This is a genomic window from Ramlibacter cellulosilyticus (assembly GCF_014297465.1).
GTDB lineage: Bacteria > Pseudomonadota > Gammaproteobacteria > Burkholderiales > Burkholderiaceae_C > Ramlibacter > Ramlibacter cellulosilyticus.
On the sequence record NZ_JACORT010000010.1, the window covers coordinates 1 to 56,249 of the forward strand.

Annotated in this window: 50 protein-coding genes and 1 tRNA gene (1 of these 51 running past the window's edge); 29 read left to right on the plus strand and 22 right to left on the minus strand. The window is 71.3% G+C overall.

Going from position 1 to position 56,249, the window contains the following annotated elements:
- Positions 1-130: 130 nt before the first annotated feature.
- On the minus strand, positions 131-670 hold the full coding sequence (def, locus tag H8N03_RS20290) for a peptide deformylase (RefSeq protein WP_187078052.1): 540 nt from the start codon (positions 668-670) through the stop codon (positions 131-133).
- Between the two features lie 46 nt (positions 671-716).
- Here def and H8N03_RS20295 point away from each other — a divergent pair, with 46 nt between their 5' ends.
- Positions 717-1,136 (plus strand): YbaN family protein, encoded by a 420-nt coding sequence (locus H8N03_RS20295; protein ID WP_187078053.1) that lies wholly within the window; start codon positions 717-719, stop codon positions 1,134-1,136.
- Between the two features lie 13 nt (positions 1,137-1,149).
- Here H8N03_RS20295 and H8N03_RS20300 read toward each other — a convergent pair whose 3' ends face one another.
- From H8N03_RS20300 to smc, 4 genes are all read right to left on the minus strand, one after another.
- Entirely contained in the window at positions 1,150-3,120 is a 1,971-nt protein-coding gene (locus H8N03_RS20300; protein WP_187078054.1) for a tetratricopeptide repeat protein, read from the minus strand.
- A gap of 70 nt (positions 3,121-3,190) precedes the next feature.
- Positions 3,191-5,251, minus strand: a complete 2,061-nt coding sequence (gene ligA / locus H8N03_RS20305; RefSeq protein WP_187078055.1) for an NAD-dependent DNA ligase LigA — start codon at positions 5,249-5,251, stop codon at positions 3,191-3,193.
- Positions 5,248-6,276, minus strand: coding sequence for a cell division protein FtsZ (locus H8N03_RS20310; RefSeq protein ID WP_187078056.1), 1,029 nt, complete (start codon positions 6,274-6,276; stop codon positions 5,248-5,250). Before H8N03_RS20310 ends, ligA begins: the two co-directional genes overlap by 4 nt.
- Before the next feature lie 64 nt (positions 6,277-6,340).
- Positions 6,341-9,856, minus strand: coding sequence for a chromosome segregation protein SMC (gene smc / locus H8N03_RS20315; protein WP_187078057.1), 3,516 nt, complete (start codon positions 9,854-9,856; stop codon positions 6,341-6,343).
- A 271-nt stretch (positions 9,857-10,127) separates the two neighbouring features.
- Here smc and H8N03_RS20320 point away from each other — a divergent pair, with 271 nt between their 5' ends.
- On the plus strand, positions 10,128-10,898 hold the full coding sequence (locus H8N03_RS20320) for an MHYT domain-containing protein (RefSeq protein WP_187078058.1): 771 nt from the start codon (positions 10,128-10,130) through the stop codon (positions 10,896-10,898).
- Between the two features lie 55 nt (positions 10,899-10,953).
- Here H8N03_RS20320 and budC read toward each other — a convergent pair whose 3' ends face one another.
- On the minus strand, positions 10,954-11,718 hold the full coding sequence (budC, locus tag H8N03_RS20325) for a meso-2,3-butanediol dehydrogenase (RefSeq protein WP_187078059.1): 765 nt from the start codon (positions 11,716-11,718) through the stop codon (positions 10,954-10,956).
- A gap of 169 nt (positions 11,719-11,887) precedes the next feature.
- On the opposite strand from budC, the gene H8N03_RS20330 reads away from it, so the two are divergent.
- Complete coding sequence (locus H8N03_RS20330; RefSeq protein WP_187078060.1) at positions 11,888-12,775, plus strand: DUF72 domain-containing protein; 888 nt, start codon at positions 11,888-11,890, stop codon at positions 12,773-12,775.
- 143 nt (positions 12,776-12,918) lie between these two features.
- Positions 12,919-13,692: an MHYT domain-containing protein gene (locus tag H8N03_RS20335; RefSeq protein WP_187078061.1), complete on the plus strand. Its 774-nt coding sequence runs from the start codon at positions 12,919-12,921 to the stop codon at positions 13,690-13,692.
- Positions 13,693-13,716: 24 nt separating this feature from the next.
- On the opposite strand, the gene H8N03_RS20340 is transcribed toward H8N03_RS20335, so the two are convergent.
- Genes H8N03_RS20340 through H8N03_RS20350 form a run of 3 tightly spaced genes read right to left on the minus strand, consistent with a single transcriptional unit; the run spans position 13,717 to position 16,169 of the window.
- Positions 13,717-14,106, minus strand: coding sequence for a VOC family protein (locus H8N03_RS20340; RefSeq protein ID WP_187078062.1), 390 nt, complete (start codon positions 14,104-14,106; stop codon positions 13,717-13,719).
- Positions 14,107-14,160: 54 nt separating this feature from the next.
- A complete protein-coding gene (locus H8N03_RS20345) occupies positions 14,161-15,195 on the minus strand; it encodes an alkane 1-monooxygenase (RefSeq protein WP_187078063.1) in 1,035 nt (344 codons plus the stop codon).
- 32 nt (positions 15,196-15,227) lie between these two features.
- Positions 15,228-16,169: a LysR family transcriptional regulator gene (locus H8N03_RS20350; RefSeq protein ID WP_187078064.1), complete on the minus strand. Its 942-nt coding sequence runs from the start codon at positions 16,167-16,169 to the stop codon at positions 15,228-15,230.
- A gap of 90 nt (positions 16,170-16,259) precedes the next feature.
- Between H8N03_RS20350 and H8N03_RS20355 the strand changes: the two genes are divergently transcribed.
- The 8 genes from H8N03_RS20355 to H8N03_RS20390 all read left to right on the plus strand — a co-directional run bounded on the left by H8N03_RS20355 (position 16,260) and on the right by H8N03_RS20390 (position 23,494).
- Positions 16,260-17,549 (plus strand): aromatic ring-hydroxylating oxygenase subunit alpha, encoded by a 1,290-nt coding sequence (locus H8N03_RS20355; protein WP_187078065.1) that lies wholly within the window; start codon positions 16,260-16,262, stop codon positions 17,547-17,549.
- A gap of 11 nt (positions 17,550-17,560) precedes the next feature.
- Positions 17,561-18,241: an aromatic-ring-hydroxylating dioxygenase subunit beta gene (locus tag H8N03_RS20360; protein WP_187078066.1), complete on the plus strand. Its 681-nt coding sequence runs from the start codon at positions 17,561-17,563 to the stop codon at positions 18,239-18,241.
- A gap of 11 nt (positions 18,242-18,252) precedes the next feature.
- Positions 18,253-19,422 carry an ABC transporter substrate-binding protein gene (locus H8N03_RS20365; protein WP_354005151.1) on the plus strand — a complete coding sequence of 390 codons (1,170 nt, stop codon included), beginning with the start codon at positions 18,253-18,255 and terminating at the stop codon, positions 19,420-19,422.
- A complete protein-coding gene (locus H8N03_RS20370) occupies positions 19,419-20,333 on the plus strand; it encodes a branched-chain amino acid ABC transporter permease (protein WP_354005152.1) in 915 nt (304 codons plus the stop codon). Before H8N03_RS20365 ends, H8N03_RS20370 begins: the two co-directional genes overlap by 4 nt.
- Entirely contained in the window at positions 20,330-21,259 is a 930-nt protein-coding gene (locus H8N03_RS20375) for a branched-chain amino acid ABC transporter permease (protein ID WP_187078067.1), read from the plus strand. Before H8N03_RS20370 ends, H8N03_RS20375 begins: the two co-directional genes overlap by 4 nt.
- Complete coding sequence (locus H8N03_RS20380; protein WP_187078068.1) at positions 21,256-21,957, plus strand: ABC transporter ATP-binding protein; 702 nt, start codon at positions 21,256-21,258, stop codon at positions 21,955-21,957. Before H8N03_RS20375 ends, H8N03_RS20380 begins: the two co-directional genes overlap by 4 nt.
- Before the next feature lie 5 nt (positions 21,958-21,962).
- Positions 21,963-22,649 carry an ABC transporter ATP-binding protein gene (locus tag H8N03_RS20385; RefSeq protein ID WP_187078226.1) on the plus strand — a complete coding sequence of 229 codons (687 nt, stop codon included), beginning with the start codon at positions 21,963-21,965 and terminating at the stop codon, positions 22,647-22,649.
- Positions 22,650-22,714: 65 nt separating this feature from the next.
- Positions 22,715-23,494: a YiiX/YebB-like N1pC/P60 family cysteine hydrolase gene (locus H8N03_RS20390; protein ID WP_187078069.1), complete on the plus strand. Its 780-nt coding sequence runs from the start codon at positions 22,715-22,717 to the stop codon at positions 23,492-23,494.
- 3 nt (positions 23,495-23,497) lie between these two features.
- On the opposite strand, the gene H8N03_RS20395 is transcribed toward H8N03_RS20390, so the two are convergent.
- A complete protein-coding gene (locus H8N03_RS20395; protein WP_222623079.1) occupies positions 23,498-23,938 on the minus strand; it encodes a hypothetical protein in 441 nt (146 codons plus the stop codon).
- Between the two features lie 149 nt (positions 23,939-24,087).
- Here H8N03_RS20395 and dapC point away from each other — a divergent pair, with 149 nt between their 5' ends.
- From dapC to H8N03_RS20430, 8 genes are all read left to right on the plus strand, one after another.
- Positions 24,088-25,290: a succinyldiaminopimelate transaminase gene (gene dapC / locus H8N03_RS20400; RefSeq protein ID WP_187078071.1), complete on the plus strand. Its 1,203-nt coding sequence runs from the start codon at positions 24,088-24,090 to the stop codon at positions 25,288-25,290.
- Positions 25,291-25,295: 5 nt separating this feature from the next.
- Entirely contained in the window at positions 25,296-26,120 is an 825-nt protein-coding gene (dapD, locus tag H8N03_RS20405) for a 2,3,4,5-tetrahydropyridine-2,6-dicarboxylate N-succinyltransferase (protein WP_187078072.1), read from the plus strand.
- 52 nt (positions 26,121-26,172) lie between these two features.
- A complete protein-coding gene (locus tag H8N03_RS20410) occupies positions 26,173-27,330 on the plus strand; it encodes a PilT/PilU family type 4a pilus ATPase (RefSeq protein ID WP_187078073.1) in 1,158 nt (385 codons plus the stop codon).
- 58 nt (positions 27,331-27,388) lie between these two features.
- Entirely contained in the window at positions 27,389-28,534 is a 1,146-nt protein-coding gene (gene dapE / locus H8N03_RS26430) for a succinyl-diaminopimelate desuccinylase (protein WP_255428314.1), read from the plus strand.
- Positions 28,531-29,394 (plus strand): 50S ribosomal protein L3 N(5)-glutamine methyltransferase, encoded by an 864-nt coding sequence (prmB, locus tag H8N03_RS26435; RefSeq protein ID WP_354005153.1) that lies wholly within the window; start codon positions 28,531-28,533, stop codon positions 29,392-29,394. Before dapE ends, prmB begins: the two co-directional genes overlap by 4 nt.
- Before the next feature lie 182 nt (positions 29,395-29,576).
- Positions 29,577-31,526, plus strand: a complete 1,950-nt coding sequence (locus tag H8N03_RS20420) for an ABC-F family ATP-binding cassette domain-containing protein (RefSeq protein WP_187078075.1) — start codon at positions 29,577-29,579, stop codon at positions 31,524-31,526.
- A gap of 35 nt (positions 31,527-31,561) precedes the next feature.
- Entirely contained in the window at positions 31,562-32,080 is a 519-nt protein-coding gene (locus H8N03_RS20425; protein WP_187078076.1) for a hypothetical protein, read from the plus strand.
- A 79-nt stretch (positions 32,081-32,159) separates the two neighbouring features.
- A complete protein-coding gene (locus H8N03_RS20430) occupies positions 32,160-32,456 on the plus strand; it encodes a SemiSWEET transporter (protein ID WP_187078077.1) in 297 nt (98 codons plus the stop codon).
- 84 nt (positions 32,457-32,540) lie between these two features.
- On the opposite strand, the gene H8N03_RS20435 is transcribed toward H8N03_RS20430, so the two are convergent.
- The gene (locus tag H8N03_RS20435) at positions 32,541-33,419 is read right to left on the minus strand and encodes a hypothetical protein (RefSeq protein ID WP_222623081.1); all 879 of its coding nucleotides are present in this window, start codon (positions 33,417-33,419) and stop codon (positions 32,541-32,543) included.
- Positions 33,420-33,517: 98 nt separating this feature from the next.
- Here H8N03_RS20435 and H8N03_RS20440 point away from each other — a divergent pair, with 98 nt between their 5' ends.
- Positions 33,518-33,838, plus strand: a complete 321-nt coding sequence (locus H8N03_RS20440) for a sulfurtransferase TusA family protein (RefSeq protein ID WP_187078078.1) — start codon at positions 33,518-33,520, stop codon at positions 33,836-33,838.
- A 42-nt stretch (positions 33,839-33,880) separates the two neighbouring features.
- Here H8N03_RS20440 and H8N03_RS20445 read toward each other — a convergent pair whose 3' ends face one another.
- Positions 33,881-42,544, minus strand: a complete 8,664-nt coding sequence (locus tag H8N03_RS20445) for a GH36-type glycosyl hydrolase domain-containing protein (RefSeq protein WP_187078079.1) — start codon at positions 42,542-42,544, stop codon at positions 33,881-33,883.
- Between the two features lie 256 nt (positions 42,545-42,800).
- On the opposite strand from H8N03_RS20445, the gene H8N03_RS20450 reads away from it, so the two are divergent.
- Entirely contained in the window at positions 42,801-43,568 is a 768-nt protein-coding gene (locus H8N03_RS20450) for a Crp/Fnr family transcriptional regulator (protein ID WP_187078080.1), read from the plus strand.
- Positions 43,569-43,616: 48 nt separating this feature from the next.
- Here the strand turns inward: H8N03_RS20450 and H8N03_RS20455 are convergent, their stop codons facing one another.
- A complete protein-coding gene (locus tag H8N03_RS20455) occupies positions 43,617-44,336 on the minus strand; it encodes a Crp/Fnr family transcriptional regulator (RefSeq protein WP_187078081.1) in 720 nt (239 codons plus the stop codon).
- A 77-nt stretch (positions 44,337-44,413) separates the two neighbouring features.
- Positions 44,414-44,782: a hypothetical protein gene (locus tag H8N03_RS20460; RefSeq protein ID WP_187078082.1), complete on the minus strand. Its 369-nt coding sequence runs from the start codon at positions 44,780-44,782 to the stop codon at positions 44,414-44,416.
- A gap of 214 nt (positions 44,783-44,996) precedes the next feature.
- Between H8N03_RS20460 and H8N03_RS20465 the strand changes: the two genes are divergently transcribed.
- Complete coding sequence (locus H8N03_RS20465) at positions 44,997-46,172, plus strand: ATP-binding protein (RefSeq protein ID WP_187078083.1); 1,176 nt, start codon at positions 44,997-44,999, stop codon at positions 46,170-46,172.
- A gap of 22 nt (positions 46,173-46,194) precedes the next feature.
- Here the strand turns inward: H8N03_RS20465 and H8N03_RS20470 are convergent, their stop codons facing one another.
- Positions 46,195-46,494 (minus strand): hypothetical protein, encoded by a 300-nt coding sequence (locus H8N03_RS20470; protein ID WP_187078084.1) that lies wholly within the window; start codon positions 46,492-46,494, stop codon positions 46,195-46,197.
- 381 nt (positions 46,495-46,875) lie between these two features.
- Here H8N03_RS20470 and H8N03_RS20475 point away from each other — a divergent pair, with 381 nt between their 5' ends.
- The 3 genes from H8N03_RS20475 to H8N03_RS20485 all read left to right on the plus strand — a co-directional run bounded on the left by H8N03_RS20475 (position 46,876) and on the right by H8N03_RS20485 (position 48,062).
- Complete coding sequence (locus H8N03_RS20475; RefSeq protein ID WP_187078085.1) at positions 46,876-47,148, plus strand: hypothetical protein; 273 nt, start codon at positions 46,876-46,878, stop codon at positions 47,146-47,148.
- A 21-nt stretch (positions 47,149-47,169) separates the two neighbouring features.
- Positions 47,170-47,502, plus strand: coding sequence for a cyclic nucleotide-binding domain-containing protein (locus H8N03_RS20480; protein ID WP_187078086.1), 333 nt, complete (start codon positions 47,170-47,172; stop codon positions 47,500-47,502).
- A gap of 152 nt (positions 47,503-47,654) precedes the next feature.
- Positions 47,655-48,062, plus strand: coding sequence for a hypothetical protein (locus H8N03_RS20485; protein WP_187078087.1), 408 nt, complete (start codon positions 47,655-47,657; stop codon positions 48,060-48,062).
- A gap of 61 nt (positions 48,063-48,123) precedes the next feature.
- Here the strand turns inward: H8N03_RS20485 and H8N03_RS20490 are convergent.
- The 7 genes from H8N03_RS20490 to H8N03_RS20520 form a co-directional block, all read right to left on the minus strand.
- A tRNA-Lys gene (locus H8N03_RS20490) sits at positions 48,124-48,199 on the minus strand.
- Between the two features lie 42 nt (positions 48,200-48,241).
- Positions 48,242-49,033, minus strand: coding sequence for a tRNA threonylcarbamoyladenosine dehydratase (locus tag H8N03_RS20495; protein WP_187078088.1), 792 nt, complete (start codon positions 49,031-49,033; stop codon positions 48,242-48,244).
- A 16-nt stretch (positions 49,034-49,049) separates the two neighbouring features.
- Positions 49,050-49,811, minus strand: a complete 762-nt coding sequence (gene ybgF, locus H8N03_RS20500; protein ID WP_187078089.1) for a tol-pal system protein YbgF — start codon at positions 49,809-49,811, stop codon at positions 49,050-49,052.
- Positions 49,808-50,335 carry a peptidoglycan-associated lipoprotein Pal gene (gene pal, locus H8N03_RS20505; protein WP_187078090.1) on the minus strand — a complete coding sequence of 176 codons (528 nt, stop codon included), beginning with the start codon at positions 50,333-50,335 and terminating at the stop codon, positions 49,808-49,810. Before pal ends, ybgF begins: the two co-directional genes overlap by 4 nt.
- A 20-nt stretch (positions 50,336-50,355) precedes the next feature.
- Positions 50,356-51,642 carry a Tol-Pal system beta propeller repeat protein TolB gene (tolB, locus tag H8N03_RS20510; RefSeq protein ID WP_435531677.1) on the minus strand — a complete coding sequence of 429 codons (1,287 nt, stop codon included), beginning with the start codon at positions 51,640-51,642 and terminating at the stop codon, positions 50,356-50,358.
- A 17-nt stretch (positions 51,643-51,659) separates the two neighbouring features.
- Positions 51,660-52,505, minus strand: coding sequence for a glycosyltransferase (locus H8N03_RS20515; protein WP_187078092.1), 846 nt, complete (start codon positions 52,503-52,505; stop codon positions 51,660-51,662).
- Between the two features lie 5 nt (positions 52,506-52,510).
- Positions 52,511-53,269, minus strand: coding sequence for a glycosyltransferase family 2 protein (locus tag H8N03_RS20520; RefSeq protein ID WP_187078093.1), 759 nt, complete (start codon positions 53,267-53,269; stop codon positions 52,511-52,513).
- Between the two features lie 82 nt (positions 53,270-53,351).
- On the opposite strand from H8N03_RS20520, the gene msbA reads away from it, so the two are divergent.
- The 3 genes in view from msbA to H8N03_RS20535 are tightly spaced (each overlapping or abutting the next) and all read left to right on the plus strand, a layout consistent with a single transcriptional unit that may run on beyond the window.
- A complete protein-coding gene (msbA, locus tag H8N03_RS20525) occupies positions 53,352-55,160 on the plus strand; it encodes a lipid A export permease/ATP-binding protein MsbA (protein WP_187078094.1) in 1,809 nt (602 codons plus the stop codon).
- Complete coding sequence (locus tag H8N03_RS20530) at positions 55,157-56,236, plus strand: glycosyltransferase family 9 protein (protein WP_187078095.1); 1,080 nt, start codon at positions 55,157-55,159, stop codon at positions 56,234-56,236. The genes msbA and H8N03_RS20530 overlap by 4 nt, the downstream gene beginning before the upstream one ends.
- Positions 56,233-56,249, plus strand: the beginning of a protein-coding gene (locus H8N03_RS20535) for a glycosyltransferase family 25 protein (protein WP_187078096.1). Its footprint extends 745 nt past the window's final position; the window shows 17 of its 762 coding nt (coding positions 1-17); the start codon lies at positions 56,233-56,235; its stop codon lies beyond the right edge, outside the window. Before H8N03_RS20530 ends, H8N03_RS20535 begins: the two co-directional genes overlap by 4 nt.

A 56,249-nucleotide genomic window follows, 5' to 3' on the forward strand; every position in this document is an offset into this window, starting at 1 on the left:
AGAAAGTCCCTCTGGAACGGCTATTGAGCGAGGTGTCGCTCTACGATGAAAGCGACGGCTCCCCCGCCCAACTGCCTCTCCTTTGAAATCTCCGGACAGGCATGGGTCAAGCCCGCAATGACATGCGTCTTCAATCGTCCTCGCCCGCATCCAGCCCCGGAAACATCACCTCGGTGAACCCGAACTTGGTGAAGTCCCGCACCCGCATCGGGTAGAGCTTGCCGATGAGGTGGTCGCATTCGTGCTGCACCACCCGGGCGTGGAAGCCTTCCGCCTCGCGTTCGATGCGCTGGCCGCGCAGGTCGTGGCCGCTGTAGCGGATGCGCTTCCAGCGCGGCACGGACGCGCGCAGGCCGGGAACCGACAGGCAGCCTTCCCAGCCCTCCTCCTCCTCGTCGCCCAGCGGCGTGATCACCGGATTGAGCAGCACGGTGCGCGGCACCGGCGGCGCTTCTGGATAGCGGGGGTTGGCCTCGTCGGTCCCGAAGATCACCAGCTGCAGGTCGACGCCGATCTGCGGCGCGGCGAGCCCGGCGCCGCTGGCCGCCTTCATCGTGTCCTGCATGTCCGCCACCAGCGCACGGAGCTCGGGCGTGTCGAACTCGCGCACCGGTTGCGCCACCCGCAGCAGGCGCGGGTCTCCCATCTTCAAGATTTCACGCACGGTCATCCAAAGAGCATAGCGCGGCGCCGCCGCACGCTGCTATCGTTGCACCGTGACCGACACGCAACTCCCCCCGGGCGCCCGCGCGCTCTCCGCCCCCGTCCGCTGGCTGCTGCAGGGCCTGGCGGGTCTCTGCCTCGTGCTGGCGGTGGTGGGCATCGTGCTGCCGGTCATGCCCACCGTGCCCTTCCTGGTGGTGGCGGCCTGGGCCGCCGCACGCAGCTCGCCACGCCTGCATCGGTGGCTGCTGACGCACAGGCGCTTCGGCCCTTACCTGCGCGACTGGAACGAAGCCGGCGTCGTGCCGCGCCGGGCCAAGTGGTTCAGCACGGCGATGATGGGCGGCAGCGCCGCCAGCATGCCGGTGTTCGTTCCCGCGGAATGGGCGCTGGTGGTCGTCGTGCCCGTCGCCGGCATGGCGGCGGTGCTCGTCTGGCTGTGGAAGCGGCCGGAGCAGCGGCCGCAGGACTGACCCGCCGCGCGGTTCAGGCCAGGGGCTGCGTCACCGACTCGCCCTGCTCCGCCTCGATGCGCTGGTACAGCTCCGCGCAGCCGTGCAGCATCTGCGACACGTAGATGCGCACGCCGTCGGCCGATTCCACGTAGTCGCACTGCGCCACCCACGACCAGCCAACCTCCGCGATGCGGTCGAAGCGGATGGTCTTGCGGCCGCCCAGCGGCGAGTCGAAGTGCAGCGCGCGGTCGTCGAACCAGGTGCGCGTGCAGAAGGCGGCGTACACGAGGTAGAGCGCGGCCAGCAGGAACAGCCCCAGCGCCGCGTAGCCCCACACCTGCTGCGAAGGCGCCAGGAAGCGGGCGAAGAACAGGCCCGCGCCCACCACGGCCAGGTTCACGAGCACCAGCAGGCGCAGCAGCCAACCCGCGCGCAGGTGGTACTGGCCCGCGAGCCGTTGCGCCGGCTTGTCTCCCGCGCGGTACATGAAGCCCCAGAACGCGGAGCCGAGCATCAGGCAGGCGACGTAGAGCATGGCCCGCGTCTGCGCGCGGTGGTCCTGCAGCGAATCGCGGATGCGCTGGCGGGCATCCGGCCACTGCACGTGCTGCACGTACGCCACCGGGGACAGCTCGCCGCGCAGCATGGGTTCGGCGCGCGGCTCGCCGCGCTGGTGCGCCTCGCGCAGCAGCGCGATCGCGCGCGCCTCGTCGCGCGGACCGCCGTCGCCCGCGAGCAGCATCTTCGCGGCATCGACCATGGCCACTTCCACCCCGCGGTCGGCCGCCTCCAGGAACCACTGCCGCGCCTTGGCGCGGTCCGCCTTGCGCCCGATGCCGAAGTACTCCAGCCCGCCCATGCACGCGAAGCCGGCAGGCATCAATGCGTCGATGGCGCTCCTGCAGATCTTCTCGGCACGTTCGCGGTCGGGCTGGAAGCCGTACTGCCCGGCCGCCACGATGGGCAGCAAGGCCTTCAGCGCCCATTCGTCGCCCTTGGCGACGGCGCGCTCCAGGAAGGGCACCGCCTCCAGCGGCGTGGGGCCTTGCAGCAACGCGCTCGCGCGGTAGTTCAGCGCCGGCCCGAGCTGCGGATTCACCGCCAGTGCGTGGTCGGTGGCTTCCAGCACCAGCGGGTACTGCTTCAGCATCAGGGCTTCGCCGGCCACGCGCTCCCAGGCCTTCGCATGGCCGGGATCGAGCGTGGCGGCCTGTTGCGCGAGCAGCAGCGCCTGGTCGTAGCGGTGCTGCTGGTGGAGGTCCCAGCTGCGGCCCACGAGCAGCACGCTGCGCAGGACCGGGATCGCCGGCCGGTTCGGGTTGTCGGCGGCGAAGCGGTCGACGAAGCGCTGCGCCTCGCCCGGCGCCCCGCCCCATTGCGGCTTGAGGTAGTCCAGGTACGCGAGCGGCGTGGCGATGCCGCCGTCGAGCGCCTGGATGGCCGTGTCGATCAGGCTGGTGGCCGTTGCGCGCCGGCCTTCCAGCAGTCCGACGGCCAGCAGTCCGCCGTAGCAGGCATCGCAGCGCGGCCCCAGCCTGGCGAGCGCCGCCTCGTAGTCGCTGCGCGCCTTGGGCAGCAGCTGTCGCATGCGCGCGATCGCGTCCGGATGCGTGTTGGCGATGAACTCGGTACCGCGCTTCACCTGTGCGCGGTGGAGGTGGAAGTCGCCCCGCACCAGGTGCGCGATGCCGCTGCCGGTGGCGGCCACCCACGCGTCGAAGCGCTCGCTGGTCTGCGGCGGCGCGTACTCCAGCGCGCCCAGGGCCTTCTGCGTGGCGCGGTAGCGCGCCAGGTCCGTGAGGCTCGCCTCCAGGGCCGCGCCGATCTGCGCGTCGAGTTCGGCGTGCCGGTTCGCGGCGAGGAGCTCGCTCCACGTCGGTTCCGGTGCCGGTGCCGCGGGCTGCTCCCCGCTCGCGGCAGCGGCAGGCGGTTCCGCGGCCGGCTGCGCGAAAGCTTGCGCCGCCGCGAACGCGAAAGCCGCGCAGATCGTTCTCGGGTGCATGGCTCCTCCTGCGCCACTATAGGCACGCAGGCCGCGGCCACGCTACAGCCTTTGGAGCGAACTGCGGCGCCTACGCCACGGTTCCGGCGAGCAGCCGGCGCAGGCCCTCTTCGTCGAGGACAGCCACGCCCAGCTCGCGGGCCTTGTCCAGCTTGCTCCCCGCCTCGGCACCGGCGACGACGTAGTCGGTCTTCCTGCTCACCGAGCCCGCCACCTTGGCGCCCGCCGCTTCGAGCATCTCCTTCGCCTCGTCGCGCGTGAGCGTGGGCAGCGTGCCCGTGAGCACCACGGTCTTGCCCGAGAGCGGCTTCGGCGCCTGGGCCACCGGCTCCGACTCCTCCCAGTGCACGCCGCAGGCGCGCAGCTGCTCGATCACCTCGCGGTTGTGCGGCTGCTGGAAGAACGCATGGACGCTCTCGGCGACGATGGGACCGACGTCGGGGACCTCGAGCAGTTGCTCCAGGCCGGCGTCCATGATCGCGTCCAGCTTGCCGAAGTGCCGCGCCAGGTCGCGCGCGGTGGACTCGCCGACGTGCCGGATCCCCAGGCCGTAGAGGAAGCGCGGCAAGGTCGTGGACTTCGACTGTTCCAGCGCCGCGAGCAGGTTCTGCGCCGACTTCTCGCCCATGCGCTCCAGCGCCACCAGGCCCTGCAGGCCCAGGCGGTACAGGTCCGGCAGCGTGCGGATCACGTTGGCGTCGACCATCTGGTCCACCAGCTTCTCGCCCAGGCCTTCGATGTCCATCGCGCGGCGCTGCGCGAAGTGCAGGATCGCATGCTTGCGCTGGGCGCTGCAAAACAGGCCGCCCGTGCAACGGTAGTCGGCCTCGCCCTCCTCGCGCACCGCGGCGGAGCCGCAGACCGGGCAGGTGCGCGGCATGGTGAACGGTTCGGCGCCGTCCCGGCGCTTCTCCGGCACGACGCTGACCACTTCCGGGATGACGTCGCCGGCACGGCGCACGACCACCGTGTCGCCGATGCGGACGTCCTTGCGGCGCGCCTCGTCCTCGTTGTGCAGCGTCGCGTTGGTCACCGTCACGCCGCCCACGAACACGGGCTGCAGGCGTGCCACCGGCGTGAGCTTGCCGGTGCGGCCGACGTAGACGTCGATGGACTCCACCGTCGTCATCTGCTCCTGCGCCGGAAACTTGTGCGCGACGGCCCAGCGCGGCTCGCGCGTGACGAAGCCGAGCTGCTTCTGCAGCGCGAGCGAATTCACCTTGTAGACCACGCCGTCGATGTCGAACGGCAGCTGGTCGCGGTCGCGGCCCACCGCCTGGTGGTACGCGATGAGGTCGTCGGCACCGTGCGCGACGACCACCCGCTCCGACACGGGCACGCCCCAGCCCTTGAGCGCCTGCAGCACCTCGTGGTGCGTCTCGAAAGCGGGCCCGCCCACGATCTCGCCCCAGCCGTACGCGTAGAAGCTCAGGGGACGCTGCCGCGCGATCGCCGGATCGAGCTGGCGCACGGCGCCGGCGGCCGCGTTGCGCGGGTTCACGAAGGTCTTCTCGTTCTTCGCGCCCTTGGCGATCTTCTCGCGCTGCTGTTCGTTCAGCCGCTCGAAGTCGTCGCGGCGCATGTAGACCTCGCCGCGCACTTCCAGCACGGGCGGCACGTCGCGGCCGTGCAGCTTCAGCGGGATCTGGCCGACCGTCCGGATGTTCTGGGTGACATCCTCGCCCACCTCGCCGTCGCCGCGCGTGGCCGCCTGCACCAGCACGCCGTGCTCGTAGCGCAGGCTGATCGCGAGCCCGTCGAACTTGAGTTCCGCGACGTAGTCGACCGGCGGGTCGCCCTCCTTGCGGCCCAGCTCACGCCGCACCCGCGCGTCGAAATTGCGCGCACCGCTCGCCTCGATGTCCGTCTCGGTGCGGATGGAAAGCATCGGCACCCTGTGGCGCACCTTGGCGAAACCCTCCAGCACCTTGCCGCCCACGCGCTGCGTCGGCGAGTCGGGCGAGAGCAGTCCGGGGTGTTGCTCCTCCAGCGCCTGCAGTTCGCGGAACAGCTTGTCGTACTCGGCGTCCGCGATCTCCGGCGCGTCGAGCACGTAGTAGCGGTGGTTGTGGTGATGCAGCAGCTCGCGCAGGGCTTGGGCGCGCTCGCGATCCTTCGCGGGGATGCTCATGAGAAGAGGCGGCGGGCCTGGTCGCTGCCGGCCGACAGGTCGCGGGCGTCCAGGGTGTCGTAGAGGTTTTCCAGGCTGGCACCGATCGCGTCCAGCGCTTCCGCCGGAATCACGCGGCCGTCGTCGTCGGTGATGAGGCCGTCCATGGACGCGGCGAGCGCGATGGCCGCGTCGCGCATGCGCACGAAGGGCTGCTCGTTGCGCGGGACGTGGGTGACGTCGAGGCTCAGCGTGACTTCGCGGATCGCGGAATGCGAAGGGTCTTCGGCCAGGGCCGCCTGGGTCGAGAAAGACAGGCCCAGCACCGGCGGCACGCCGGGCTGCGATGCCGGCAGGACCAGCCGGCCCGGGATCGCGCCGGCGACGAAGCCGAAGCGCGCGGCGTTCTGGTGCACGTAGCCCGGGCTCCAGGCCGCATTGCGTGCCCGCAGGGTGAAGCCCAGCTGCGCGTCGTGGCTGCTGGCGAACTGGTCCAGCTCGCGGGCGCGCGCCACCTCGTCGCGCATCTCGGGGAATTCGGCGGCGCCGTTGATCGCGTCGGCGAAGGCCTGCGTCTTCACCACGAACTCGGAGAACTCGATGTCGTTCAGCGCCCCGTTGCGGTTGGCGAGCTGCACGCCGGACTGGAAGGCGGTGTAGCGCTGCCCGTTGCGCGGGGTTTCCCACTCGCCGCTCGCCTCGTTGCGGCCTTCGATGGCGAAGGGCTTGCTGCCGGCACGGCGCGTCGGCGGCAGCGCGGCGAGCGCCGCTTCACCGGACACGGGGGTGTCGACGGCGATCTGCGCCAGCGCGTCGATCAGCGCGTCCAGTCCCGGCTTGCGTTCCGGCAGCGGCAAGGGTGCGAGCGGCGCATCGTCGAACACGGGCTCGATCGGCTCCTGCAGCACGCTGGCCGCCTGGGCGGACGCGACGGCCACCTCGGGCTGGCGCGGCGTGTTGCGTCGCGTGGTCCACGCGTTCCAGGCCACGATCGCGGCGAGCAGCAGCCCGCCGAGGATCGCGAGACCTACCGTGAAACCGCTCATGCGGCGCGGCCCTCACCCCGGGCCTCTCCCGCAAGCGGGAGAGGGTGGGAAATGCGCTTCGCGATCATGCAGCTTCGGCCATCGACACGGCGGACTCCATGTCCACCGCCACGATGCGCGAGACGCCCTGCTCCTGCATGGTCACGCCGATCAGCTGTTCGGCCATCTCCATCGCGATCTTGTTGTGGCTGATGAAGAGGAACTGCGTTTCCTTGCTCATCGCGCTCACCAGCTTGGCGTAGCGCTCCGTGTTGGCGTCGTCCAGCGGCGCGTCCACCTCGTCCAGCAGGCAGAAGGGGGCGGGATTGAGCTGGAAGATCGCGAACACCAGCGCGATGGCGGTCAGCGCCTTCTCGCCGCCGGAGAGCAGGTGGATCGTCTGGTTCTTCTTGCCCGGGGGCTGCGCCATCACCTGCACGCCGGAGTCGAGGATCTCCTCGCCCGTCATCACCAGCCTGGCGTTGCCGCCGCCGAACAGCTCGGGGAACATGCGGCCGAAGTGCTCGTTGACGGTCTGGAAGGTGTTGCCCAGCAGGTCGCGCGTCTCGGCGTCGATCTTCCTGATCGCGTCCTCGAGCGTGGTCATCGCCTCGGTCAGGTCCTTGGACTGCGCGTCGAGGAACTGCTTGCGCTCGCGCGCCGTGCTCAGTTCCTCCAGCGCGGCGAGGTTCACGGCGCCCAGCGCGGCGATCTCGCGGTGGATGCGGTCGATGTCCGACTGCATGCCGGACAGCCGCACGTTGCCTTCCTCGACCGACTTGCCCACGGCTTCCAGGTCGGCCTGCGCCTCCGTGAGCATCTGCGTGTACTGCTCCAGCCCCAGGCGCGCGGCCTGTTCCTTCAGCTGCATGTCCGTGATGCGCTGGCGCAGCGGGTCGAGCTCGCGCTCGAGCTGCAGGCGGCGCTCGTCGCTCGCGCGCAGCTTCAACGTCAGGTCGTCGTACTCGCTGCGCTTGGCGCCCAGCACCTGCTCCCGCTCGGACTTCAGCTGCAGCGCGTTCTGCAGCCCGGCCTGGGCAGCCGCATCGGTCAGGCGTGACAGTTCCGCCTGCGCCCGCTCCAGTTCGTCGGCGATGGACGTGGTCTGCTGCGACGCCGTCTCGATGGCCCGCTGCAGCTCGCCCTTGCGCGCTTCGAGCGCGCGCTGCGAGAAGGTCGCTTCCTGCGCCTGGCGCTCCAGGCTCCGGTGCTGCTCGCGCGCCTCGGCCAGCTTGCGCTCGGCCTCGATCACGCGTTCGTCGAGCTGGGCATGGCGCTCCTGGCTGTCGGCCAGCTGCATGTCCAGTTCCTCGAAGCGGCCTTCGGCGGAGACGCGGCGCTCCTGCAGCTCCTCCAGCAGCGCGTCCACTTCGGCCATGTCGCCGGCGATCTGCTCGCTGCGCGCGCGGGTCTGTTCGGCCAGCTGCGTCAGGCGCAGCGTCTCGACCTGCAGCTCGTGGGCGCGGCTCTGGGTTTCCGCCGCTTCGCGCCGCGCCGCCGTGAGGCGCTGCGACGCATCGCTGTAGGCCGCCTCGGCGCGCACCAGCGCGGAGCGGGCTTCCTCGGTGATCAGCACCTGCGCGCGCAGCTGCTTCTCCAGGTTCTCGATCTCCTGCTGGCGGGCCAGCAGGCCGGCCTGCTCGGAGTCCTGCGCATAGAAGCTCACGCTGTGCGCGGTGACGGCGTGGCCCGACTTGACGTAGATGGCCTCGCCCGCCTGCAGCTTCTCGCGCGCGGCCAGCGCTTCCTCCAGCGTCGCCGCGGTGTAGCAGCCGTGCAGCCAGTCGGACAGCAGCGCCTTCTGGCCCGCATCGTTCAGGCGCAGCAGGTCCGCCAGGCGCGGCAGCGCACCCGCGGCTTCGGGGGCGCCCGCGGCCGGTGCGTGGTAGAAGGCCAGCCGGGCCGGCGGCGGGTCGCCCGCGAAGGCGCGCACCATGTCCAGGCGCGACACTTCCAGCGAGTTCATGCGCTCGCGCAGCGCCGCTTCCAGCGCGCTTTCCCAGCCCTGCTCGATGTGGATCTTCGTCCACAGGCCCTGCAGGCCACCCAGGCCGTGCTTGGCGAGCCAAGGCTGCAGCTTGCCGTCGGTGCGGACCTTCTCCTGCAGCGCCTTCAGCGCTTCCATCCGGGCCGACAGGTCGGCCTGGCGCGCGCCCTGCGCGTTCACGTCCTGCTGCTTCGCGCGCCGGTCTTCGTCCAGCTGCGGCACCTGCTCCTGCAGTTCGTGCAGGCGGGCATCGGCGGTCTCGGCGGCCTCCTGCGCGGCCTGCAGCTGCTGCTGCAGGTTCACGAGGCGCTGCTCGTCGGGCGCGGCCAGCGCGTTCCTGTCGGTGACGAGGCGTTCACGGCGCTGGTTCAGCTGGCGCGACTGCTCCTCGATGTTGCGCTGGTCGGCGGCGAGCACCTGGATCTGCTGCTGCACCTGGTTGACCGCGCCGCGCTGCTCGTTGGAGCGCTGCTGCGCCTGGCGCAGGGCTTCCTCGAGGTCGGGCAGTTGCAGGCCCTGCTCCTCGACCTGCGCGGCGAGCAGCGTCGCCTTCTCCTCGCCTTCCATCGCGAGGGCGGCCAGGTTCTCGGTCTCGGCCTCGGCTTCTTCCTTGCGCGTGGCCCACTGCGCCGTCTGTTCCTTCAGCTGGACGAGGCGCTGCTCCACCCGCTGGCGGCCTTCCACCACGAAGCGGATCTCGGCTTCCAGCCGGCCCACCTCGGCGCTGGCTTCGTACAGCTGGCCCTGCGCCTGGTTCACCTGGTCGCCCGCGGCGTAGTGCGCCTGGCGGATGGTCTCCAGCTCGCTCTCGATGCGGCGCAGGTCGGCGACGCGCGACTCGAGGTCGTTCACCGCCTTGTCGGCGTCGGCCTTGATGCGCACCTGGTCGGCCTCGGCCTCGGCGCGCTTCAGGTACCAGAGCTGGTGCTGCTTGAGCGTGACGGAGGCCTGCAGCTCGTTGTACTTCGCGGCGACCTCGGCCTGCTTCTCCAGCTTCTCGAGGTTGGCGTTCAGCTCGCGCAGGATGTCCTCCACGCGCGTGAGGTTCTCGCGCGTGTCGTGCAGGCGGTTCTCGGTCTCGCGGCGGCGCTCCTTGTACTTGGAGACGCCCGCGGCTTCCTCGAGGAACAGGCGCAGCTCCTCGGGCTTGGACTCGATGATCCGGCTGATCGTGCCCTGGCCGATGATGGCGTACGCGCGCGGGCCCAGGCCCGTGCCGAGGAACACGTCCTGCACGTCCCGGCGGCGCACCGGCTGGTTGTTGATGTAGTAGCTGGAGGTGCCGTCGCGGGTCAGCACGCGCTTGACGGCGATCTCGGCGAACTGGCTCCACTGCCCGCCGGCCCGGTGGTCGGCGTTGTCGAACACCAGCTCGACCGACGAGCGCGACGCCGGCTTGCGCGAGGTGGTGCCGTTGAAGATCACGTCCTGCATGGACTCGCCGCGCAGTTCGCTCGCCTTGGACTCGCCCAGCACCCAGCGCACCGCGTCCATGATGTTGGACTTGCCGCAGCCGTTGGGCCCGACCACCCCCACCAGCTGGCCGGGCAGCATGAAGTTCGTGGGTTCGGCGAAGGACTTGAACCCGGAAAGCTTGATCGAATTGAGACGCACGGCCTCTGGTCCCCACTCACTGCTGTTCGAGGCGGGATGATAACTTGCCCCCTGGGGCCTGCCCGGCGGTACCGGTCCCGGCAAGGCCGGGGGCCGGCCACCATCCCGGGCGGCCGCGGACGGGGGGCGGCCACCGGCTTTCGACCCCGCCACAACGCGCCGTCGCGTACTACTTCACGGCCCGCGCGCAGATTAAGCAAATTCCCTAGGCAAACCCGCCGGCTTGGCGACACTGGCAGGACCGTCGCTTGACGCAGATCAAAGGCACGCCATGGAAGTCGTTGTTGCCTCTTCTTACCAGCCCGGCTACGTCGCCCTGTCCTATGCCGTCTCCGTCCTGGGCGGGTTCGTCGCCCTGACGGCGGCACAGCGCATCCGGCGGGAGGACGGCAGCCTGCGCCACGCCTCCAGCTGGGCGGCCGGCTTGGCGCTCGGCGGCATCGGCGTGTGGTCCATGCACTTCATCGGCATGGTGGCGCTCAAGCTCGAGGCCGCCAGCAGCTATTCCCTCTGGGAGACCATCGTCTCGCTGCTCGCCGCCATCGTGGGCAGCTCGCTGGCGCTGGGCTACGTGGCGCGCGCCCCCCACCGCCTGGGCCGGCTCTTCATCGCCGGCTTCGTCCTCGGCATGGGCGTGGTGGTGATGCACTACCTCGGCATGTACGGCATGAAGATCTCCGGCTACATCCGCTGGAACGCGGGCGTCATCGGCGCGTCGGCCGTCATCGCCGTGCTGGCGGCCACGGCGGCCCTCTGGCTCGCCTTCAACACCGGCTCCCGCCTGCTGCGCGCGGGGGCGGCCCTGGTGATGGGGTTCGCCGTCTGCTCCATGCACTACACCGGCATGGGCGCTGCCGAGTTCGTCTGCACCACGGACCCGACGCTCGCTCCTCGCGGCTTCGGCCTGTTCAGCGCGGCGCAGCTGCCCGCCGTCGTCGCCTTCGTCGCCCTCACCACGGCGGCGATGATCGTCGTGTACCAGGTCTACCAGGACAGCACCGAGGACATCGAGGGCCTCGAGGCGGCCAGCAGATTCCGCTGACGCGCGGTCGAGCGCTGCCGGCAGCCTGCCGGCGCACCCGCTCCGTCCGGGGGCTTCACCCCATCTTCGGCTGCCCGTTGGAGGCGGTCACGCCGCCGTCCACCGGCAGGGCCACGCCCGTCACCATGGCGGCGTCCTCGCTGGCCAGGAAAGCGACGACGGAGGCGACTTCACGCGGCTCCGCCGGCCGCCCGAGCGGCATGCGTTCCCGGAATTTCGCCAGGATCTTGCGGTCCTCCTGCATGTCCTCGGTCATCGGCGTGCGGGTGAAACTGGGGCACACCGCGTTCACGCGCACCCCGTCCGGCCCTGCATCCAGCGCCAGCGCGCGGGTGAAGTTGACGATGGCGCCCTTGGACGCGTTGTAGAAGGACAACCCCCAATCCCCGCCCAGGCCGGACACCGAGGCCATGTTGACGATGCAGCCGCGGGTGGCCACGAGGTGCGGCATGGCGGCGCGGCAGCCATGGAAGACGCCGCCGGCGTTGATCGCCATGACCTCTTCCCAGTCGGCGAGCGAGGCTTCGTCCACCTTGCCTTCGGGGGCGACCCCGGCGTTGTTCACCAGGACGTGCAGGCCACCGAAGCGGCGGACCGCGGCCTCGACCAGCGCCTCCACCTGCCGGTACTTGGACACGTCGGTCACCTTGACCAGCGTGCGGTCCGGCGGCAGGTCGGCCGCGACGCGTTCCAGCTTCGCCCGCGTGCGCCCCGCCAGGACCACGGCTGCGCCCTCGGACGAGAAGCGCCGCGCGCAGGCTTCCCCGATGCCGGAGCCCGCCCCGGTGACGATCACGACCTGGTCCTGGAAACGCTGCATGCCTGCTCCTTCGACGAAACCGGCCATTCTGGGACAGGTGCCTGCGGAGCGGGGGCGCGACGAGGTGCATGGCTGAGGCCCGGCCCATCGTTGCGTCCGGCCTTCGCTGACACCCGGGTGCGACGCCGCCGCCATCCGGCGCCGCACCGCGCATGGCACAACAGGCCTCATGGCTGGCAAGGTCTACATCGGCGTCTCCGGCTGGCGCTACACGCCGTGGCGGGGCCACTTCTACCCGCGCGGCCTGGCGCAGTGGCGCGAGCTGGAGCACGCTTCGCGCGCCTTCAATTCGCTGGAACTCAACGGCTCGTTCTACTCGCTACAGCTGCCCTCGAGCTACGCGACCTGGGCGGAGCAGACGCCGCCCGGCTTCGTCTTCGCGATCAAGGGCAGCCGCTACATCACGCACATGCTGAAGCTGCGCAACATCGACGCGGCGCTGGCGAACTTCTTCGCCTCCGGCCTGTTCGAGCTGCGCGAGAAGCTGGGGCCCATCCTCTGGCAGTTCCCGCCCATGATGCGCTTCCACCCGGAGGTGTTCGAGGCCTTCTTCGAGATGCTGCCGAACAGCACGCACGACGCCGCGAAGATCGCCTGCCGCCACGACGCGCGCCTGGAAGGCCGCGCGTGCCTGGAGCCCGGTCGCAACCGGCGCATCCGCCACGCCGTCGAAGTGCGGCACGAGAGCTTCGTCACGCCCGACTTCATCAAGCTGCTGCGCAGGTACGGCATCTCCTGGGTCGTGGCGGACACGCCCAATCCCTGGCCCTTGTACGAGGACGTCACCGCGGACTTCGTCTACATGCGCCTGCACGGTTCCACCGAGCTGTACAACAGCCGCTACACGGACGAGGAACTGGAGCGCTGGGCCCGCTTCATCGCCACCTGGCGCGAAGGCGGCGAGCCGGAGGACGCGCGCCTGATCTGCCCCACGCGTGCGCGCACCCGGGCGGCGCGCGACGTCTACTGCTACTTCGACAACACGGACAAGCGGCACGCACCGGAGAACGCGCGCGAGCTGATGCGGCTGCTGGACCTGCAGGCGGTGCCTGCCTGAGGCGAATTCCAGCGAACTCCTGCACGAAAGGCGCCGTCCATCCCCGGATGCGCGCCGCCGGTACTTGTCGCACGACAAATCACCCCCGGAGTTTTGCTTAACCCGGAAGAATCCGCCGCGCCCGACCACTCCTCACCCGCCCCGTGAACCCTTCGCTCCTGCCCACCACCTTCGACACCGGCTTCGTCGCCCTCTCCTTCCTGATCTCCGCCGTCGGCGCCTTCGTGGCGCTCACGGCCGCGGGCCGCATCGCGGCGGCGCACGAGCGGATCAACCGCATCAACCTGCTCGCCGCCGGCCTCGCCCTCGGCGGCATCGGCATCTGGTCCATGCATTTCATCGGCATGCTCGCCCTGCGCATCCCGCTGGGCATCGCGTATGCCGTCGTCGAAACCGTCGTCTCGCTCGTGATCGCCGTGGCGGCGACCGCCTATGCCCTGTTCACGGTGGCGCGGCATCCCGGCAGCGTCCGCCACGTGCTGGCGGGCGGTGCCGTCCTCGGCCTCGCCGTCTGTGCCATGCACTACCTGGGGATGTACGGCATGCGCTTCGGCGGCCATTTCGAATGGAACGGCGCGCTCGTCGCCGCCTCCGTCGGCATCGCCTGGGTCGCGGCCACCGCCGCCCTGGCCATCATGTCCGTCGTGCGCAACGTGCCGGCGCGCGTGGCGGCATCGCTCGTGATGGCCACGGCCGTGTGCGCCATGCACTACACGGGCATGGCCGCGGCCGGATTCGTCTGCACCGTGCCGAACCCGCTGGCGATGCCGGGCGGCACCGGCGTGGTCTCCTCGTTCGACCTGCCCGTGCTGGTGACCATCGTCGCCCTGGGGAGCGCCTTCGTGATCTCGGTGGACCAGTTCTTCCAGCGGGTGAACGGCGCGCGCACGCTGCGGACGGCGCGCGCGATGCGGTGAACGCGGGAGGGGCTGCGCAGGCTCCTAGCCCTCGTCGGCCTCCTCGTGCAGGCACAGGTAGTTGCCCTCGGGATCGCGGAACCATGCGGCCTTCTCGGAGCCGAGCACGCAGACGTGGTTGACCGTCTTCAGGCCGGGCAGGTCGTAGTCCTCGAACACCACGCCGGCGCGCTGCAGCTCGCCGATGCGCCCGGCGATGTCGCGCACCTCGAAACTCAGGGCCGTGTGTTCGGCCTTGGTCCCCCCTTCACGGGGAATCAGGGCAATGCGCGCGCCGTCGCACTCGTACTCGTAGCGGCCGTCGACGTGCGCGCCGCCGTCGGGCCGGAAGCCCAGCTTGCCTTCGTAGAACGCCCGCGCTCGCTGCATGTCCTTCACCGGCAGCATGGTGGTGATCCTGGCTTGCGACAGCATGGCGGCCTCCTGCAGTGACGCGATCCGGCAAGGATAGCCAGCGATGGCGAAGCTTCAAGCCGCGGCGCGGGCGGCGAGCCGCGGGTGCATCACCCGGAACCACAGCGGCGGCACGGCCGCCAGCAGGATCGTCCCCGCGTAGCCGGTGGGCAGTTGCGGCGCCTCGGGCATCGCTCCCAGCTCGGGAAACGGCTTCCACGCGTGCATGTGGTGGTCCGAATGGCGCTGCAGGTTGGCGAGCAGCGTGTTCGAGATGGCGTGGTCGGCATTCCAGGCATGCGCGGCACCGAAGGGCTCCGGGCGGCCGTCCGGCCCTTCGCGGCGCTGCAGGCCGTAGTGCTCGAGGTAGTTGACGGACTCCAGCAGGTACACGGCGAAAGCCGCCTGCAGCACCCAGAACGCGAGCGGCTTCCAGAGCCCCGCGCCTGCCAGCAGCCCGGTGAACGCGACGGCCGCGGCCGTCCACCACGCCAGCGGGCTCGTCCACCAGCCGCGGCGCAGCCGGGCCAGCTGCTGCGCCTCCAGCCGCCAGGCCCCCAGGAAATTGCCGGCGAGCGTGCGCGGCAGGAAGCGCCAGAGGCTCTCGCCGAAGCGCGCCGTGGCCGGATCGTCGTGGGTCGCCGCGCGCGCGTGGTGGCCACGATAGTGCTCCACCATGAACTGCGGATAGGCGACGGTGCCCATCAGGACCCACGCGAGCGCCCGGTCGGCGCGCCGGCGGCCATGCCCGAGCTCGTGCGCGAAGGTGATGCCATAGGCGCCCGTGACGAAGCCCACGGCGAAGGCGATGCCGAAGACGGTGGGCCAGGAGGCCAGCCAGGCAGCGTGCAGCCCCGCGGCCAGCAAGGCAAGCTGCAGCGGCACGTACAGTCGCAGCAGCCACGGCAGCGGCGAGCCGGGCGCGGCAGGAGCCGGCGACCGGGCCAGAGCCGGGGAAGTCGCCTCCACGACGGCGATGGTGAGCCAGATGAGCGCCGTCGCCAGCGGCGCGGTCTGCGGGTGGTGCACGACGGCGTCCAGCGTCAGGGCCGGAATGAGCAGCACCAGCAGGAAACGCAGGTCGGAGAACCGCAGGGCACGCACGTCCATGGCGCGCATTGGACGACGGGCGCGGGAAGCCGTCAACGCGCGATGCCCTGCGCCGCCTCGCGCAGCGCGTCGGCCAGGGCCGAGAGCGCTTCGCTGCCGGACGCGTCGCGCCGCGTGGTCAGGCCGACGTGCCGCTCCCAGACGTGCCCGCCCGTGGCCAGCGGCCGCAGCAGTCCCGCCTGCTGCTCCCAATGGATCATCTCCAGCGGCACGAAGCTGAGGAAGTCGCCGGCCAGGGCGAGCGATTTCATGAGCACCGCGGAGTCGGTTTCCACCGTGGCTTGCGGCGGCGCGACCCCGGCACGGGCGAACAGCTCGTCGAGCGCCTTGCGTTCCAGCTCCCAGCGGCGCGCCAGCACCCAGGGGTAGCGGGCGAGCTCCGCGGCGGACACGCTGCGCCGCGCGGCGAGCGGATGGTCCGTGCGGGCGATCACGCCGGCGCGGTCCACGTACAGCGTCTGGTGCCGCAGGTCCGGGTGCGCCGCGCTGTTCGGGATGGAGGACAGCGCGCAGGCGATCTGCCCGTGCCGCACCATCGGCATGAGGCGTTCGTTCAGGCCGTAGTCGACGCAGACGCGCAGCTCCGGATGGCTCTCGCGCAGCAGCGCCAGCGCGCGTGGCAGCAGGCGCGTCGCCTCCGAGGGCCCGCAGCCGATCTGCAGCTCGCGGCTGCCCTGGCGCAGGCGCCCCACCCGCAGCCACGCGGCCTGCAGTTCCGCCTCCACGCGCTGGAAGTGTTCGAGCAGGGTTTCCGCATAGGCCGTGCCGGCCACGCCGTAGCGATGCCGCTCCAGCAGGGTGACGCCGAGGTCCGCCTCCAGGGACTTGATGCTGGAGCTCAGCGCGGGTTGCGACAAGCCGAGGATCTCGGCCGCTCCCGAGAGGCTGCCCGTGCCGACCGCGGCGCGCAGGTGCCGAAGGCGCCGGATGTCCAGCGTCTGCAGCTGCGCGTCGACGCGGGCGGCCCGAGGCATTCGCGGAATCTATGGCAATTCGACTGGCATGGATAGCTGGGAAAACGCCCGCTTCCTAGAATTTTTCCAGCCGCATCCCTGGAGCAAGCCATGGACCTCGCCCGCCTCGTCGAGCCGGACCGCGTACACCGCAGCGTGTACACGGACCAAGCCATCTTCGACGCCGAGATGGAGAAGATCTTCGAGCGCATCTGGATCTACTGCGGCCACGAGTCCCAGGTGAAGGCGCCCGGCGACTACTACGCCGTCACCATCGGCCGCCAGCCGATGCTGATGGTGCGGCAGCCCGATGGCGGGATCCAGGTCCTGTACAACCGCTGCCCGCACCGCGGCGTGCAGATCATCGGCAACCGCCAGGGCAACACCGGCAGCGCCCTGGTCTGCTCGTACCACGCCTGGAGCTTCCACCTCGATGGCAGCGTGCGCGCCATCCCGCTCGCCCAGGGCTACGAGAACACGCGGCTCACGCGCGACAACCCCGACTGCGCCATGAAGCGCGCGGCCCGCGTGGACAGCTACCGCGGCTTCGTCTTCGCCAGCCTCGTGCCGGATGGGCCCACGCTGCGCGAGTTCCTCGGCGAAGCCCGCGTCGCGTTCGACGACATGTGCGACCGCTCGCCGGTCGGTGAAGTGGAGGTCGTCCCCATCTGCCATCGCGTCATCCAGCACTCGAACTGGAAGTTCTTCATGGAGAACCAGCTCGACGCGCTGCATCCGTCCGTCACGCACCAGTCCACCGGCATCGCCGCCGGGCGCGTGGAGCGCCGGCTGAAGTCGGACGGCGAGAACGTGCCGCTCTACTACCACTACCTCTCCGCCTTCGCCTCCAGCTTCGAGCAGTGGGACAAGGTGCAGACCATCAACTTCCCGCACGGCCACGGCATCCTGAAGGCCTACATGGGCCTGCGCCCCAACGACCCCGACACGCGCGAGCACGAGGCCTTGCTGGAACAGGCGTACGGCAAGGAGAAGATGGAGGAATACCTCTCGCGCAGCATCCACCACGTGCTGGTGTATCCCTATCTCTCCGTGCAGAGCCCGCTGCAGCAGTTGCGCTGCCTGCGGCCGATCGCGCCGGACAAGACGCTGTCGGAAATCTGGCACTTCCGCCTCAAGGGGGCGCCCGAAGCCATCTACCGCCGCAGCCTCTGGTACTACAACCTCGTGAACTCGCCGGCGACCATGATCAACGCCGACGACCTGGAGAACTGGACCAAGGGCCAGCGCGGACTGGAGTCGAAAGGGGGCGAGTGGGTGAGCTTCCACCGCTGGTACGGCGACGACCGCGAGGACAACGGCGTCACCTACTCCAACCACGGCACCTCGGAAGCCGTGATGCGCAACCAGTTCCGCGCCTGGTCGCAGTACATGACGTCCTGAAGGAGGCCGCGATGGACAGCAAGCCAACCGTCATCCCCAGCGCCGGGCCCGACTTCGAGCACCTGCTCGCGCAGGACGTGGTGATCGAAGCGGGTTCCCAGGCGTCCACCGGCGCGCAATCCGTGGCGCCGGACCATTCGCCGCGTGCGCCGCAGCTTGGCGTGGGCGCGCCGCTGCGCCTGGGCCAGGCCACGCCCGCGGCGCCCTTGCTCGCCGAAGGCGGCCTGCAGCGGGAGGTGGAGCAGTTCCTCTACCGGCAGGCCGAACTGCTGGATGGCAAGCACTGGCAGGCCTTCATCGACCTCTTCGACGAGCAGGGCGTGTACTGGATGCCGGTCACGCCGGAACAGGTCGAGTGGGAAGGCTCGCCCTCGATCTTTGCCGAGGACCGGCGGATGATGGAGATCCGCAAGGGCCGCGTGAACCACCCCAACGCCTGGTCGCAGGCGCCGGACTGGGAGACCAGCCACCTCGTGAGCCACGTCATGCTCGAATCCGCGGGCGACGAGATCGTGGTGCGCTCGCGCTTCCACATGATGGAGCTGCGCCGCGACGAGATCCGCCACTTCGGCGGGCGCTACCGCCACACCCTCGTGCGCGATGCACAGGGGCAATTGCGCATCCGCCTGCAGCGCGTGGACCTGTTCAACGGCCAGGCGCCCTACGACTACGTCCTGCAGGTCTGGGTTTGAAGGAGACGACCATGGCCATGAAACTCGTCCTCGCCGCCCTGCTGGGACTGGCGGCCTCCGCGCATGCAGCGGACAAGGTGAAGGTGGGCTTCGTCAGTACCCTGTCCGGCCCCAACGCGGCGCTCGGCGTCGACATCCGCGACGGCTTCCAGCTCGCCGTGAAGCTGCATGGCGGCAAGCTGGGCGGCCTGCCCGTCGAAGTGCTGGTGAACGACGACCAGTTCAAGCCGGATGTCGGCCGGCAGCTGTTCGAGCGGCTGGTCAAGCGCGACAAGGTCGACTTCATGACCGGCGTGGTGTTCTCCAACATCATGCTGGCGGCGTTGCCGGAGGCGATCGACAACCAGGTGATCTACATCAGCCCGAACGCGGCGCCCTCCTCCATCGCGGGCAAGGACTGCAACCCGCTGTTCTTCGCGGCGAGCTGGCCCAACGACGCGTACCACGAGGCGGCCGGTGCCTTCGCCAACCAGCGGTCGCTGAAGAACGTGTACCTGCTCGCGCCCAACTACCAGGCGGGCAAGGATTCGCTGGCGGGCTTCAAGCGCACCTTCAAGGGCGAGATCGCCGGCGAGACCTACAGCCAGCTCGGCCAGCTCGATTACGCGGCCGAACTCGCGCAGATCCGCGCCGCCAGGCCGCAGGCCGTGTACGTGTTCCTGCCGGGCGGCATGGGCATCAACTTCATCAAGCAGTTCGTCGGCGCCGGCCTGAGCAAGGACACGATGCTGCTGCTGCCAGGCTTCAGCGCGGACCAGGACATCATCAGCGCGGTGGGTGCGCCGATGGCGGGGCTGTTCAACACCGCGCACTGGTCGCCGGACCTGGACAACGCGGCGAACCGCAGGTTCGTCGCGGAGTTCCAGAAGGAATACAAGCGCCTGCCGACGCTGTACGCCTCGCAGGGCTACGACACGGCGCTGCTGATGGACGCCGCGGTGCGCGACGCCAAGGGCCGCGTGGAAGACCGGCAAGCGCTGCGCCAGGCGCTGAAGGCCGCGCGCTTCGAGTCGGTGCGGGGGGCGTTCAAGTTCAACACCAACCAGTATCCGGTGCAGAACTACTACGTGCGCACCATCGGCAGCGACGGCAAGGGCGGGCTGGTGAACAAGTCCTTCAGCGACCCGATCCTGCGCGCGCACGGGGATGCGTACGTGCAGCAGTGCAACATGCCGAAGTGACGCTCTTCATCGAGCAAGCCCTCAACGGCCTGCAATACGGCCTGATGCTGTTCCTGCTCGCGGCGGGACTGACGATCGTGTTCGGCGTGATGGACATGATCAACCTCGCCCATGGCTCGCTTTACATGATCGGCGCCTTCGTCGGAGCGTGGCTGGCGCCGCTCACCGGCTCCTTCTGGCTTGCGCTGGGCGGCGCGGTGGTGGTCACCGCCGCCGTCGCGGTGCTGATGGAAATCTCGCTGCTGCGCACGCTCTATGCCCGCGACCACCTCTCGCAGGTGCTGGCCACCTTCGCGCTGATCCTGATCCTCAACGACGCGGTGAAGATGGTGTTCGGCGCCGACCGGCCGCTGTCCGCGCCGGAGGCGCTCGCCGGGCCGGTGGCCCTGCCCGGGGGCCTGCAGTACCCGGCGTGGAGGCTGTTGATCATCGGGGTCGGCCTCGTGCTCGCCGTGCTCCTGTACCTGCTGGTGCAGCAGACGCGCATCGGCGCGCTCGTGCGGGCCGGTGCCTCGAACCGCCGCATGAGCGCCGCAATGGGCGTGGACGTGCCACGCCTCTTCACCGCGGTGTTCGGCTTCGGCGCGGCGCTGTGCGCGGTGGCCGGTTGCCTGCTCGGACCGCTGCTCGCGGTACAGGTCGGCATGGGCGAGAACATCCTCATTCCGGCTTTCGTCGTGGTGGTGATCGGCGGCGTCGGGTCCATCCGCGGCGCGCTGCTCGGCGCCCTGCTCGTCGGCGTCGTGGACACGCTGGGGCGCACGGTGCTGCAGCAGGGGCTGCGCGAGGTGCTGCCGCCCCAGTGGTCCAGCGCCGCCGGTCCGGCCCTGGCCTCGGTCGCGATGTACCTCCTGATGGCCGGCGTGCTCGCCTGGCGTCCGCAGGGGCTGTGGCCGGTGCGCGGCCGATGAGGGCGGGTGCGCTCGCCGCGGCCGCCGCGCTGCTCGTCGCCATGGCGCTGCCCTGGCTCCTGCGCGTGGCCGGCGCGGAGTTCTACCTGAGCCTCGCCAGCCGCGTCCTCGTCTACGCGATCGCGGCGACCAGCCTCAACCTGCTGCTCGGGTACGCCGGCATGGTCTCGCTGGGCCATGCTGCGTTCTTCGGCCTGGGAAGCTATGCGAGCGCCGTGCTGCTCGCCGAGGGACAGCAATCCGCGCTCTGGCACCTGCTCGCCACGCTGGCCGTGTGCGGCGTGGCGGCGCTGGTGATCGGCGCCATCTCGCTGCGCACGCGCGGCGTGTACTTCATCATGATCACGCTGGCGTTCGCGCAGATGCTGTTCTACCTCGCGAACTCCATCAAGGCCTGGGGCGGCGACGAAGGCCTGCGGCTGCGCGCGCGCGTGCTGCTGCCACTGGCGGGCGAGCTGCGGCAGCCGCTGGTGCTGTACTACCTGGCACTCGCCCTGCTGGTGCTATGCCTCGCGGCGCTGGCGCGTTTCGCCGGGTCGCGCGCGGGGCTGGCCGTGCGGGCACTGCGCGACGACGAGGTACGCGCCGAGGCGCTGGGCCTGCCCGTGTACCGGTGGAAGCTCGCGATCTTCGTCGTGGCCGGCCTCGTCGCGGGCCTGGCCGGCGCGCTCGCGGCCAACCTGCAGGGCTACGTCAGCCCCAACAACCTGCACTGGACGCAGTCCGGCACGCTGCTCGTGATGGTCATCCTCGGCGGCACGGGCAGCCTGTGGGGCGGCGCGGCCGGCGCCGTCGCCTTGCTGCTGCTGGAGGAAGTGCTGGCCGCGTACACCGGGTACTGGGCCTTCTGGACGGGATGGGTGCTGCTGGCCGTGGTGCTGTTCGCGCCGCGCGGTCTCGCCGGCCTGCTGGGGAAGCGGCGATGAACCTGCTGGAGGTGCGCGGCCTGCGCAAGCGCTTCGGCGCACTCGTCGCTACCGATGGTGTCGACCTCGACGTCGCGCCCGGCGAGATCCACGCGCTGATCGGCCCCAACGGCGCGGGCAAGACCACGCTGCTCGCGCAGCTGGCCGGCGAGCTGCGCAGCGACGCCGGATCGACTCGCTTCGATGGCCAGGACCTCCTGCGCCTGCCGATGCACGCGCGCGCACGCCGCGGGCTGGTGCGCTCGTTCCAGGTGACGCGCCTCTTCCGCAGCCTCACCGTGGGGGAGCACCTCGCCTTCGCGGCGCAAGCCAGCGGTGCGAGGGAACCGGCGCCCGGCCTGCTGGAGCGCGCGGGCCTGGCCGGACGCGCGCGCGACCCCGTCGACGCGCTGCCGCACGGAGAGCAGCGTGCGCTGGAAGTCGCGCTGGCCCTCGCGTGCGCGCCGCGCCTGCTGCTGCTGGACGAACCCATGGCGGGCCTCGGCGCGCAGGAATCGCTGGCCATGGGCGAACGCATCGCGGCGTTGCGCGGCACCTGCGCCGTCCTGTTGATCGAGCACGACGTCGAAGCCGTGTTCCGCCTCGCCGACCGCGTTTCCGTGCTCGTGGGCGGCGCGATCCTGGCGAGCGGTCCGCCGGCGCAGGTGCGCGCCGACCCCGGCGTGGTGGCGGCCTACCTCGGCGAGGCGGAAACATGACGGCCCTGCTCTCCGTCCGCGGGCTGGATGCGGGCTACGGCCGCAGCCAGGTGCTCTCCGGCGTGGACCTGGACGTGGCGCCCGGCGAGATCGTCGCACTGCTGGGACGCAACGGCATGGGCAAGACGACGCTGCTGCACGCCATCCTGCAGCTGCTGCCGCCGTGGGCGGGCAGCGTGCAGTTCCTCGGCGAGCCGGTCACCGGGGTGCCTGCGCACCGGCTCGCGCGGCGCGGCATCGCGCTCGTGCCCGAGGGCCGGCAGGTCTTTCCCAACCTCACGGTGGAGGAGCACCTCACCGTCTTCGCGCGGCCGGGGCGCTGGACACCGCAGGCCTTGTACGACCTGTTCCCCCGCCTCGCCGAGCGCCGCGGCCACCTCGGCGACCAGCTCTCCGGCGGCGAGCAGCAGATGCTCGCGATGGCACGCGCGCTGGCCACGAACCCGCGCCTGCTGGTGCTGGACGAAGCCACGGAGGGCCTGGCGCCGCTGGTGCGCGAGGAGATCTGGCGCGTGCTCGCCGTGCTGCGCGCCGAAGGCCACGCGATGCTGGTCGTCGACAAGTACGTCCACCGCCTCGTCGGCCTCGCCGACCGCCACGTGGTTCTGGAGAAAGGCCGCGTCGCGTGGACGGGCACCTCGGCGGCCCTCTCCGCCGACCGCGGGCTGTGGAGCCGCTACCTGGGGCTGTAGCAAGCGGCCCACGGTGCCTCCCTCCGGCGGAGGGCGTCTGCGCGACCGCTGCCTAGAATCGCCCGATGCTCATCCGTCGCCGCGCCCTCGCTGCCGCCCCCCTGGCCCTGCTCGCCGGCTGCGCCACGCGCTTCGCCACCGAAGACGCAGCGGGACTCCCGCGCCTGCAGGTGCAGAACCCCGGGCTGCAGCCGCCGCGCGATGCACTCACCATCGGCGCGGAGACACTGGCGCCCGGCGACATCCTGCTCTCCTCGGCCAACGCGATGACCTCCCTGGGCATCCGCCTGGCGACGCTGTCGCCGGTGAGCCATGCGGCGCTGTACATCGGCAACGGGCACGTGGCCGAAGCCGTGGGCGAAGGCATCCGCCAGCGGCCCATGCCCGCATTCCTGGAGGAGGAAGCGACGGTCGTGGCCTTCCGCCATCCCGGAGTGCAGGCGGACCACGTGGAGAAGATGCGCGCCTTCGTGCCGAAGACGCTCGGCGAGAAGTACAACTACGTCGGCGTGCTGCTGCAGGCGCCCTTCTCCATCGAGCGCCGCCTGTGCGAGCTCCCGCTCACGCCTTCGCTCCTGCGCGAAGTCTGCCTGCAAGGCATGGGTGCGATGCAGGTGGGCCTGGGCCGCACCGACCGCTTCTTCTGCTCGCAGTTCGTGCTGGAGGCCTACCGGCGGGCCGGCCTGCCGCTCACGCAGGCCGACCCGCGCCTCGTCAGCCCGGCGGACCTGCTGCACATGCGCGAAGGCGACGTGCCGTCGCTGCGCAGCGAGCAGGTCCTGCAGGTCGTGGGCTACCTGAAGCTCGCGCCGGCACCGGAGCCGGACCTGCGCGCTCCGGCGTGACGATCAGCTGCCGATGTGCATCGTGAACGTGGCTCCGCTGGAGTGCACGCAGGTGCCGGTGCCCATCGTCGGCGAGTTCATCGTGTAGCGGCAGTTCAGGTAGCTGCCGCGGCTGCCGGCACCGTTGGCGACGCCGTCACGCTGCGATCCCGCCACCCGCGTCGCCTCGCCCATGAAGCTTTCGCCGTCGAGGGCGGTGGAGAACCGGCCGCGGCCGTTGAGGTCGTTCGTGACCACCGCGGCCACCATGCCGTAGCTGGTCGCCAGCGGGTTGGAAGGGTACAGCCGCGCCGTGAAGGTCACCGGCTGGGGCGGTGCGGCAGGCACCACCACCGTCGGCCCGGCGGGTGCGGGGGTGGGCTGCAGCGGCACCACGTAGCAGCCGGCCAGCGAGGCAGCGGCGGCGACGGCAGCCAGGACTTTCGAAGCGGTAGCGATCTTCATGCGGTTCACCAGGGCCCGAGCACATGCTCGTGCGGCGGACTGTGGCGGGTCGCGGTGCAGGCAGTAGCACTTTCCTGCACTGGTACTGGAAAACAGTGCTGCCGGTACCGCATTGCGCTACCTGAGGGGCGACCGGGGATAATCCGGGGATGAATCCCCTGCTGTCCCGCCTGCAGCCGTACCCGTTCGAGCGGCTGCGGCAACTGTTCGCCGGCGTCACGCCCAACCCCGCCTACCGGCCCATCAGCCTGGGCATCGGCGAACCCAAGCACCCGACCCCTGCCTTCATCAAGCAGGCACTGGCCGCCGCGATGGACCGCCCGGGGCACGATCTCGCGCTGTATCCGCCCACCGCGGGCACGCCCGAACTGCGCGCCGCGTGCGCCGGCTGGCTGGAGACCCGCTACGGGCTGGCCGTCGATGCCGCCACCCAGGTGCTGCCCATCAACGGCTCGCGCGAAGCGCTCTTCGCCTTCGCGCAGACCGTGATCGACCCGACGCGCCCGGCGGTGGTCGTCTGCCCCAATCCGTTCTACCAGATCTACGAGGGCGCGGCCCTGCTGGCCGGCGCGGAGCCGTACTACGCGCCCAGCGACCCGAAGCGCAATTTCGCCGTCGACTGGGACAGCGTGCCGCAGGCGACCTGGGAGAAGACGCAGCTGATCTTCGTCTGCTCGCCGGGCAACCCCACGGGCGCGGTGATGCCGCTCTCCGAATGGGAGAAGCTGTTCGCGCTGCAGGACCGCTACGGCTTCGTCATCGCTTCCGACGAGTGCTACAGCGAGATCTACTTCCGCGACGAGCCGCCCCTGGGCGGCCTGGAAGCGGCGGCGAAGCTCGGTCGCACCGACTTCCGCAAGCTGGTGGCCTTCACCAGCCTGTCCAAGCGCAGCAACGTGCCCGGCATGCGCAGCGGCTTCGTGGCCGGCGACGCGGCGCTGATGAAGGCCTTCCTGCTCTATCGCACCTACCACGGCAGCGCCATGAGCCCGATCGTGCAGGAGGCGAGCGTGGCCGCCTGGAGCGACGAGCAGCACGTGGTGGACAACCGCGAGCAGTACCGCCGCAAGTTCGCCGAGGTGACGCCGCTGCTCGAGCAGGTGCTCGACGTGCGCCTGCCCGACGCCAGCTTCTACCTCTGGGCCGGGGTGCGGGGAAGCGACACCGCATTCGCCCGCGACCTGCTCGCTCAATACAATGTGACGGTGCTGCCGGGCAGCTTCCTGGCCCGCGAGGCCGGCGGCGTCAACCCCGGTGCCGGCCGCGTGCGCATGGCCCTGGTCGCCGACACCGCCGAGTGCGTCGAGGCCGCCCAGCGCATCGTGCAATTCGTCCAGAACAGAAAAGACTGATCCCCATGACCCAGCAGCTCCAGCAAACCATCGACACCGCGTGGGACAACCGCGCCAGCCTCTCGGCCGCCGCCGCACCCAAGGAAGTGCGCGACGCCGTGGAGCACGTGATCGCCGAACTGAACACGGGCAAGCTGCGCGTCGCCACGCGCGAAGGCGTGGGCAAGTGGACGGTGCACCAGTGGATCAAGAAGGCGGTGCTGCTGTCCTTCCGCCTGAACGACAACGTGATCATGAAGGCCGGCGAGCTGGCCTTCTTCGACAAGGTGCCGACCAAGTTCTCGCACCTGTCGCCGGAGGAAATGGCCGCGACCGGCGTGCGCGTCGTTCCGCCGGCCGTGGCCCGCCGCGGCAGCTTCATCGCCAGGGGCGCGATCCTGATGCCCTCGTACGTGAACATCGGCGCCTACGTGGACGAAGGCACGATGGTGGACACGTGGGCCACCGTGGGCTCCTGCGCGCAGGTGGGCAAGAACGTGCACCTGTCCGGCGGCGTGGGCCTCGGCGGCGTGCTGGAGCCGCTGCAGGCCAACCCGACGATCATCGAGGACAACTGCTTCATCGGCGCGCGTTCCGAGATCGTGGAAGGCGTGATCGTCGAGGAGAACTCGGTGGTCTCCATGGGCGTGTACATCGGCCAGAGCACGCCGATCTACGACCGCGCCACCGGCGAGACGCACTACGGGCGCGTGCCGGCCGGCTCGGTGGTGATCTCGGGCAGCCTGCCCAAGGATGGTGGCAAATACAACCTGTATGCGGCCATCATCGTGAAAAAAGTGGACGCCAAGACGCGTTCCACGACCAGCCTGAACGATTTGCTGCGAGACTGAGGAAGCCGCCTTCCCCGCGCGAGCGGGGCGGGCGCGGAGAAGAGGAGTCGAGATGGGAACGATGGAGCGGATCCTGCGCCTGATGTCCGAGAAGCGGGCGTCGGACGTCTACCTGTCGGCGCACGCGCCGGCGATGATCAAGATCAACGGCCAGACGCTGCCGATCAACAACCAGCTGCTGCCCGCCGACGCCACGCGCGCCCTGCTCGCCGAGGTGCTGCCCGCCCACCGCATGGAGGAACTCGATGCGACGGGCGAGCTGAACATGGCCCACCAGGTCGAAGGCGCCGGCAACTTCCGCTTCTCCGCGATGCGCCAGCGCGGCAGCATCGCCGCCGTCATCCGCTACATCGCCACCGAGATCCCGCCGCTCGGCTCGCTGCAGGTGCCAATGATCCTGGGCGACCTGATCATGGAAAAGCGCGGCCTGCTGCTGATGGTGGGCTCCACCGGCGCCGGCAAGAGCACGACGCTCGCCGCGATGATGGACTACCGCAACGAGAACTCCAGCGGCCACATCCTCACGATCGAGGACCCCGTCGAGTTCATCTTCAAGAACAAGAAGTCCGTGGTGAACCAGCGCGAGGTGGGCAGCGACACGCAGTCGCTGCAGACCGCGCTGAAGAACGCCCTGCGGCAGGCGCCCGACGTGATCCTGATCGGCGAGATCCGCGACCGCGAGACCATGTCCGCCGCCATCGCGTACGCGCAGTCGGGTCACCTGTGCCTGGCGACCATGCACGCGAACAACAGCTACCAGGCGCTGAACCGGATCCTGTCCTTCTACCCCGTGGAAGTGCGTCCGACGATGCTGGGCGACCTGGCCGCGGCGATGAAGGCGATCGTGTCGCAGCGCCTGCTGCGCACGGTCTCCGGCGGCCGCGCGCCGGCCGTCGAGGTCATGCTGAACACCAAGCTCGTCTCGGAGCTGATCGAGAAGGGCGACTTCTCCGGCGTGAAGGAAGCGATGGAGAAGTCCATGGCCGAAGGCTCGCAGACCTTCGAGCAGGACATCGCGCGCCTCATCCTGGACGGCACCGTGGACAAGAAGGAAGGCCTGGCCTACGCCGACTCGCCCACCAACCTGCAGTGGCGCCTGCAGAACAGCCAGGCCGACGCGGCGATGGCCGCCGGCAATGACGGCGACACCGACATCGACCTGGACGACGAGCCGTCGTTCACGGAGATCACGCTGGACGTGAAGCACTGACCGCCCGCGGGGCGGCGGTGGGGTTCGCTACGCTCACCACCACCCTACACTAGCGGGAATGTCCAAGACGCTCCACCTCACCGAGCAGCTGATCGCGCAGCGCTCGGTCACGCCCGAGGACGGGCACTGCCAGCCCCTCATCGAGGCACGCCTGAAGCCGCTGGGCTTCGCCTGCGAAAGCATCGTGAGCGGCCCCGCCGATTTCCGCGTGAAGAACCTCTGGGCCAAGCGTCCCGGGCGCTCGGGCCGCACGCTCGTCTTCGCAGGCCACACGGACGTCGTGCCCACGGGGCCGCTGGAACAGTGGACCAGCGATCCCTTCGTGCCCAGCCACCGTGGCGGCAAGCTGTACGGGCGCGGTGCCGCCGACATGAAGACCTCCATCGCCGCGTTCACCGTGGCCGTCGAGGAGTTCCTGGCGAAGCACCCGAACCCCGACCTCGGCATCGCCCTGCTCCTCACCAGCGACGAGGAAGGCCCCAGCGTCGACGGCACCGTCGTCGTGTGCGAGCAGCTGAAGCAGCGCGGCGAACGCCTGGACTTCTGCATCGTCGGCGAACCCACCTCGGTCGAGAAGCTCGGCGACATGATCAAGAACGGCCGCCGCGGCAGCCTCACGGGCAAGCTGACGGTCAAGGGCATCCAGGCGCACATCGCCTATCCGCAGCTCGGGCTCAACCCCATCCACAAGGCGCTGCCGGCGCTCGACGAACTCGCGCGCACGGAATGGGACAAGGGCAACGACTTCTTCCCGCCGACCAGCTTCCAGATCAGCAACATCCACGGCGGGACGGGGGCGGGCAACATCATCCCGAACCGCGTGGTGATCGACTTCAACTTCCGGTTCGCCAGCGTGAGCACCGCGGAGGAACTGCAGCAGCGGGTGCACGCGATCCTGGACCGCCACGGCCTGGACTACGAGCTGCAGTGGACCGTCGGCGGCCAGCCTTTCCTGACCACGCCCGGCGAGCTGGTGGGCGCCGTGCAGGCGGCGATCCGGCAGGTCACGGGGCTGGAGACCGAGCTCTCCACCACCGGCGGCACCAGCGACGGGCGCTTCATCTCCCGCATCTGCCCGCAGGTGATCGAGTTCGGCCCCATCAACGCCAGCATCCACAAGATCGACGAGCACGTGCTGGTCGCCGACCTCGAGCCGCTGAAGGACATCTACCGCGGCGTGCTGGAACACCTGGACGCGCCGTGAAGCTGATCGCCCTCGTCGAGGAACTCGCCGCGCAACTCGAGGCGGCCGGCGTGAGCTTCGGCCACGGCACCACCAACGCGTTCGACGAAGCCGTGTGGCTGGTGCTGTGGCACCTGGGCCTGCCGCTGGACGAACTGGACCTGCACGCGGAGCGCGAGCTGCGCCACGAGGAGCAGCTGGCCGCGCGCGAGCTGCTGCACAAGCGCATCGCGACCCGCAAGCCCGCGGCCTACCTCACGCGCGAAGCGTGGCTGCAAGGCGTGCCGTTCTACGTCGACGAGCGCAGCATCGTGCCGCGCAGCTTCATCGCGGAGCTGCTGGCCGACGGCACCATCGATCCGTGGCTGAGCGAACGCACGCGGCGGGTGCTGGACCTGTGCACGGGCAACGGCAGCCTGGCGGTGCTGGCGGCGATGGCCTATCCCGACGTGAGCGTCGAGGCCGCCGACATCTCTCCCGAGGCGCTGGAGGTCGCGCGCATCAACGTGGAGAAGCACGGGCTGCAGCAACGCATCCGCCTCGTGCAGTCCGACGGCCTCGCTGCCCTGCCCGGCCCGTACGATCTCGTGCTGTGCAATCCGCCTTACGTGAATGCGCGGAGCATGGCGCAGCTGCCGGAGGAATACCGGGCCGAGCCCGAGCTGGCGCTGGCGGGCGGCGCCGACGGGATGGACTTCGTGCGCGCGCTGCTGCGCGACCTGCCTTCGCGCCTGGGCGCGGACGGCGTACTGGTGCTGGAGATCGGCAACGAGCGGGAGAACTTCGAGGCGGCGTTCCCGGGGCTGGAGGCCGTGTGGCTGGAGACGAGCGCGGGGGCGGAGCAGGTGCTGCTGCTGACGGCGGAAGCGTTGCGCGGCTGACGCCGCATCGCTGGGGTGCGCGTTCGCGCAACCCAGCCTACGGTCCGTGCGCAACGATGGCCCGCCTTTGTAGCGGCCGTAGGCTGGGTTGCGCGAATGCGCACCCCAGCAAACACGCAAATCACCAACGCCCGTAGGCTGGGTTGCGCGAAGCGCACCCCAGCAGATGCGAAAATCGCCAGGTGATCCAGCTTCGCAACGTGACCCTGCGCCGCGGCGCCAAGGTGCTGCTCGATGGCGTCTCCGTCACCATCAACCCCGGCGAGAAAGTCGGCCTGGTGGGCCGCAACGGCGCCGGCAAGTCCACCCTCTTCGCCCTCCTGAACGGCAGCCTGCATGAAGACGCGGGCGAGTTCTCCGTGCCCGCGCAATGGCAGCTGGCCCAGGTGGCCCAGCACATGCCGGAAACCGACGAGCCCGCGACCGCCTTCGTGCTCGGGGGCGACACGCGCCTCGTGGCCCTGCAGGAGGAGCTCGCGCGCGCCGAGACGGCCGGCGACGGCATCGCCATCGCCCACGCGCATTCCGACCTCGCCGACGCCGGCGCGCACGACGCCGTGCCGCGCGCGCAGGCGCTCATCCTCGGCCTGGGCTTCCGCCCCGACGAACTGGACCGGCCGGTGGACAGCTTCTCCGGCGGCTGGCGCATGCGCCTGCAGCTTGCGCGCGCGCTCATGTGCCCTTCGGACCTGCTGCTGCTGGACGAGCCGACCAACCACCTGGACCTCGACGCGCTCGTCTGGCTCGAGGGCTGGCTGCAACGCTACGCGGGCACGCTCGTGGTGATCAGCCACGACCGCGAATTCCTCGACGCGGTGACCGGCGTGACGCTGCACATCGACAGCCAGCAGCTCACGCGCTACGGCAGCAACTACAGCGGCTTCGAACTGCTGCGCGCGCAGCAGCTGGAGCAGCAGCAGGCGGCCTACGCGAAGCAGCAGGACAAGATCGCCCACCTGCAGAAGTTCATCGACCGCTTCAAGGCCAAGGCGACCAAGGCGAAGCAGGCGCAGAGCCGCGTCAAGGCGCTGGAGCGCATGGAGAAGATCGCGCCGGTCCTGGCCAGCGCGGAATTCACCTTCGAGTTCCGCGAGCCGCAGAACCTGCCCAACCCGATGCTGGCGATCCAGGACGGGTCTTTCGGTTACGGCGAGAAGATCATCCTGCGCAACGTCAACCGCTCCGTCCTCGCCGGGCAGCGCATCGGCATCCTCGGCGCCAACGGCCAGGGCAAGTCCACGCTGGTGAAGACCATCGCGCGCACCATGCCGCCGCTCGCCGGCCGCGTGACCGAAGGCAAGGGCCTCGCCATCGGCTACTTCGCGCAGCAGGAGCTGGACGTGCTCCGCCCGCAGGACACGCCGCTGGAACACATGATCCGCCTCGCGCGCGAACAGGCCGCGGCCACCGGCCAGTCCGACCGCGAGCAGGACCTGCGCAACTTCCTCGGCCAGTTCCTCTTCACCGGCGACATGGTGCAGCAGGCGGTCGGCTCCATGAGCGGCGGCGAGAAGGCGCGGCTGGTGCTGGCCATGATCGTGTGGCAACGGCCCAACCTGCTGCTGCTCGACGAACCGACCAACCACCTGGACCTCGCCACGCGCGAGGCGCTCGCGATGGCGCTGAACGAGTTCGAGGGCACGGTGATGCTGGTGAGCCACGACCGCGCGCTGCTGCGCTCCGTGTGCGACGAGTTCTGGCTCGTCGGCCGCGGCGCCGTGTCGCCCTTCGACGGCGACCTCGACGACTACCAGCGCTACCTGCTGGAGGAAGCCCGCCGCATCCGCGAGCAGGTGGCGACGGCCTCCGCCGCGGCGAACGCCGCGCCGGCCGGCACCGAGCCGCGCCTGAACCCGCAGGAGCAGCGCAAGCTGCAGGCCCAGCAGCGCCAGCAGCTCGCCACGCGCCTGAAGCCGCTGAAGAAGGAGCGCGACCAGGCGGAGCAGCGCATCGCCGCGCTGGAGGCCGAGAAGGCGCAGCTGGAAGGCCGCATGGCCACGGTGCTCGCGCCGGCCGAGATCGCCGACGCGGGCCGCCGCCTCAAGGCCGTCGCGGAAGAACTGGAAAGCCTGGAAGAACGCTGGCTGGAGCTGTCCGGCGAGATCGAGGCGGCCGAAACCGCCAGCGGCTGACTTGCAGGCGGCGGACAGGATCCCATCTGCTCCCCATGGCCACCCGCCCTCTTCCCGCCGACGACCCCGTGGTGCAGGCTGCCGCCGATCGCGCACGCCGTCTGCTGAGGCGGCGCGCCTTCGCCGGCGCCGCCGCGAGCGTGGTGCCGGTGCCCGGCCTCGACTGGGTGGTCGATGCGGCCCTCCTGTCGAAGATGATCCCGGCGATCAGCGCCGAGTTCGGTCTCACGGCGGAACAGATCGCGCAGATGCCCCAGCGCAAGCGCGACCAGGTCGAGCAGGCCGTGGGCGTCGTCGGCTCCATGGTGATCGGCAAGTTCATCACGAAGGACCTGGTGATCCGCGCGTCGGCAGCGGTGGGCCGCCGGCTCACCGTCAAGCGCGCGGCGCGCTTCGTGCCCCTCGCCGGGCAGCTCGTGTCGGCCCTGATCAGCTACGGCGCGATCCGCTACCTCGGCGAGCAGCACATCCGGGACTGCGTCGAGGTCTGCCGCCGGGCGCGCCTGCGTCCGCCGGTGCCTGCCCTGCCCGCCCCGGGATCAGCGTCCGGCTGACAGGCGCAGACACCCGGCGCCTATCCGCGCCGTCGTGCGGCCGGGTTGCAATCACCGCATCCGCAGAACGAACGACACCATGCAAACCACCGACGTCCTCGGCTACGTCGCCGGCGCCCTGACCACCATCGCTCTCGTCCCGCAGGCATGGCGCGCCTTCCGCACCCACGACGTGAGCGGCATCTCGCTGCGCATGTACTGCATCTTCACCCTGGGCATCGCGATCTGGCTCGCCTACGGGATCGTGCTGGGCGAGACGCCGATGATCATCGCCAACAGCGTCAGCCTCGTGCTCGCCTTCCTGGTCCTGGTGGCCAAGCTCCGGTACGGGCGCAAGGACCGCGGGCACGGCAAGCCGCGCATGGCGCGCGCCTGACGCCCTGCCGGCGGCGCGGCTGTCCGGCAGCGCGCCCTGCGCGACCGCCTGGGCTTCGTGCGGCCGCGCCTGCAGAGGCAGTGATCAGCGCGCGGGCGCCGTCGTCGCGCTCGCCCCGCCCGCGCCGTTGAGCACGCGGGAATTCACCACCTGGCCGCTCGCGCGGTCCAGCGTCAGCTCCAGGATGCTGCCGCCCTGGTCGCGCACCTGGCGCACCACCTGGCCGGCCGTGTTGGAGGTCTCGCGCACGACGGGCAGGTCCAGCGCCTTGCCCACGGTGCGGGACGACAGCACGCGGCCCGTCTGGTCCACCGTGCGCTCCAGCAGGTTGCCCGCCGTGTCGACCGTGCGGGTGACCGTCTGCCCCAGCGTGTTGACGGTCTGGGAGATCACGCCCCCGGGCTGCAGCGCCGTGTTCGCGACGCCGCCCACCGTGTCGACGGTGTTGTCCACCGACTGCAGCAGGCGATCGACGAGCTGCGGGTTCTTGTCCAGCGTGATGAGCGTCTTGTCGATGATCTCGCGCACGTTGTCCAGCCGCACGACGAGCAGCACGGTCGCTTTCACGCCCTTGATCTCGAGGTTCACCTTGTCGATGCCCGCATCGACGCCGGCCGTGATCTTCACCAGGTTGGCGACGCGCGCGTCCAGCGACACGTGGGCCTGGAGGTTCTGCACGTCCAGCTTGATCTCGTCCACCGAGAGGTTCGGGATGTCCAGCAGCACGTCCGGCGGATCGCCGGCCGCCGGGTCCGCGGGGCGGTAGCGGCTGCCCTGCGCGGCCGCGGCTTCGCGCTGCGAGCGCGGCACGTTGCGCTGCACCTGGGTCGTGATCTGGGCGTTGCGGTCGCCGCGCACGACGGGGGCACTGCCCGGCGTGCCGGTGGTGCCGGTGGTCTGCGCCTGCGCCGACAGCCCGGCCAGGGCGAGGCACGCCGCGACGGCGAGGGTCTTCCTTTGCATGTTCTTCTCCATCCTGTAGTTCGCGGCTCTCGCCGCGCGGGGATTGTTTCCCCGGCGCGCAGGGTATCCTGTCGGACAACAGCGCATGAGGCGGAACCATGTCCAGGCTCGAACAAGGTGAGAAGGAATTCGTCTCCGGCTTCGGGGACCTCGCGCCGGATGCGGCCGCATCCGCGGCCGCGGAACACGGCCGGACGCAGGAGATCGACGCGCGCGGCATCAGCTCGCCGCTGCACGTGCTGCGCGCCCATCGCGCGCTGCGGGCCATGCAGCCGGGCGAGCAGCTCCGGGTGCTGACCACGTCCGAACAGACGATCGCCGAGTTCCAGTCGCTGGTGAAGCACGTGGTCGGCTACGAGCTCCTGTCGCAGGAGCAGATCGGCGACGAGGTCGTCCACCTCCTGCGCCGCAAGCGCTGAGCGCCGGCGCTGCGGGCGGCGCTTCGCGCTCGCCGCGTTCGCTCAGGCCGGCTGCCTGCCTGCGACTTTCACGCGGACGACGTGGGCCTTGCCGTCGTCCACGAGCGCCAGGCGGCCGCCGCCCTGCGGCTGGCCGTCGACCTCGATGCCCGGCGGCGCGGGCCCGGCGCCCACTTCGATGCGGTAGGTCGCGGTGCGGAAGCGATAGTCCACGGCGTAGCCGCTCCAGTGCTCCGGCAGGCAGGGCGTGATCTCCAGGGAAGCCCCGTCGTCCGTGATCCGCAGCCGCAGGCCGAGCAGCGACTCGACGACGAGCCGGTACATCCAGCCGGCGGAGCCGGTGTACCAGCTCCAGCCGCCGCGCCCCGTATGCGGCGGCACGCCGTACACGTCGGCCGCCACCACGTACGGCTCCACCCGGTAGGTGGCGATGTCCGCGGGCGTGCGGCCGTGGTTCAGGGGGTTGATCATGTCCATCACCTGCCAGGCCCGCCGCGCATCCCCGAGCGCGGCGAAGGCCATGGCGGTCCACACCGCCGCATGGGTGTACTGGCCGCCGTTCTCCCGCACGCCCGGCAGGTAGCCGGCGATGTAGCCCGGGTCCGGCCCCTTGCCGTCGAAGGGGGGGTCGAGCAGCTGCACGAGGCGAGCCTGCGGCCGCACCAGCCGCGCGGACACCGACCGCATCGCCTGCACGGCGCGCCCCCGGGCAGCCACGCCGGATAGCGCGGACCAGCTCTGCGCGACGGCGTCGATCCGGCACTCCGTCCCTGCGCTCGCGCCGAGCGGCGTGCCGTCGTCGAACCAGGCGCGCAGGTACCACTCGCCGTCCCACGCCGACGCTTCGAGGCGCTCCGACAGCCCGGCGCGTTCGGCTTCGCAGCGCCGCGCCAGCGCGTCATCGCCCTGGCGCCGCGCGAGAGGCGCGAACTGCCGCAGCACCTCGCACAGAAAGAACCCCAGCCAGACGCTCTCGCCCCGTCCCGCGTGGCCGACGCGGTTCATGCCATCGTTCCAGTCCCCGGCACCCATCAGCGGCAGCCCATGCGCGCCGAAGCGCAGCCCGTGCTCGAGCGCGAGCGCGGCATGGGCATAGACGCTGGCGGCGCGGCCGGAGCGCACGGGCAGGTCGTAATAGGACTCTTCCTGCGGCCCGAGCGCGCGCCCCTCGAGGAAGTGCACCGGCTCGGCCAGCACGCCCGTGTCGTTGGTCGCCTCCACGTAGCGGCACAGCGCGAGCGGCAGCCAGAGGTAGTCGTCGGAGATGCGCGTGCGCACGCCGTGGCCCGCGGGCGGATGCCACCAGTGCTGCACGTCGCCTTCGGCGAACTGGCGGCCGGCGCAGGCCAGCAGCTGCTCGCGCAGCACCAGCGGACGCGCGTGCACCAGCGCCATCGCGTCCTGCAGCTGGTCGCGGAACCCGAACGCGCCGCCCGACTGGTAGTACCCGCTGCGCGCCATGATGCGGCAGCCGAGCGTCTGGTAGACGAGCCACCCGTTGGCCAGCACGTCCAGCGCCGGGTCGGGGGTGCGGACCTGCACCGCACCCAGCAGGTGCTTCCAGTGGGCATGCACGTCGGCCAGCGCCTGCTGCACGGCGAAGCTGCCGCGGAAGCGCGCGACCAGCTGCTGCACTTCGTCCAGGCTGCGGCCCATGCCGAGCCGGAAGGTCACCTCGCGCGATTCGCCCGGTGCCAGCCGCAACGGGACCTGGATCGCCGCGCAAGGGTCCAGCGCCGCGCCGCTGCGGCCCGAGAGGTGCGCGCGGCGCAGGGCGGCGGGGCCGCGCAGCGAGCCGTTGCGGCCGATGAACTCGGTGCGGTCGCAAGTCATCGTGCCCGCGAGGCGGTCGGCCTCGTCGACGTCGAGGAAGCCAAGCCAGTCGCCGAACTGGTTGCTGTAGCGGTTGCGCGCGAGCACGGCGCCGCTGTCCGCCGCCACCTCGGTGTGGATGTGGGGTGCGGTGCGCGCGCGCATGTCGCCCAGAACCCATTCCACGTACGCGGTGGCCGAGAGCTGACGGGTGCGGTCGCCGTCGTTGCGCAGCACCAGCCGCGAGAACTTCACCGCCGCGTCGGTCGCGACGAAGACGGTGAGTTCGCTGTGGACCCCGCCCTCGTCGTGCTCGAACACGCTGTAGCCGAAGCCGTGCCGCGCCACGTAGGCGGACGGTGCCGCCGCCTCCCCGGCCAGCGGCAGCGAGGTGGGGTTCCACAGCCTCCCGCTTTCCTCGTCGCGCAGGTACAGCACCTCGCCGCAATCGTCGGTGACGCCGTCGTTGTGCCAGGGCGTGAGGCGCAGTTCGTGCGCGTTCTCGCACCAGGTGTAGCTGCTGCCCGCGTCGGACAGCACGGTGCCGAAGCGCGGATTGGCGATCACGTTCACCCAGGGCGCCGGGGGCCGCTCGCCGGCGGCAGGCGCGACGGCGTACTCGCGGCCGTCCGGGGTGAACCCCCCGAGCCCGTTGTCGAACAGCAGTGGCTCGCGCGGGGCGCCTGCCTTCGCCGCCGCCGGCGCCGCGCCGCGCGTGGCGGCCAGCGGCGCCACTTTCGTCCGCGGGACCCGCAGGCGCCCGACCTGCTCCGCCAGCGAGCCGAGGCGGTCGGCCAGGATCACGCGAGCCACCGACTGCAGCAGCACGCGGTCTTCCACGGCGATCTGCTCGGCGTGCCGCACGAAGATGCCGCCCGGACGGTCGACCTCGTGCGATTCGATGCTGCCGGCGATGAGGCCCAGGATCTCCTCCTGCAGGCGCTGGCGGTAGACGTCGCGCTCCTCGTTCCAGATCACCAGGTCGACCGCGAGGCCCTTGAGGCGCCACCACGCATGTGCCTGCACCAGCTGCCGCACCAGCTCCATGCTGGAGGCGTCGCCGATCTGCAGCAGCACGATCGGCAGGTCGCCCGATATCGCATAGCCCCACAGTCCCGACTGCGCGCGGCGGTTGCGCAGCAGGACCGCCGGGGGAGCGCGCAGGTGTGCATCGGAATACACCACGCCGCTGGCCAGGCGGGCATAGAGCTGCGCATCGGCCTCGCTCGCGTTGAGCTGCCGCAGGCTCACCTGGCTGTGCGTCCAGGCGAGCTCGAACACGCGGTCCGCGATCCTGCGGTCCATGTACTTGCGCGCGAGCGCAATGCACCCTTCGCGGCTGTCCGCCACGCCCCAGACCAGGTCGACGACGGCGGTCTGCTCGGGCTCCAGCGTCACCACGCGCCGCGTGGCCAGCACCGGGTCCAGCACCGCGCCGCTGCTGCCCGACAGCGGCGCCGCGTCGCGCAGCGCGGCGGGATAGCGCAGGCTGCGGCCGCGGCCGATGAAACGTGCCCGGTCGCTCTCGTGCGAGGCGGAGCCGGCCTGCGCGCCGTGCACGGCCACCAGGTGGAACATCGACGGCGATGCGTCCCCGGCCGCGCGCGGGCGGCGGGTGCACAGCAGCGCGGCGGGGTCCGCCAGGATCTCGGTCTGCAGGAACAGCTTGCTGAACGCCGGGTGCTGCGCGTCGGCGGCGGCGGGCGACAGCACCGGCTCCGTGTAGCTCGTCACCTCGATCACGCGCCGCGCGCGGCCCCGGTTGGTCAGGCGCAGGCGGCGCAGCTCGATGTCGTCCTCCGGCGAAACCACGATCTCCGTGTACGCGTCGATGCCCTGGTCCACGCGGCGGAACTCCGCGCGGCCCTCGGTGAAGATCGTTTCGCTGTGGTCCGCCTTCCAGCGGGCCGGCTGGTGGGCGGCCGACCAGAAGGTGCCGGTGTCCAGGTCGCGCAGGTAGCAGAAGCTGCCCCACGCGTCCGTGGTGCGGTCTTCGTGCCAGCGGGTGAGCGCGAGGTCCTTCCAGCGGCTGTAGCCCCCGCCCGCGTGGCTCAGCATCAAGTGGTAGCGGCCGTTGGACAGCAGCTGCACCTCGGGGGCGGGAGTGTCGGGGTCGGAGACGATGCGCAGCGGCGTCTGCGCCTGCGCGCCGGCGCCGCGGTCGTCCGCGGGCGGGGCGGCGGCATCGCGCGGCGCCACCGCGCGCGGCACGCGCTCCTGCAGCAGCAGCAGGGTCGCGCGCACGCGCGGGTCGCTCGCGAAGCGCCGCTGCATCGGCCGGTCCAGCAGCGCGTGCGCCACCGCGAGCAGGCTCATGCCCTGGTGGTGCGCCATGTAGGAGCGCACGACCGCGCGGCTCTCGCCGCGGCGCAGCCGCGCCGCCGTGTAGTCGACCGCCTCGTAGAAGCCGAAGGTGCCGGCGGCGCCCTCGGCCGCGAGACGCCGGAGATTGGGCGTCGCGGCGGCAGGGTCGACCATCAGCGCCAGCACCGTGGCGTAAGGCGCCACCACCACGTCGTCCGCCAGGCCGCGCTTGAGGCCGAGCCCCGGCACGCCGAACGCGCGGTACTGGTAATTGAGGTGCGAGTCCGTCAGGTTGTAGCCGGACTCCGAGATCCCCCAGGGCACGCCGCGCAGGCGGCCGTAGCGAACCTGGGCTGCGACCGCGCCGTGCATGGTTTCGTCCAGCAGCGTGTTGCCGTAGCTGGGCATGACCAGCAGGGGCATCAGGTATTCGAACATGGACCCGCTCCAGGACAGCAGCACCGTGCGCCCTTCGAGCGAGGCCGCCTGGCGGCCCAGGGCGAACCAGCTCTCCTGCGGCAGTTGGGCCTGGGCCACGGCGACGAAGATCGCGAGCCGGGCTTCGGAGGCGAGCAGGTCGTAGAAGCCCGCGTCGCGGCGGCGGTCGTCCACGTTGTAGCCGATGGCGAGCTGGCGGCAAACCGGGTCGTAGAGGAACGCGGGGTCCATCGCGCCCAGGGCGCCGGCACGCTCCGCGAGGGCGCGCAGGGCTGCGCGCCGGGCCTGCAGAGCGCCGGCGTGCCACGACCGGCCCGCCGACGCCTGCGCGGGCAGCAGCCGCCGGATCTCGTCGCGCGCGGCCGCGCACTGGTCCGCGAGCGCGAGGCTCCAGCGATCCGCATCGCCCGGCGCGCGACCGGCGGACAGCGCGGTCGCCGCCCGGATGTCGACCGCGCACCGGTGCAGGTCGTCCATGGCCTGCAGCTCGCCGCCCGGCGGCAGGCCCAGGGCCAGCAGGCGCGAGAACCGCGACACGGGAGTGGCGATCGCGCCGCCGCCCTGCCGCACGAGCGCCAGAGTGTCCGCCAGGCCATGCAGCAGCCGCTCCACCTGCGGGGCCTCGTCGGCCAGGAGCAGCAGGCCCGCGCGCAGCGTGAGCAGGTGGCCGGCCAGGTTGCCGCTGTCCACGCTGGAGACGTACGCCGGGCGCAGCGGCTGCAGCGAGCGCGTGTCGTACCAGTTCAGGAAATGCCCATGGTGGCGCTCCAGCCGCTCCATCGTGGCCAGGGTCGCCCCCGTGCGTTCGATCAGCTGCATCTCGGTGAGGTAGCCGAAGTCCCGCGCCGCGAGGCTGGCGAGCAGCGACAGGCCCATGTTGGTGGGCGAGGTGCGGTGGGCAACGCGCGGCTCAGGCACTTCCTGCATGTTGTCCGGCGGCAGGAAGTGCTCGTCCGCGGTCACGAAAGTCTCGAAGAAGGCCCAGGTGCGCCGCGCGAGCCGGCGCAGTTCGGCGGCCTGTTCCGCGTCCAGCGTGCTGCGCCGGCGCACCAGCGGCCGGCTGACCCACCAGGCGAGCCCCGGGGCGCCCAGCCACAGCACGAGCACCGGCAGCGCGGCCGCCAGCGCATCGGCGCGCCATGCCGCCAGGGCGCCTGCGACCGCGACGGCGCACACCGGCGCGAACGCCATGCGCCGGAAGGAGCGGGCGAGCTCGCTGGCGGCCGTTCCCGCCGGGGCGCTTGCGCCCTGCCGGGATGGCTCCCATTCCAGCAGGCGGCGCCCGGACCACCGCAGCCGCCACGTCGTGCGCACGATGGCATCCAGGCTGACCCAGGCTTCGTGCGGCAGGCAGGCGAGCGCGAGCACGGCCTGGGCGAGGCCGCTGCGCGCCGCCGGCACCAGCGCGGCGAGGTGCTGCCGCAGGGGGGTCTCCACCGGCTTGCGGACCGCGTCCGCGGCCAGCGCGAGGAACCCGGGCAGGAAGAGGACGCCGAGCGCGGCCAGGGTCCACAGCCAGGCCGGCTGCAGCACGGTCCACCCGAGCACCAGGGAGACGGTGAGCGCCACGGGCACGAGGCTGCGCCGCAGGTTGTCGAGGATCTTCCAGCGCGACAGCGCCGAGAGCGGATTGGGCACCCGGCGCACCTGCGTCGCCGCCGGGTCGCGCGCATCGGCGGTGCGCAGGCGCAGCCGCGGCAGCAGCCAGCCGGCGATCTGCCAGTCGCCGCGCATCCAGCGGTGGCGGCGCCGCACGTCGTCGTCGTAGCGGGCCGGCGAATCCTCCACCAGTTGCACGTCGCTGAGCAGCCCGCTGCGCGCATAGCAGCCTTCCAGCAGGTCGTGGCTGAGGACCTGGTCCTCCGGCAGGCGCCCGCCCAGCACGCGCTCGAACGCATCCACCTCGTAGATGCCCTTGCCGATGAACGAGCCTTCGCCGAACACGTCCTGGTACACGTCGCTCACGGCGCGCGTATACGGATCGATCCCCGGCTCGCCTCCGTGCAGGAGCGCGTAGCGGGAGCGATGGGCGGCCGCGTGGCTGACGGCCACGCGCGGCTGCAGGATGCCGTAGCCCTCCACCACCCGGCAGGCCTGCGGCGCGCCGCCGAACCGCGGCCGGTTCAGCGGATGCGCCATCGTGGCGACGAACTTCCACGCGGCGTCGCGCGGCAGCTGCGTGTCGGTGTCGAGCGTGATCACGTAGCGCACGCCGGCCAGCAGTGCCAGGTCGCCGGTGGTGGCGGCGAAGCGTCGCGCGTCGCCGTCGCGCAGCAGCCCGTTGAGCGCCGCGAGCTTTCCGCGCTTGCGCTCGTATCCCATCCACACGGCGTCGCGGCCGTTCCATGCGCGTGCGCGGTGCAGCAGGAAGAAGCGGCCGCCCCCCGCGGCCAAAGGGTACCTGTCGTTCAGCGCCGCGATGCCGGCGCAGGCGGCGCGCACGAGGGCGTCGTCGCCTTCGCAGTGCTGCGACGGCGCATCGTGGAAGTCCGTGAGGAGGGCGAAGCGCAGCTCGTCGTCCCGGTTGGCGAGGAAGCGCACTTCCAGGGCCTCCACCAGGGCCGCGATGGCCGCCGCGCCATCCAGCATGGTGGGGACCACCACGAGGGTGCGCGCGCGCGCGGGGATGCCGGCGGAGAAGTCCATGCGCGCCAGCGGCCGCGGGCGCGCCAGCAGCATCGCCAGCCAGTTGACCAGCGCCACGGCGAGCTGGCTGGCCGCGAGCGGCAGCGCGAGCCCGGCAACGATCCACCACGCGGGCGCGACGGTGGGCCAGGACCCTGCCCCGCCGAGCGGCACCGTGCGCAACAGCAGCAAGGCCGGCAGCAGCAGGCTCGCGGCCGCGATGCTCCCGGCGTACCAGGCGAGCGGATGGCGCGCGAAGCCCCGGCGCAAGGTGGTCGCCAGGCCCGCGCGCGCGCCGACCCGCGCCTCGGCCGCGGGCCGCCCCGGGCCCACCAGGTAGTAGCCGACGTGGGCGCGCCGGAGGTCGTCGTCGGATGTGTCCGGCCGCGCGGCCGCGCCGGCCATGGCGACGACAGCCTGCGCCACGGCCTCCTCGGTGGCGGCGCTGGCGCGGGCGATCCGTTCCACGGCGTGGCGGTACGTGTCGCGCGTGGCGAAGTCCATGTGCGCGTACACCCCGGCCGGGTCTGCGCGCAAGGTGCGCTCCACCACGGACAGGTTCTCGACGAACGCCGGCCAGTCCGTGGCGGCGAGCAGGCGCAGGCTGCCGATGCTGTTGCTCACCGAGACCTGCTCGGCCGCCTGGGACTGCGCCTCCGCCTGCACGAGCTGGTCGGCGCTCTGGTGCGTCTCGGCGAGCCGCTGCTCCAGCCAGCTGAGGGGCAGCGCCAGGGCGGCGCTGTGGCCATGCAGGCGCCGCACCAGTTCCGCCACGAAGGCCGGCGTCATGGGCGGCTCCGAGCGCGCCATGTCGGCCACGACGAGGATCAAGCCCTTCGGCTCGCGTCCCGCCACCTCGAACATGCGGTCCGCCCAGCCGGCGGCGAGCTGGCTCTGCGCGCGGCTCGCGGCCACGCGCACGGCGACGCGCCGCAGGTTCTCGATCAACGCCAGCCGCAACATGATGGCGATCGCCCAGAGCTCCCCCAGCAGCAGCGGACTCACGCTCTGGTAGGCGGCGAAGAAGGCCCGCAGCGTGCCGAGCTCCAGCCGGCCGTCCCCATGGGCTACGGCCCGCACGGCGAGGTCGTAGACGCGCGGCAGTCCCGCGCCGGGCCCCGACCGCAGGCGCGGAAGCGCCCGGCTGTAGCCGGTCGGCAGGTAGCGCGCGGCGGCCCGCATCTCCTGCTGCAGGAGGTAGTCGTTGTCGACCAGCCATTCACCGGCCGGCGTGCACCGGCGCGCTTCGTCCTCCAGCAGGACCGCGCAGACGGCCGCGAGCGTGCGGCGGTTGTCGGCCAGGCGCGGCAGCAGCCGGTCCGCGGCCCGCGTGAGCTCCCAGACGTGGGTGCGCGCCAGGGCCTGGCCGTGCCGCTCCATCTGGTCGGCACTGAGCAGCTCGGCGCGCAGCGGGCGGTCGTTGGGCGCGGCGTCCGCCACAACCCACGGCGTGGCGAGGTCCACCAGCGGCCGCAGCCTGGAACGCAGCCAGGCCGTCACCGCGCCAGGCGCGGCGCGCGCGCGCATGGCGCCCTGGCTTTCCCGGCTTCCCCGTTCCCGCGTCGCCGTCCGTTCGGCATGCGCATCTCCCATGGTCATCCACGAGCCGACGCCCGGCGGCAGGCGGGCCCGCTGCGGGCCGGCAGCTCCATGGCAGTCCTTTCACGGTGGCGCATCGAGTGTGCGAGCGGCGCAGGGGCCGGTCTGTACGCCAGCGTACGCAGCCGCGCTGTGTGGCCCACCGCGCAGACGCTGCGTCCCTTCCGGGTTCACGCTCGGCGCCATGAAGGTCCAGCCTGCGAACTCCGCCGACCCTGGGGCGGTGCGCGCCAACCGCCTCCTGGCCGGCCTGGCCCCGCCGGAGCGCGCCTTCCTGCTGCAGGCGTGCGAACGGGTCGAGCTGCCGGCCGGCGCCGTGCTGATGCGTCCCGGGCGGCGCGCCACGCACGCGTACTTCCCGCTCGATGCGATCGTCTCGCTCGGGGTCGGCGCGACGGGCCGGGACCACGGACTCGAGCTGGCGCTCGTCGGCGCCGAAGGCATGGTGGGCGTGCCCCTGCTGCTCGGGTCCACGGCGTCGACGCTGCGCGCCACCGTGACCCGGGCGGGCGCCGCCTGGCGTATCGCGGTGCCGGCGCTGCAGTTGCAGTTGCGCGCGGGCGAGGCGCTGCGCGGCGTCATGCGGCGCTATGTGCTGGTGTCGCTGGCGCAACTGGCCCAGGCCGCATGGTGCACGCGCCACCACAGGCTGGAGGGCCGGCTCGCGCGCTGGCTTCTGATGACGCAGGACCGCGCCCCGCGCGAGCCCATGCGGGCGACGCACGAGGAGCTCGCCGCCGCCCTGGGGGTACGCAGGGCAGGCGTCACGCAAGCGGCAGCGGCGCTGCAGGAGCGGCAACTGATCGCCTACCACCGCGGCATGCTCACGCTGGTGGACCGCGCCGGCCTGAGAGCCGCGGCCTGCGCCTGCTATGCGGCGGATTGCGCCTCGTACGCGCGTCTGATGCAGCGCAACGGGGGCGAGGCGGCCACCGGGCCGGACGTCCTGTGAAGCCCCGATGCGGGCCGGCATGGTCGACGCCTGGCCCCTTCGCAGCCGTCACGGCACGGGCCGCTGCGCCAGCAGGCGCTGGTATTCCTTGCGCACGACGGCGTAGCACTCGCAGGTCCGGCGCTCCAGGCCCGGGCGGTCCAGCACGGTGATGCGGCCGCGGCGGTAGTCGATGAGGCCCGCGCGCTGCAGCTTGAGGGCCGCCTCGGTGACCCCTTCGCGGCGCACCCCCAGCATGTTCGCTATCAGTTCCTGGGTCATCACCAGCGCATTCGACTCCAGGCGGTCGAGGCTCAGCAGCAGCCAGCGGCACAACTGCTGGTCGAGCGAGTGATGCCGGTTGCATACCGCCGTCTGCGCCATCTGCGTGATCAGGGCCTGGGTGTAGCGCAGCAGCAGGTGCAGGACCGCCGCGGACCGGTTGAACTCCTCCTTCAGGACGCGAGCCGGCATGCGCAGGCCGGCCCCCGCGCTTTGCACGACCGAGCTGCTGGGCGTGCTCTCGCCGCCCATGAACAGCGAGACGCCGACGATGCCTTCGTTGCCGACCACGGCGATTTCCGCCGAAGCGCCGTCTTCCATGACGTACAGCAGGGAGACGATCGAGGTGGTGGGGAAGTACACGTGCGACATCGCCACGCCGGACTCGGACAGCACCTGACCCAGCGGCATCGCCACGGGCTCCAGGTGGGGCTGCCAGCGCGCCCACTCCTCCGGCGGCAATGCGGCGAGCAGGCGGTTGCGGGGCGGGTCCACGGGGGCGGGCATGGGATTCTCCTGCCCCACTATAGGCTCGCGTGCGCGTTGCGCGCGCCCGCGCACCGATCGGTCCACGCGCAGCCGCCTCAGCAAGGCCCCGCGGGATCCGGCGCCGCGCGCGGGAGTTCGGCCGCCGCATCGGCCTGCGCGTTCAGCGCGCGGACTTCGCCCGCCGCGGCCGTCGAACGCGCGTGCGCGACCTGCGCCGAGCGGAAGGCGAGTGTGGCCTGCGGACTGGCCGCGCCGCTGGCGTTCACCGCCTCGGATGCGCCGGCCAGGAACTCGCCTTCCGCGCGCAGCGCCTCCTTGAGCTTCAACCGCGCGGCATCCAGCAGGCGGAGCGTTTCCAGCAGATCAGCGCGGCGCGCCATCCGGTCGTCGTCGGTGCGCAGGGGATCGGGCGGGGTCATTCGGCAATCCGGGTCCAGCCCGGCCAGGTGTTCGGCGGCCTCCAACGGGAAGCAGGCACGAAGCCTGGCCGGCGCGGCGGTCCGTGTCCGTGCGGTGGCGCACCCAGCACGCACGCCGGCGGTCGCGGGCGCGCTGCTGCGTGCCGCGGCTGCCAAAAGCGCCTACACTCCCTCGTTCCACCGAGTCGGCTTTCGTCGTGCCCCAGCCGATGGGTTCGCCCGCTCAGCCCGCATGCGCACCGCTTCCGCGAGGTGCCTCGTGCCACCCTCCCCCACCGCCGCTTCCCCGCTGCCACACGCTGCGCTGCGGCCGCGCCTGCACGACTTCCTGGTCTCGCATGCCGCCGAAATCCTGGAGGCCTGGGACGCGTTCGCGGCCACCGTGGACAACGGCGGGCTGCCGCTGGATCCGGCGGCCCTGCGCGACCACGCCGCCGAGATCCTGAAGGCGATCGCGGCGGACCTGGCGCAGCCGCAGACGGCCGCGCAGCAGGATGCCAAGGGCAAGGGCCTCGGCCCGCGCGGCACGCTGCCGACACCGGCGGAGACGCATGCGGATTTCCGCCTGCTGGCCGGCTTCGCCGTCGATGCCATGATCACCGAGTACCGCGCACTGCGCGCCAGCGTGCTGAAGATCTGGTCACGGCAGGGCGGGGGCGCCGACCCGCGGGACCTCACGGACCTGACCCGCTTCAACGAAGCCATCGACCAGGCCATCGCCGAATCGGTCGGCCGCTATACGCGGCAGACCGGGACGTCGGCGGAACTGTTCATCGGCATCCTGGGCCACGACATCCGCAACCCGCTCGGCACCATCCTGATGAGCGCGGAGAGCCTCGTGCGCTCGGGCAAGCTCACCGCGACGGCGGCTGCGCCGATCAACAATGCCGCAACGCGCATCAAGGCCATCATCGAGCAGGTGGTCGACTTCACGCGGGCGCAAGCCAGCGGCGTGATGCCGATCGAGCGCGTGCGCGGCGACCTGTCGCAGCAGCTTGCCAAGGTGGTGGATGAGACGCAGGTGCGCCATCCCACCCGCATCCTGCGGCTGGAAAGCCTCGGCGACTTCGGCGGCAGCTGGGACGAAGGCCGGATGGGCCAGCTCCTCTCCAACCTGCTGGGCAACGCGCTGGTCCATGGCTCGCCGTGGACCGAGGTGACCGTGCGCCTGTGGTCGACGCCCGCGGCCGTCTCCTTCTCGGTGCACAACTTCGGCGAGGTGATCCCGCCCGCCCAGCGGGAGCGCATCTTCCAGCCGCTGCAGCGCGGCATCGAGGAGGCCGGGCGCGGCGCGCCGCGCGAGCCGGCGGGGCTGGGGCTGGGGCTGTACATCTGCCGGGAGATCGTGCTGGCGCACGGGGGCGAGCTCACCATCGAGTCGACCGCCGAGGCGGGCACGACCTTCACGGTCAGCCTGCCGCGCCAGCACGCCTGAAGGCCCCGGGCCCCGCGGCGCATCAGCTCGGATGCCCTTCGCCGCATTCCCTCGCGGGCCCGGGAACCTGGGCCGTCCTGCGGGAGAGTGCGGCCTGGACGGCCTTCTGTTCGACGTCGCTGAGCACCTGCGCCGCGCCCGGCGGCCGCAGCGGGCCGACGAAGGACCCGGCCAGTTCCGCCAGCGCGTCCTCGTCTTCGCGTCCCGTGAACCGCACCATCAGGACGTCGTCTCCCACCACTTCGACGACCTGCGGCGGCGAACCGATCGCGTCCAGGTACCAGTAGAACCCGCCGTCGCGGAGCTCCTTCGCGTGAAGCATGATGGTGCGCAACTCCTGGCGGGCATCGGGATGACGCCACATTGCAGCCTGCAACGCGCGGGGCGGCGCGTCGGTGCGGCAGCGCACCGACCGCCGGACCTGCTGCTCGCACAGGGCCCCTGGAGCGACGTGAATCGGGAGGTCTCGCATGATGTCCGGCTTCCTGCCGCGGCATCGTTCCGGCAAGCGCGCAAGGTCCCCCGGCGCGGCACGACCCGTCTGGGCGTCGGCGCGCGGACGGCCCGCGCGGGATGCCGCGGCCGTGGCGCTCCGTTCGCTTGCGTACAGACCCGCCGTGCGCGCGCCCGGACACTCGACTCCTCGCGCAAGCCGGGCCTGCCGCCACCGCTGCAGCCCTTCCCCTCCCCGACAGGAGCGATCATGACGAACTCCACCAGCCCCTCCATCGGCCCCCAGGTCGCCGGCACGGCCGCAGCAACCCTCGACGCAGGCGCGCAGGTCCTCGACACCGGCGCGGCATCGACCGCCGAGGCACGCGGCGCGGCCCGCCGCAGGCTGGGGCACTACGCAAGCACGGCCCGCCGCTACGTCGCCGACGAGCCGGTGAAGTCGGCGCTCATCTCCGCGGCGGTGGGAGCCGCGGCGGCCATGCTGCTCCTGACGATCCTGGATGGACGGCGCGATCGCGCCTGAGGGGCCGGGGCCGCCCACGAGATGCCGCCATTCCCCGACCCGCGTGAGAACTGCCTGCTCGCGGCGCTCGGCGACGCCGAGTGGCGGCGCGTGCAGCCGCACCTGCAGCCCGTCTCCCTGGCGCTGGGGCAGGTGCTGTACTCCCCCGGCGGCGCCCTGGCACACATCGTCTTTCCCGCCACCGCCATCGTCTCGCTGCTGCAAGTGATGGAGAACGGCGCGTCCGCGGAGGTCGCCCTGGTCGGTAACGAGGGACTGGTCGGCTTTTCCCTCTTCATGGGCGGCCAGTCCACTTCCGGCGAGGCCACCGGCCCGCGATCGAGCGGCGCGCGTGCGAATGCTATGGCGTGGTGAAGAAGGAATACGACCGCCTGCTGCCGGACGCCGAGGCAACGTGAGCAGGGGCGCCGGACCCAGGCCCTGTGCGCGCCACCGTACGGACAGCCACGCGCCGGCCGGGCAACATGCGCAGGTCGCTCCCGTCACCGCGGCAGCATCGGAACCACATGACCTCGAACCGCGCATCGCCCGCCTGGCATCTCCGGTTGCCCGCGAACTCCGCCTGGCGCGGGATGCTCGGCGCCGGCGCAGCCTTCGCCCTGTTCGCCGCGACGCAGGTGCTGTGGCCGGCGGCGGGGGCGCCTGCCGCGGAAGCCCCGATGGCCCTGCAACCCCCGCTGACGGCCGCGCCGGAGCGCGTGCGTTGCCAGATGTGCGGAGTCGTCGAGGCCATCGACCGGATGGAAGCCACCGACCTGCGGCCGGCCGCGTGGGTCTTCACCGTGCGGCTGCCGGATGGATCGCTGCGGCAGAGCCACGATGCGCTGCGCGGGCGCTGGCAGGTGGGCGACGGCATGCAGTTGATCGGCGGCGACCGTACCTGGAACCTGCCGACGGAACCCGCAGCGCCGTGAAGCAGCGCGGAAAAGAAAAAGCCTGCCATCAAGCGATGGCAGGCTTTCCGCATCGGGCACCTGGTAGGACGTGCAGGATTCGAACCTGCGACCAACGGATTAAAAGTCCGCTGCTCTACCAACTGAGCTAACGTCCCAACAATTCACCACTCACATTTCGTGAGCAGCAAAGCCCGCGATTATAGCGTGCTTTTTCCGGTGCTCTTGCGTGCAGCGATGCGATCGAGCAACCAACCGGCGGCGCACTGCCCGAACGTGGCCGTCACGCTCACCACCGAACCGTAGCCGTGGCAGTTGAGCGAGCCGTCGCCTCCGATCGCGCACGACGGGTCCGGCGGGGCCACGGCTTCGCGGCTGAACACGCAGGGGATGCCGATGCGCTTGCCTTCCTTCGGCGCGCGGTGGAACTTGCGCAGGCGGTAGCGCAGCTGCGCCAGCAGCGGGTCGTGCGTGGTGCGCGCGAGGTCGTCCACGTCGACCTGGTGCGCCAGCCGCTTGCCGCCCGCCGCGCCGCAGGCGATGAAGAGCGCCTTCGTGTCGCGCGCCCACGCGGCCATGGCGGTCTTGGCCTTGAGCTCGTCGCAGGCATCGATGACGGCGTCGACGCCGGGCGGCAGCAGCGCGGGCCAGTTGTCCGGCTCCACGAACTCCTCGATGGCATGGACGGCGCAGCCCGGATGGATCTGCGCGATGCGGTCGCGCATCGCCAGCACCTTGGCCTGGCCGAGCGTGCCGGCCAGCGCGTGGACCTGGCGGTTGATGTTGGACTCGGCGACGTGGTCGAGGTCGATGAGGGTCAGGGCGCCCACGCCGCTGCGCGCGAGCGCCTCGGCGGCCCAGGACCCGACGCCGCCGATGCCCACCACGGCCACGTGCGCGCGGCGGATCGCCGCGGCACCCTCCATGCCGTACAGGCGCTCCAGCCCGCCGAAGCGCCGCTGCAGGTCCGCGGCCTCGTCCAGGTGCGTCATGCGGCGGGCGGACGCGTCAACGCAGGCGCGCGAGGCGCTCCCGCGCGGCGCTGGCCGCCTCGGACTGCGGATAGGCCTTGACCAGGTCGTCCAGCGTGCGGCGGGCGCTCGCGTTGTCCTTCAGCTCGATCTGGCAGTTCGCGATGGACAGCACGGCCTCCGGCGCGCGCGGATGGTCCGGCGCCTGCTGCAGCAGCGCGCGGAAGTTCGCGATGGCGCCGCGGTAGTCGCGGTTGGCGTACTGCGCATTGCCCAGCCAGAACAGCGCCGTGGGACGGTAGCCGCTGCCGGGGTACTTGCGCACGAAGTCGCCGAACCCGGCCTGCGCCGCGGTGAAGTCGCCGCGGCGGAAGGCGCCCAGGGCTGCTTCGAACTCGCGCTGCTCCGCGGGGTCGGCGGAGAACTCCTTGCCGTCCACCGTGACCTGCACGGGTTCGAACTTGCGCAGGCGGTCGTCGACACCCTGCTGGATGTCGCGCTGGCGCTTCTGCAGGTCCGCGAGGTCGCGCGCGAGCTGCTCGTCGCTGCCGCGCATGCGTGCCATCTCGGCGCGCACCATCTCGATCTGGTTCTGCAGTTCGAGCAGGCTGCGCCGCAGGCCGGCGTTCTCCTCGTTCGCGCGCCGCAGCTCCTCGCGCTGCTGCTGCAGCTGCTGCCGCAGGTCGAGGATGGCGCGGCGGGCCTCGTCGTCCTCGAACAGCGCCGCCTGCGCGGTGGCGGTGAAGAGGGACGCGGCGACGAGCGCGGCCGCGAGCGCGGAACGTTTCAGCGCCTTCATCGGTAGGCGATCTCGGCGCGGCGGTTCTGCGCCCAGGCGGTTTCGTCGGCGCCTTGGGCGGCCGGCTTCTCCTTGCCGAAGCTCACGGCCTCGACCTGCGCGTCGCGGACGCCGAGCAGTTCGAGCGCGCGGCGCACGGCCTCGGAGCGCTTCTGGCCCAGCGCCAGGTTGTACTCGCGGCCGCCGCGCTCGTCGGTGTGGCCTTCGATCACCACGTGGCGGGCGCCGTTCTGCTTCAGGAACTGCGCATGCGCCTCGATGGCCCGCTGGAACTCGGGCTTGATGACGTAGCTGTCGTAGTCGAAGTAGATGACGCGCGCCACGTTCACCGGGCCGGCCTGGCTGGAAGCGGCCGTGTCGGCCTGGACCGGCTGCACCTGGGTCTGCCCGCCCGCGCCGGGGGTGACCGCGGCGCCGGTGCGGCCCGCACGGTCTTCGACCGGGACGTCGTCGAGTTTCACGCCACTGGCGCAACCCGCCAGTGCGGCCGCGAAAGCCGCAGCCAGCAACAGGGACTGCTTCATTCCTGAGTTCTCCACAAAGTTCAACGTTGGAAAGGACCCCAGTCGGGTTCACGGATGTCGCCGCCCTTGCCGGGCAGGCGGGCCTTGATCTTGCCGTCCAGGGTGGTGGTCATCAGGGCTTCGGCCGCACCTTGCCGCGTGGCATAGATGATCAGCCGGCCATTGGGAGCGAAGCTCGGGCTTTCGTCGGCCGTGCTGTCCGTGAGGGACTGGACATTGCCGGTCGCGAGTTCCATCACCTGCAGCTTGAAGGCGCCGCCAACGCGGGAAATGTAGGCGAGCCACCTTCCGTCCGGGCTGAGCGCCGGCGAAATGTTGTAAGTCCCTGTAAAGGTCACGCGCTGCGCCTCGCCGCCCGTCGCGGGCATCCGGTAGATCTGCGGCGCGCCGCCGCGGTCGCTCACGAAGTAGATGCTGCGGCCGTCGGCGGAATACAGGGGTTCGGTGTCGATGCTGCCGGACTGCGTGAGCCGGCGCGGCTCGCCGCCGCCGGCGCTGATGGTGTACAGCTGCGAGCCGCCGTCGCGGGTGAGCGTCACGGCGAGCGTGCGGCCGTCGGGCGACCACGCCGGGGCGCTGTTGGAGCCGCGGAAGTTGGCGATCAGGCGGCGGTTGCCCGTGGCGATGTCGTGCACGTACACCACCGGCTTGCGCGACTCGAAGGACACGTACGCGAGCTGGCGCCCGTTGGCGGACCAGGCCGGAGAGATGATCGGCTCGGTGCTCGCCAGCGCGGACTGCGCGTTCTCGCCGTCGGCGTCCGCCACCCAGAGGTTGTAGCGGGGGCCGGCCTTGGTCACGTAGGCGATGCGCGTGGAGAACACGCCTTTCTCGCCCGTGAGCTTCTCGTAGATCATGTCCGCGATGCGGTGGGCCGCCAGCCGCAGGTCGGCGGCGACGACCACGAAGCCGTCGGCCGCGAGGCTCTGGCCGCGCACCACGTCCCACAGGCGGAAGCGCACGTCATACCGCCCATCGGCCAGGCGGGAGGCGCTGCCCACCGCCAGCGCGTCGGCGGTCTTCTGGCGCCAGGGCGCGAGGTCGGGGCGGCTGGTCTCGTCGAGGCCGGCGCCGCCGGCAGGATCGATGGCGCGGAACTGGCCGCTGCGCTCCAGGTCCGCCTGCACGATGGACGCGAGCTTCTGGGGCAGTTCGCCTTCGCCGCGGAAGGGGACGACCGCGATCGGCAGCTGGGTGAGGCCGACGCCGGTCACTTCCACCCGGAACTGGGCGAGCGCGGGCCCGGCGGCGGCCGCGCCGGCCACGGCGAGCCAGCCGCGCCGGTTGAGGGAATTCGTGGACGACATGCTGCTTTGTTCTCGGTTCATCGGTTCAGTTCAGTCACGACGACATCCTTTGCACGGGCGGCCTCCGCCAGGCCCGACTCGGCCCGAATGATGCCCGTTTTCATGCGGGCCAGGACGCGCTCGTGGTTGGCCTGCTCGCCCTCCCGGCTGCTTTCGCGGTGCCAGAGGTGGAAGACCTCGGTGCCCAGGAAGCCGTTCTTGCGCCGGCTGCCGTGGTGGTGCAGGCGCAGCACGAGGTCCGCATCCTCGTGCCCCCACCCGGAATATATTTCATCAAATCCATTCACCGCCTCGAAGTCGCGCCAGGGCAACGCGAAGTTGCAGCTGCGGATGCCCTTCCACCGGAAACGTTCCTCGATGCGAAACGGCGCACCGGCCCACGCGGCGAGATGCGTCAACTTGTTCACGTCGCCGGCGAGGCGCAGGCGCAGCCAGTCCGCGGCGCCCAGTCTGGAGAGGTCGACCCGGCCTTCGACCGCCTCGCGCGTGAGCTCCGGGCTCAGGAGCACCCGGCTGCCGTTCACGAAGCACCCGGGCTGCGCCAGTTGCGCGTGCAGGCGCACGAAGTGGGGCGTGGGCACGCAGTCGCCGTCCATGAAGACGACGTAGTCGGCTCCGGCATGCGCCGCCCCGAGGTTGCGCGAACGGCTCGCGGTGAAGCCCACGTCCGGCTGCCACACGTGGCGCACCGGACAGGAAAAGCGCGGCAGGCCCGCCCGCAGCATTTCCACGTGGTCGCTGCGCGAGCCGTCGTCGGCGATCACGACGACATGGTCCCCGCCGCATTGCGGCGCGAGCGAGCGCAGCACCGCGAGGAGCGCGTCGGCCCGGTTGTAGGTGAGGACGACGAAGGCCGTCCGCATGCGCTTCAGCGCTGTTCCCCCTGGCATTGCAGGAGCCACAGCTTCACGTAGCGGTAGTACGTGCCTTCGGCGTTGGAGACGGCCAGCATGAAGCCCCAGCGGCCGTCCAGGAAGCCCAGCTGCAGGAAGTAGGTCCGGATGAAGCTCCACAGGCCGTGGCCGATGGCCGCGCCCAGCGAGCCCTTGCGGCCGGCCGTCACCATGTCGCGCGCATTGGCGCTGGAGTAGCGGTTCAGCTTCTCCAGCACGGACTCCATCGTGCGGAAGCTGTAGTGCACGATGGGCTCCTTCAGCGTGCCGGTGGGGCCGTCGATCTTCAGGTGCGCGTGCAGGTAGTGCTCGGTGAAGCGGCCCTTGCCACGGCGGGCGAGCCGCCACGTGTGGTCGGGCGTCCAGCCACCGTGCTTCATGAAGCGGCCGCAATACATGGAGGTGCGCGGCACGCGGAAGCCGTCGCGGTCGGTGTCCGCGATGGCGGCGCGGATCTCCGCCGCCAGCGCGGGCGTGATGCGCTCGTCGGCGTCGAGGGAGAAGAACCAGTCGCTCGTGACGAGGTCGATGGCGCGGTTGTTCTGCGGGCCGTAGCCGGGCCAGTCCGGCGTGGTGACCACTCTCGCGCCCTCGGCGCGGGCCAGTTCGGCCGTGCCGTCGGTGCTGGCGGAATCGAGCACGATCACTTCGTCGGCGAAGCGGCAGGAGCGCACGCAGTCGACGATGTTGGCCGCCTCGTTCTTCGCGAGGATCGTGACGGTGAGCGTCGTCATCCGCGGGGGGCCCGTCCGCACCGTGCCTCGCCGGCCGGGCCACCCCGGACTTTGCAGGATAATTCGCGCATGACTGCCGATTATGCCCGCGCCCTCCGCCGTGCCTGACGCCGCCGCGGCGCCCGCCGGTGCGCAGGTGCCGCCCTCCCCGCCTCCCGAATCCCAGAGCCTGGTGCAACGCGTGCGCCGGGTGTTCCCCTACATCTCCCACGTGCGGCGCATGTGGGTCGTGGTGCTGGTCGCGACCGTGATCGGCGCGGCGACGGAACCCGCCATGCCCGCGCTCATGAAGCCGTTCCTGGACAAGGGCTTCGTGCAGGGCAGCTTCAACCTGTGGCTGGTGCCGGCGGCGCTGCTGCTGCTGTTCGCCGTGCGCGGCGGCTCCGGCTTCATCGCCGACGTGGCGCTGGCGAAGATCGCCAACGAAGGCATGTTCACGCTGCGGCAGGCGCTGTTCGGGCGCCTCCTCGACGCGAAGATGGACCTGTTCGCGCGCGAGTCGGCCAGTTCGCTCTCCAACAGCATCGTGCACGAGGTGCAGAACGCGCTCACCCTGCTGGTGAACGCGCTCACGGGCCTGGTGAAGGACAGCCTCGCGCTCGCCGCGCTGCTGGTGTACCTCATCTACCTGAACTGGCAGCTCACGCTTGTGGTCGGCATCATGGCGCCCGCCGTGGCCTGGCTGATGCGCACGGCGTCGCGCCGCCTCTACCGCCTGGCCAAGAGCAGCCAGGCCGCGACGATCTCGCTGTCGTATGCGGTGGAGGAGAACGTGCTTGCGAACCGCATCGTGCGCCTGCACGAGGCGCAGCCGGCGCAGGCCAGCCGCTTCCGCGAACTCAGCGAGACGCTGCGCCGCCTGGCCATGAAATCCGCGGTGGCGCAGGCGCTCATCACGCCCACCATGCACATGCTCGCGGCGGCGGCGCTGTCGATCGTGATCATGATCGCGCTGTGGCAGAGCCGCAGCGACATGACCGTCGGCTCCTTCGCCGCCTTCGTCGCGGCGATGCTGATGCTGATCGCGCCCGTGAAGCGCCTGTCCGAGGTCACGAGCCCCATCACCCGCGCGCTCGCCGTGCTGGAGCGCTCCTTCGACCTGGTGGAACAGGTCCCGGCCGAGAGCGGCGGCAGCTACGCCCCGGCCCGCGCCCGCGGCCAGCTCGAGCTGCGCGGCATCACCGTGCAATACCCCGGCGCCGCGCGCCCCGCCCTGCACGACGTGACGCTGGACATCGCGCCCGCCGAAGTGGTGGCGCTGGTCGGGCCTTCGGGTTCCGGCAAGACGACGCTCGCCAACCTGCTGCCCCGCTTCGTCGAGATCGGCGAGGGCCGGCTGCTGCTCGATGGCCACGACATCCGCGATTGGGACCTGCACGCGCTGCGACGGCAGTTCGCCATGGTCAGCCAGGACGTGGTGATGTTCAACGACACGCTCGCCGCCAACGTGGCGCTCGGGCAGGAGGTGGACGAGGCCCGCGTGCGCCACGCGCTCGAGGCCGCGAACCTCGGCGCGCTGGTGGCGCAGCTGCCGCAAGGCATCGCCACGCCGGTGGGCCACAACGCCGCCATGCTGTCCGGCGGCCAGCGCCAGCGCCTGGCCATCGCCCGCGCCGTCTACAAGGACGCGCCGCTGCTGATCCTGGACGAGGCGACCTCCGCCCTCGACAACGAATCCGAACGCCTGGTGCAGGAAGCGCTGCAGCGGCTGATGGCGGGCCGCACCTGCATCATCATCGCGCACCGCCTCTCCACCATCGAGCACGCGGACCGCGTCGTGGTCCTGGACCACGGGCGCGTGGCGGAGTCGGGTCCGCACGCGGAGCTGATCGCCGCCGGCGGGCTCTATGCGCGGCTGCACTCGCTGCAGCGCTCCGGCGTCGAGGCATGAAGACCGGCGAGGTGCGCAGCATCCTCGTGGTGGTGACGCGGCAGATCGGCGACGTGCTGTTGACGACCCCCTTGATCGCGGCGGCGCACGAGCGCTGGCCGGCGGCGCGCATCGACGTGCTGGCCTTCGCCGGCACGGGCGGCATGTTGCACGGCAATCCTGCCGTCTCCGGCGTGATCGAAGTGCCGGCGCGCCTGGGCTGGGCGGGGGGATGGCGGCTGCTGAAGCGCCTGTTCCGCCGCTACGACCTCGGCCTCGTCGCGCAGCCCAGCGACCGCGCGCACCTGTTGGCGCTCGTGGCCGCGCGCGTGCGCAGCGGCCTCGTGCCGGAGGAAGGCGGCAGCAACTGGTGGAAGAAGGCGCTGCTGCGGCATGCGGTGCCCATCGCGGGCGACCGCGGCGAGGTGCACGTCGTCGCGGAGAAGATGGAGCTGCTCGCCCCGTGGGTCGACCCCCTGCCGGCGCCGCGGGTGGTGCCGCCCGCCGGCGGCGACCTGCCCGCGGACGTGCAGGCACGGCTCGGGCCGCGGCCCGTCGTCGTGCACGCGCCCTCGATGTGGGCGTACAAGCAGTGGCCGCTGGCGCAGTACCGGGAACTGGTGGCCGGCCTGCTTGCCGCGGGCCACCAGGTGGTGCTCACCGGCAGCGGCAGCGCGCGCGACCAGGAATGCGTCGCGGCGCTGCGCGACCTGGGCACGGCGCCGGCCTTGCTGGACGTGTCCGGCCGCCTCGATTTCACGCAGGTGCGCACGCTGCTGTCCCGCGCCGCGCTCTACATCGGCCCGGACACGTCGGTGTCACACCTGGCCGCGAGCGTCGGCGTGCCGGTGCTCGCCGTCTTCGGCCCCACGAACCCGCAGCGCTGGGCGCCGTGGCCGGCGCAGGCGCAAGGCGACACGCGCTTCGCGCGCGTGGTTCCCATCCAGCAGGTGGGCAACGTCACCCTGTTCCAGGGTTCGCAGGACTGCGTGCCCTGCGGCCGCGCCGGCTGCGACGACCACCTCCACAGCCGCAGCGAATGCCTGGAATCCATTCCGGCCCAACGGGTCCTGCAGGAGGCGCTGCGCCGCCTATGAGCACGATCAACGA

Bases quoted from the DNA above. Each gene is read 5' to 3' on its own strand.
- def (WP_187078052.1), bottom strand. From the start codon at position 670: ATGACCGTGCGTGAAATCTTGAAGATGGGAGACCCGCGCCTGCTGCGG.
- H8N03_RS20300 (WP_187078054.1), bottom strand. From the start codon at position 3,120: ATGCACCCGAGAACGATCTGCGCGGCTTTCGCGTTCGCGGCGGCGCAA.
- ligA (WP_187078055.1), bottom strand. From the start codon at position 5,251: ATGAGCATCCCCGCGAAGGATCGCGAGCGCGCCCAAGCCCTGCGCGAG.
- H8N03_RS20310 (WP_187078056.1), bottom strand. From the start codon at position 6,276: ATGAGCGGTTTCACGGTAGGTCTCGCGATCCTCGGCGGGCTGCTGCTC.
- H8N03_RS20320 (WP_187078058.1), top strand. From the start codon at position 10,128: ATGGAAGTCGTTGTTGCCTCTTCTTACCAGCCCGGCTACGTCGCCCTG.
- budC (WP_187078059.1), bottom strand. From the start codon at position 11,718: ATGCAGCGTTTCCAGGACCAGGTCGTGATCGTCACCGGGGCGGGCTCC.
- H8N03_RS20330 (WP_187078060.1), top strand. From the start codon at position 11,888: ATGGCTGGCAAGGTCTACATCGGCGTCTCCGGCTGGCGCTACACGCCG.
- H8N03_RS20340 (WP_187078062.1), bottom strand. From the start codon at position 14,106: ATGCTGTCGCAAGCCAGGATCACCACCATGCTGCCGGTGAAGGACATG.
- H8N03_RS20345 (WP_187078063.1), bottom strand. From the start codon at position 15,195: ATGGACGTGCGTGCCCTGCGGTTCTCCGACCTGCGTTTCCTGCTGGTG.
- H8N03_RS20350 (WP_187078064.1), bottom strand. From the start codon at position 16,169: ATGCCTCGGGCCGCCCGCGTCGACGCGCAGCTGCAGACGCTGGACATC.
- H8N03_RS20355 (WP_187078065.1), top strand. From the start codon at position 16,260: ATGGACCTCGCCCGCCTCGTCGAGCCGGACCGCGTACACCGCAGCGTG.
- H8N03_RS20360 (WP_187078066.1), top strand. From the start codon at position 17,561: ATGGACAGCAAGCCAACCGTCATCCCCAGCGCCGGGCCCGACTTCGAG.
- H8N03_RS20365 (WP_354005151.1), top strand. From the start codon at position 18,253: ATGGCCATGAAACTCGTCCTCGCCGCCCTGCTGGGACTGGCGGCCTCC.
- H8N03_RS20375 (WP_187078067.1), top strand. From the start codon at position 20,330: ATGAGGGCGGGTGCGCTCGCCGCGGCCGCCGCGCTGCTCGTCGCCATG.
- H8N03_RS20380 (WP_187078068.1), top strand. From the start codon at position 21,256: ATGAACCTGCTGGAGGTGCGCGGCCTGCGCAAGCGCTTCGGCGCACTC.
- H8N03_RS20390 (WP_187078069.1), top strand. From the start codon at position 22,715: ATGCTCATCCGTCGCCGCGCCCTCGCTGCCGCCCCCCTGGCCCTGCTC.
- H8N03_RS20395 (WP_222623079.1), bottom strand. From the start codon at position 23,938: ATGAAGATCGCTACCGCTTCGAAAGTCCTGGCTGCCGTCGCCGCCGCT.
- dapC (WP_187078071.1), top strand. From the start codon at position 24,088: ATGAATCCCCTGCTGTCCCGCCTGCAGCCGTACCCGTTCGAGCGGCTG.
- dapD (WP_187078072.1), top strand. From the start codon at position 25,296: ATGACCCAGCAGCTCCAGCAAACCATCGACACCGCGTGGGACAACCGC.
- H8N03_RS20410 (WP_187078073.1), top strand. From the start codon at position 26,173: ATGGGAACGATGGAGCGGATCCTGCGCCTGATGTCCGAGAAGCGGGCG.
- dapE (WP_255428314.1), top strand. From the start codon at position 27,389: ATGTCCAAGACGCTCCACCTCACCGAGCAGCTGATCGCGCAGCGCTCG.
- H8N03_RS20425 (WP_187078076.1), top strand. From the start codon at position 31,562: ATGGCCACCCGCCCTCTTCCCGCCGACGACCCCGTGGTGCAGGCTGCC.
- H8N03_RS20430 (WP_187078077.1), top strand. From the start codon at position 32,160: ATGCAAACCACCGACGTCCTCGGCTACGTCGCCGGCGCCCTGACCACC.
- H8N03_RS20435 (WP_222623081.1), bottom strand. From the start codon at position 33,419: ATGCAAAGGAAGACCCTCGCCGTCGCGGCGTGCCTCGCCCTGGCCGGG.
- H8N03_RS20440 (WP_187078078.1), top strand. From the start codon at position 33,518: ATGTCCAGGCTCGAACAAGGTGAGAAGGAATTCGTCTCCGGCTTCGGG.
- H8N03_RS20445 (WP_187078079.1), bottom strand. From the start codon at position 42,544: ATGCGCGCGCGCGCCGCGCCTGGCGCGGTGACGGCCTGGCTGCGTTCC.
- H8N03_RS20450 (WP_187078080.1), top strand. From the start codon at position 42,801: ATGAAGGTCCAGCCTGCGAACTCCGCCGACCCTGGGGCGGTGCGCGCC.
- H8N03_RS20455 (WP_187078081.1), bottom strand. From the start codon at position 44,336: ATGCCCGCCCCCGTGGACCCGCCCCGCAACCGCCTGCTCGCCGCATTG.
- H8N03_RS20470 (WP_187078084.1), bottom strand. From the start codon at position 46,494: ATGCTTCACGCGAAGGAGCTCCGCGACGGCGGGTTCTACTGGTACCTG.
- H8N03_RS20475 (WP_187078085.1), top strand. From the start codon at position 46,876: ATGACGAACTCCACCAGCCCCTCCATCGGCCCCCAGGTCGCCGGCACG.
- H8N03_RS20480 (WP_187078086.1), top strand. From the start codon at position 47,170: ATGCCGCCATTCCCCGACCCGCGTGAGAACTGCCTGCTCGCGGCGCTC.
- H8N03_RS20485 (WP_187078087.1), top strand. From the start codon at position 47,655: ATGACCTCGAACCGCGCATCGCCCGCCTGGCATCTCCGGTTGCCCGCG.
- H8N03_RS20495 (WP_187078088.1), bottom strand. From the start codon at position 49,033: ATGACGCACCTGGACGAGGCCGCGGACCTGCAGCGGCGCTTCGGCGGG.
- ybgF (WP_187078089.1), bottom strand. From the start codon at position 49,811: ATGAAGGCGCTGAAACGTTCCGCGCTCGCGGCCGCGCTCGTCGCCGCG.
- pal (WP_187078090.1), bottom strand. From the start codon at position 50,335: ATGAAGCAGTCCCTGTTGCTGGCTGCGGCTTTCGCGGCCGCACTGGCG.
- tolB (WP_435531677.1), bottom strand. From the start codon at position 51,642: ATGTCGTCCACGAATTCCCTCAACCGGCGCGGCTGGCTCGCCGTGGCC.
- H8N03_RS20515 (WP_187078092.1), bottom strand. From the start codon at position 52,505: ATGCGGACGGCCTTCGTCGTCCTCACCTACAACCGGGCCGACGCGCTC.
- H8N03_RS20520 (WP_187078093.1), bottom strand. From the start codon at position 53,269: ATGACGACGCTCACCGTCACGATCCTCGCGAAGAACGAGGCGGCCAAC.
- msbA (WP_187078094.1), top strand. From the start codon at position 53,352: ATGCCCGCGCCCTCCGCCGTGCCTGACGCCGCCGCGGCGCCCGCCGGT.
- H8N03_RS20530 (WP_187078095.1), top strand. From the start codon at position 55,157: ATGAAGACCGGCGAGGTGCGCAGCATCCTCGTGGTGGTGACGCGGCAG.